General features: G+C 64.7%; 50 protein-coding genes and 1 pseudogene (2 of these 51 cut by a window edge). 27 read left to right on the plus strand and 24 right to left on the minus strand.

Annotated features, from left to right (window positions below):
* Positions 1 to 906, minus strand: a pseudogene (locus HU772_RS25190) (HAMP domain-containing protein) (its annotated part extends 63 nt beyond the left edge of the window); the annotation flags it as partial.
* Positions 907 to 1,078: 172 nt separating this feature from the next.
* On the opposite strand from HU772_RS25190, the gene HU772_RS05050 reads away from it, so the two are divergent.
* Positions 1,079 to 2,554, plus strand: a complete 1,476-nt coding sequence (locus HU772_RS05050) for a helicase HerA-like domain-containing protein (RefSeq protein WP_186659323.1) — start codon at positions 1,079 to 1,081, stop codon at positions 2,552 to 2,554.
* A gap of 208 nt (positions 2,555 to 2,762) precedes the next feature.
* On the opposite strand, the gene HU772_RS05055 is transcribed toward HU772_RS05050, so the two are convergent.
* Complete coding sequence (locus HU772_RS05055; protein WP_186659322.1) at positions 2,763 to 4,235, minus strand: inorganic phosphate transporter; 1,473 nt, start codon at positions 4,233 to 4,235, stop codon at positions 2,763 to 2,765.
* Between the two features lie 312 nt (positions 4,236 to 4,547).
* On the minus strand, positions 4,548 to 4,748 hold the full coding sequence (locus HU772_RS05060; protein ID WP_186659321.1) for a hypothetical protein: 201 nt from the start codon (positions 4,746 to 4,748) through the stop codon (positions 4,548 to 4,550).
* A gap of 570 nt (positions 4,749 to 5,318) precedes the next feature.
* On the opposite strand from HU772_RS05060, the gene pcaR reads away from it, so the two are divergent.
* On the plus strand, positions 5,319 to 6,188 hold the full coding sequence (gene pcaR / locus HU772_RS05065; RefSeq protein ID WP_186659319.1) for a pca regulon transcriptional regulator PcaR: 870 nt from the start codon (positions 5,319 to 5,321) through the stop codon (positions 6,186 to 6,188).
* Here pcaR and HU772_RS05070 read toward each other — a convergent pair.
* Positions 6,173 to 6,430 (minus strand): hypothetical protein, encoded by a 258-nt coding sequence (locus HU772_RS05070; protein ID WP_186659317.1) that lies wholly within the window; start codon positions 6,428 to 6,430, stop codon positions 6,173 to 6,175. The two genes, pcaR and HU772_RS05070, sit on opposite strands and share 16 nt — an antisense overlap.
* Before the next feature lie 96 nt (positions 6,431 to 6,526).
* On the opposite strand from HU772_RS05070, the gene pcaK reads away from it, so the two are divergent.
* The 8 genes from pcaK to pcaC all read left to right on the plus strand — a co-directional run bounded on the left by pcaK (position 6,527) and on the right by pcaC (position 14,933).
* The gene (pcaK, locus tag HU772_RS05075) at positions 6,527 to 7,873 is read left to right on the plus strand and encodes a 4-hydroxybenzoate transporter PcaK (RefSeq protein WP_186659315.1); all 1,347 of its coding nucleotides are present in this window, start codon (positions 6,527 to 6,529) and stop codon (positions 7,871 to 7,873) included.
* Between the two features lie 167 nt (positions 7,874 to 8,040).
* Complete coding sequence (locus HU772_RS05080; protein WP_186659313.1) at positions 8,041 to 8,901, plus strand: CoA transferase subunit A; 861 nt, start codon at positions 8,041 to 8,043, stop codon at positions 8,899 to 8,901.
* Positions 8,898 to 9,677, plus strand: coding sequence for a CoA-transferase subunit beta (locus HU772_RS05085; RefSeq protein ID WP_186659311.1), 780 nt, complete (start codon positions 8,898 to 8,900; stop codon positions 9,675 to 9,677). Before HU772_RS05080 ends, HU772_RS05085 begins: the two co-directional genes overlap by 4 nt.
* On the plus strand, positions 9,674 to 10,879 hold the full coding sequence (gene pcaF, locus HU772_RS05090) for a 3-oxoadipyl-CoA thiolase (RefSeq protein ID WP_186659389.1): 1,206 nt from the start codon (positions 9,674 to 9,676) through the stop codon (positions 10,877 to 10,879). Before HU772_RS05085 ends, pcaF begins: the two co-directional genes overlap by 4 nt.
* A 186-nt stretch (positions 10,880 to 11,065) precedes the next feature.
* Positions 11,066 to 12,355, plus strand: coding sequence for an MFS family transporter (locus HU772_RS05095; RefSeq protein ID WP_186659309.1), 1,290 nt, complete (start codon positions 11,066 to 11,068; stop codon positions 12,353 to 12,355).
* A 9-nt stretch (positions 12,356 to 12,364) separates the two neighbouring features.
* Entirely contained in the window at positions 12,365 to 13,717 is a 1,353-nt protein-coding gene (locus HU772_RS05100; RefSeq protein ID WP_186659308.1) for a 3-carboxy-cis,cis-muconate cycloisomerase, read from the plus strand.
* Positions 13,718 to 13,729: 12 nt separating this feature from the next.
* Positions 13,730 to 14,521, plus strand: a complete 792-nt coding sequence (pcaD, locus tag HU772_RS05105; RefSeq protein ID WP_186659306.1) for a 3-oxoadipate enol-lactonase — start codon at positions 13,730 to 13,732, stop codon at positions 14,519 to 14,521.
* 10 nt (positions 14,522 to 14,531) lie between these two features.
* Positions 14,532 to 14,933: a 4-carboxymuconolactone decarboxylase gene (pcaC, locus tag HU772_RS05110; protein WP_186659304.1), complete on the plus strand. Its 402-nt coding sequence runs from the start codon at positions 14,532 to 14,534 to the stop codon at positions 14,931 to 14,933.
* A gap of 58 nt (positions 14,934 to 14,991) precedes the next feature.
* Here the strand turns inward: pcaC and HU772_RS05115 are convergent, their stop codons facing one another.
* Entirely contained in the window at positions 14,992 to 15,516 is a 525-nt protein-coding gene (locus tag HU772_RS05115; RefSeq protein WP_186659303.1) for an Mpo1 family 2-hydroxy fatty acid dioxygenase, read from the minus strand.
* A gap of 92 nt (positions 15,517 to 15,608) precedes the next feature.
* Here HU772_RS05115 and HU772_RS05120 point away from each other — a divergent pair, with 92 nt between their 5' ends.
* Positions 15,609 to 16,295: a Crp/Fnr family transcriptional regulator gene (locus HU772_RS05120; protein WP_186659301.1), complete on the plus strand. Its 687-nt coding sequence runs from the start codon at positions 15,609 to 15,611 to the stop codon at positions 16,293 to 16,295.
* Here HU772_RS05120 and HU772_RS05125 read toward each other — a convergent pair.
* From HU772_RS05125 to ttgA, 5 genes are all read right to left on the minus strand, one after another.
* Positions 16,195 to 17,178, minus strand: a complete 984-nt coding sequence (locus HU772_RS05125) for a LysR family transcriptional regulator (RefSeq protein WP_186659299.1) — start codon at positions 17,176 to 17,178, stop codon at positions 16,195 to 16,197. The genes HU772_RS05120 and HU772_RS05125 overlap by 101 nt on opposite strands.
* A 210-nt stretch (positions 17,179 to 17,388) precedes the next feature.
* Positions 17,389 to 18,642, minus strand: coding sequence for an OprD family porin (locus HU772_RS05130; RefSeq protein WP_186659297.1), 1,254 nt, complete (start codon positions 18,640 to 18,642; stop codon positions 17,389 to 17,391).
* Positions 18,643 to 18,981: 339 nt separating this feature from the next.
* Positions 18,982 to 20,427, minus strand: a complete 1,446-nt coding sequence (locus HU772_RS05135; RefSeq protein ID WP_186659295.1) for an AdeC/AdeK/OprM family multidrug efflux complex outer membrane factor — start codon at positions 20,425 to 20,427, stop codon at positions 18,982 to 18,984.
* Positions 20,424 to 23,576, minus strand: a complete 3,153-nt coding sequence (gene ttgB / locus HU772_RS05140; protein ID WP_186659294.1) for a multidrug efflux RND transporter permease subunit TtgB — start codon at positions 23,574 to 23,576, stop codon at positions 20,424 to 20,426. The genes HU772_RS05135 and ttgB overlap by 4 nt, the downstream gene beginning before the upstream one ends.
* A gap of 3 nt (positions 23,577 to 23,579) precedes the next feature.
* Entirely contained in the window at positions 23,580 to 24,734 is a 1,155-nt protein-coding gene (gene ttgA, locus HU772_RS05145) for a toluene efflux RND transporter periplasmic adaptor subunit TtgA (RefSeq protein ID WP_186659292.1), read from the minus strand.
* Positions 24,735 to 24,991: 257 nt separating this feature from the next.
* On the opposite strand from ttgA, the gene HU772_RS05150 reads away from it, so the two are divergent.
* Entirely contained in the window at positions 24,992 to 25,624 is a 633-nt protein-coding gene (locus HU772_RS05150) for a TetR family transcriptional regulator (protein ID WP_186659290.1), read from the plus strand.
* A gap of 221 nt (positions 25,625 to 25,845) precedes the next feature.
* Here the strand turns inward: HU772_RS05150 and HU772_RS05155 are convergent, their stop codons facing one another.
* A complete protein-coding gene (locus HU772_RS05155) occupies positions 25,846 to 27,297 on the minus strand; it encodes an MDR family MFS transporter (RefSeq protein ID WP_186659289.1) in 1,452 nt (483 codons plus the stop codon).
* Between the two features lie 371 nt (positions 27,298 to 27,668).
* Between HU772_RS05155 and HU772_RS05160 the strand changes: the two genes are divergently transcribed.
* Positions 27,669 to 28,538, plus strand: a complete 870-nt coding sequence (locus tag HU772_RS05160; protein WP_186659288.1) for an isocitrate lyase/PEP mutase family protein — start codon at positions 27,669 to 27,671, stop codon at positions 28,536 to 28,538.
* 43 nt (positions 28,539 to 28,581) lie between these two features.
* Here the strand turns inward: HU772_RS05160 and HU772_RS05165 are convergent, their stop codons facing one another.
* Positions 28,582 to 29,493, minus strand: a complete 912-nt coding sequence (locus tag HU772_RS05165) for a LysR family transcriptional regulator (protein WP_186659287.1) — start codon at positions 29,491 to 29,493, stop codon at positions 28,582 to 28,584.
* A gap of 105 nt (positions 29,494 to 29,598) precedes the next feature.
* On the opposite strand from HU772_RS05165, the gene HU772_RS05170 reads away from it, so the two are divergent.
* Positions 29,599 to 30,474, plus strand: coding sequence for an MBL fold metallo-hydrolase (locus HU772_RS05170; RefSeq protein ID WP_186659286.1), 876 nt, complete (start codon positions 29,599 to 29,601; stop codon positions 30,472 to 30,474).
* A gap of 28 nt (positions 30,475 to 30,502) precedes the next feature.
* Positions 30,503 to 31,117 carry an NAD(P)-dependent oxidoreductase gene (locus HU772_RS05175; RefSeq protein WP_186659285.1) on the plus strand — a complete coding sequence of 205 codons (615 nt, stop codon included), beginning with the start codon at positions 30,503 to 30,505 and terminating at the stop codon, positions 31,115 to 31,117.
* Positions 31,118 to 31,258: 141 nt separating this feature from the next.
* Here the strand turns inward: HU772_RS05175 and HU772_RS05180 are convergent, their stop codons facing one another.
* Positions 31,259 to 32,140: a LysR substrate-binding domain-containing protein gene (locus tag HU772_RS05180; RefSeq protein WP_186659284.1), complete on the minus strand. Its 882-nt coding sequence runs from the start codon at positions 32,138 to 32,140 to the stop codon at positions 31,259 to 31,261.
* Between the two features lie 112 nt (positions 32,141 to 32,252).
* Between HU772_RS05180 and HU772_RS05185 the strand changes: the two genes are divergently transcribed.
* Entirely contained in the window at positions 32,253 to 33,890 is a 1,638-nt protein-coding gene (locus HU772_RS05185; RefSeq protein WP_186659283.1) for a 5-guanidino-2-oxopentanoate decarboxylase, read from the plus strand.
* Positions 33,891 to 33,938: 48 nt separating this feature from the next.
* Here HU772_RS05185 and HU772_RS05190 read toward each other — a convergent pair whose 3' ends face one another.
* Entirely contained in the window at positions 33,939 to 34,859 is a 921-nt protein-coding gene (locus tag HU772_RS05190; protein WP_186659282.1) for an AraC family transcriptional regulator, read from the minus strand.
* A gap of 197 nt (positions 34,860 to 35,056) precedes the next feature.
* On the opposite strand from HU772_RS05190, the gene HU772_RS05195 reads away from it, so the two are divergent.
* The gene (locus HU772_RS05195) at positions 35,057 to 35,350 is read left to right on the plus strand and encodes a putative quinol monooxygenase (RefSeq protein WP_186659281.1); all 294 of its coding nucleotides are present in this window, start codon (positions 35,057 to 35,059) and stop codon (positions 35,348 to 35,350) included.
* A gap of 42 nt (positions 35,351 to 35,392) precedes the next feature.
* Positions 35,393 to 35,626 (plus strand): hypothetical protein, encoded by a 234-nt coding sequence (locus tag HU772_RS05200; protein ID WP_186659280.1) that lies wholly within the window; start codon positions 35,393 to 35,395, stop codon positions 35,624 to 35,626.
* 1 nt (position 35,627) lies between these two features.
* Here the strand turns inward: HU772_RS05200 and HU772_RS05205 are convergent, their stop codons facing one another.
* Both HU772_RS05205 and HU772_RS05210 read right to left on the minus strand, forming a co-directional pair.
* Positions 35,628 to 36,233 carry a flavin reductase family protein gene (locus HU772_RS05205; RefSeq protein ID WP_186659279.1) on the minus strand — a complete coding sequence of 202 codons (606 nt, stop codon included), beginning with the start codon at positions 36,231 to 36,233 and terminating at the stop codon, positions 35,628 to 35,630.
* Between the two features lie 119 nt (positions 36,234 to 36,352).
* Complete coding sequence (locus tag HU772_RS05210; protein WP_186659277.1) at positions 36,353 to 36,718, minus strand: heme utilization protein; 366 nt, start codon at positions 36,716 to 36,718, stop codon at positions 36,353 to 36,355.
* A gap of 334 nt (positions 36,719 to 37,052) precedes the next feature.
* Between HU772_RS05210 and HU772_RS05215 the strand changes: the two genes are divergently transcribed.
* Positions 37,053 to 37,805: a COG4705 family protein gene (locus HU772_RS05215; protein ID WP_186659276.1), complete on the plus strand. Its 753-nt coding sequence runs from the start codon at positions 37,053 to 37,055 to the stop codon at positions 37,803 to 37,805.
* 64 nt (positions 37,806 to 37,869) lie between these two features.
* Here the strand turns inward: HU772_RS05215 and HU772_RS05220 are convergent, their stop codons facing one another.
* From HU772_RS05220 to bglX, 4 genes are all read right to left on the minus strand, one after another.
* Entirely contained in the window at positions 37,870 to 39,189 is a 1,320-nt protein-coding gene (locus tag HU772_RS05220; RefSeq protein WP_186659274.1) for an MFS transporter, read from the minus strand.
* A gap of 286 nt (positions 39,190 to 39,475) precedes the next feature.
* The gene (locus HU772_RS05225) at positions 39,476 to 40,807 is read right to left on the minus strand and encodes a sigma-54-dependent transcriptional regulator (protein ID WP_186659269.1); all 1,332 of its coding nucleotides are present in this window, start codon (positions 40,805 to 40,807) and stop codon (positions 39,476 to 39,478) included.
* Positions 40,801 to 42,558: a sensor histidine kinase gene (locus HU772_RS05230; RefSeq protein ID WP_186659268.1), complete on the minus strand. Its 1,758-nt coding sequence runs from the start codon at positions 42,556 to 42,558 to the stop codon at positions 40,801 to 40,803. The genes HU772_RS05225 and HU772_RS05230 overlap by 7 nt, the downstream gene beginning before the upstream one ends.
* A 117-nt stretch (positions 42,559 to 42,675) precedes the next feature.
* Positions 42,676 to 44,967 carry a beta-glucosidase BglX gene (gene bglX / locus HU772_RS05235; protein WP_186659266.1) on the minus strand — a complete coding sequence of 764 codons (2,292 nt, stop codon included), beginning with the start codon at positions 44,965 to 44,967 and terminating at the stop codon, positions 42,676 to 42,678.
* Between the two features lie 201 nt (positions 44,968 to 45,168).
* On the opposite strand from bglX, the gene HU772_RS05240 reads away from it, so the two are divergent.
* From HU772_RS05240 to HU772_RS05255, 4 genes are all read left to right on the plus strand, one after another.
* The gene (locus HU772_RS05240) at positions 45,169 to 45,777 is read left to right on the plus strand and encodes a TPM domain-containing protein (RefSeq protein WP_186659264.1); all 609 of its coding nucleotides are present in this window, start codon (positions 45,169 to 45,171) and stop codon (positions 45,775 to 45,777) included.
* A gap of 98 nt (positions 45,778 to 45,875) precedes the next feature.
* Positions 45,876 to 47,096, plus strand: coding sequence for a class I SAM-dependent methyltransferase (locus HU772_RS05245; RefSeq protein WP_186659262.1), 1,221 nt, complete (start codon positions 45,876 to 45,878; stop codon positions 47,094 to 47,096).
* A 172-nt stretch (positions 47,097 to 47,268) separates the two neighbouring features.
* The gene (locus HU772_RS05250) at positions 47,269 to 47,541 is read left to right on the plus strand and encodes a hypothetical protein (RefSeq protein ID WP_186659260.1); all 273 of its coding nucleotides are present in this window, start codon (positions 47,269 to 47,271) and stop codon (positions 47,539 to 47,541) included.
* Positions 47,541 to 48,038, plus strand: a complete 498-nt coding sequence (locus HU772_RS05255) for a helix-turn-helix transcriptional regulator (RefSeq protein ID WP_186659257.1) — start codon at positions 47,541 to 47,543, stop codon at positions 48,036 to 48,038. The genes HU772_RS05250 and HU772_RS05255 overlap by 1 nt, the downstream gene beginning before the upstream one ends.
* Before the next feature lie 42 nt (positions 48,039 to 48,080).
* On the opposite strand, the gene HU772_RS05260 is transcribed toward HU772_RS05255, so the two are convergent.
* The 4 genes from HU772_RS05260 to HU772_RS05275 form a co-directional block, all read right to left on the minus strand.
* Entirely contained in the window at positions 48,081 to 50,633 is a 2,553-nt protein-coding gene (locus HU772_RS05260) for a TonB-dependent receptor (RefSeq protein ID WP_186659254.1), read from the minus strand.
* Between the two features lie 138 nt (positions 50,634 to 50,771).
* Positions 50,772 to 51,719: a FecR family protein gene (locus HU772_RS05265; RefSeq protein WP_186659252.1), complete on the minus strand. Its 948-nt coding sequence runs from the start codon at positions 51,717 to 51,719 to the stop codon at positions 50,772 to 50,774.
* Positions 51,716 to 52,237: an RNA polymerase sigma factor gene (locus HU772_RS05270; protein WP_186659249.1), complete on the minus strand. Its 522-nt coding sequence runs from the start codon at positions 52,235 to 52,237 to the stop codon at positions 51,716 to 51,718. The genes HU772_RS05265 and HU772_RS05270 overlap by 4 nt, the downstream gene beginning before the upstream one ends.
* 77 nt (positions 52,238 to 52,314) lie before the next feature.
* Positions 52,315 to 53,331, minus strand: coding sequence for a DUF4917 family protein (locus HU772_RS05275; protein ID WP_186659247.1), 1,017 nt, complete (start codon positions 53,329 to 53,331; stop codon positions 52,315 to 52,317).
* Positions 53,332 to 53,474: 143 nt separating this feature from the next.
* Here HU772_RS05275 and HU772_RS05280 point away from each other — a divergent pair, with 143 nt between their 5' ends.
* The 4 genes from HU772_RS05280 to HU772_RS05295 form a co-directional block, all read left to right on the plus strand.
* The gene (locus HU772_RS05280) at positions 53,475 to 54,533 is read left to right on the plus strand and encodes a glycerophosphodiester phosphodiesterase family protein (protein WP_186659245.1); all 1,059 of its coding nucleotides are present in this window, start codon (positions 53,475 to 53,477) and stop codon (positions 54,531 to 54,533) included.
* 75 nt (positions 54,534 to 54,608) lie between these two features.
* A complete protein-coding gene (locus HU772_RS05285; protein WP_186659242.1) occupies positions 54,609 to 55,145 on the plus strand; it encodes an RNA polymerase sigma factor in 537 nt (178 codons plus the stop codon).
* The gene (locus HU772_RS05290; RefSeq protein ID WP_186659240.1) at positions 55,138 to 56,100 is read left to right on the plus strand and encodes a FecR family protein; all 963 of its coding nucleotides are present in this window, start codon (positions 55,138 to 55,140) and stop codon (positions 56,098 to 56,100) included. The genes HU772_RS05285 and HU772_RS05290 overlap by 8 nt, the downstream gene beginning before the upstream one ends.
* Positions 56,101 to 56,189: 89 nt before the next feature.
* On the plus strand, positions 56,190 to 56,303 hold the beginning of the coding sequence (locus tag HU772_RS05295) for a TonB-dependent receptor (protein ID WP_186659238.1). 2,250 nt of this gene lie beyond the right edge of the window; the window shows 114 of its 2,364 coding nt (coding positions 1-114); it begins with the start codon at positions 56,190 to 56,192; the stop codon falls past the right edge of the window.

Raw genomic sequence — 56,303 nt, forward strand, 5'->3', positions numbered from 1 at the left:
CATGGTGTGCAGCGGCTGCATCAGCACGCGAATCAGCAGGCCGAGCAGGGCGATGATGATCACCACCGCCACCAGGGTGGCGATCACCGCCGAGGTGCGGAAGGTGCTGAGCATCGAGAAGGCTTTGTCCTTGTCCACCGACAGGCCGATGTACCAGTTCGCCGAAGGCAGGCCCTTGACCGGGGTGAAGGTCAGCAGGCGGGTCTGGCCACCCTGCTCGACTTCGGTCAGCTCACGGGACAGTTTCGGGGTGTTCTGCGGGAACAGGTCCGACAGCGACTTCATCACCAGGTTCTTGTCCGGGTGCACCAGGATCTTGCCTTGGTCGTTGACCAGGAAGGCATAGCCCATGCCGCCGAAGCTCAGTGAGTTGATGATGTCCACCAGGCCGTCGAGGGCCAGGTCGCCGCCGACCACGCCGACCGAGCGCGAGGCGGTGCTGATGATCGAGATGACCATCTTGTTGGTGGCCATGTCGATGTACGGTTCGGTGAGGATCGGGCCGCTGGCGTTCAGGCCGTCCTTGTACCAGGGGCGTACGCGCGGGTCGTAGCCGTCGGGCATCTTGGTGTCCGGGCGCACGGTGAAGGTACCGTCGGGCTGGCCCAGGTAGATGGTCAGGAAGCTCGAGGTCAGGGCGTTCTGACCCAGCAGGGTGCCGGTGTTCTGCGGGAACTGGGCCAGGTTCTGGGCGACGTTCTCGACCAGTTTGATGCGCCCTTCGAACAGGTTGCGGATGTTGGTGGAGGTGGAGTCGCCCATCTCGCCCAGGTAGTTCTCCAGATCCTCGCGAATGGCGTTACGCTGGAGATAGTCGTTGTACAAGGTGAACAGGCTGAAGGCGAGGATCACGATCAGTGATGCCGCCATGAGAATCTTGTGGCTGAAACGAAGGCTTTTGTTCATGACGTGAGGCGTCCGCTAAGGTTTTGTTATCGGGTCGTTCGCACAAAGCACGGCTGGAAAACAGTGCAACATTTCCCGGGGTCCTTGTCGGGGTTGTTACTGTCTTTCTGGGGAGAATCATTTCGAAATATCGGCACATATGTGACAGAACTTGAGCAGGGGAATGATGAAGATGTCAGATTCTTCGCAAATGGTTGTAGGAGCAGGCCCTGACGGCCAGCCGGTATCCCAGGCCATGCGCCTGGCCAACCGCCATGGCCTGGTGGCGGGGGCCACCGGCACCGGCAAGACCGTCACCTTGCAGCACCTGGCCGAGCTGTTCAGCGATGCCGGGGTCGCGGTGTTCGCCGCCGACGTCAAGGGTGATCTGTGTGGCCTGGGCGCGGCCGGCGCGCCGCAGGGCAAGGTGGCCGAACGCATCGCCGGCATGCCCTGGCTGAACCACCGGCCCCAGGCATATCCGGTCAGCTTGTGGGATATCGCCGGGCAAACGGGGCATCCACTGCGTACCACAATGAGCGAGATGGGCCCCTTGTTGCTGGGCAACCTGCTGGAACTGACCGACAGCCAGCAGGCGGCCTTGTACGCCGCCTTCAAGGTGGCCGATCGCGAAGGCCTGTTGTTGCTCGACCTGAAAGACCTCAAGGCCTTGCTCGCTCACCTGAAGGACAACCCGCAGCTGCTCGGCGAGGACAGTGCGCTGATGACCAGCGCGTCGACCCAGGCCTTGCTGCGGCGCCTGGCGACCCTGGAGCAACAAGGCGCCGAGGCGCTGTTCGGTGAGCCTGCCCTGCAACTGGAAGACCTGCTGCGCCTGGATGGCGATGGCCGCGGGCGTATCCACCTGCTCGACGCCAGCCGCCTGGTGCATGATGCGCCCAAGGCCTACGCGACCTTCCTGCTGTGGTTGCTGGCCGAGCTGTTCGAGCAATTGCCTGAGCGCGGGGACGCCGACAAGCCGGTGCTGGCGTTGTTCTTCGACGAAGCGCACCTGCTGTTCAACGGTACGCCCAAGGCGTTGCAGGACCGTTTGGAGCAGGTCGTGCGCTTGATCCGCTCCAAGGGCGTGGGGGTGTACTTCGTCACCCAGTCGCCAGGCGACCTGCCGGACGCGGTGCTGGCCCAGCTGGGCCTGCGTATTCAGCATGGCTTGCGCGCATTCACGGCCAAGGAGCAGAAATCCCTGCGTGCGGTGGCCGATGGCTTCCGGCCGAACCCGGCGTTCGACAGCCTGGCGGTGCTCACTGAGCTGGGCATTGGCGAGGCACTGGTTGGGACCCTGGAGGAAAAGGGCACGCCAGCCATGGTCCAGCGGGTGCTTATCGCGCCACCGCAGTCGCGCATCGGGCCGTTGAGCGCGGCCGAGCGCAGCGCGTTGATCGCTTCGTCGCCGCTGGCCGGGCGTTATGACAAACCGATCGATCGCGAGTCGGCCTATGAGTTGCTGACCCAGCGCAAAGGCGAACCGGTGGAGCCGGCACCGCAGCCCAAGGCTGAGGAGGACAGTTTTGCCGACAAGGCTGGCGAGTTCCTGCAGAGTGCGGCAGGGCAGGCGATCAAGTCGGCGGTGCGCCAGGCGGCCAACCAGTTGGGCCGGCAGTTGGTGCGCGGCTTGATGGGGTCGTTGTTGGGGGGCAAGAAGCGCTAGGCCGTATCCATGCGTGTTTCCTGTAGGAGCCAGCCTTGCTGGCGAACCAGGCGACACGGTGGTTGGCACCGGCTGCGCCGGTGTTCGCGGGCAAGCCCGCTCCCACAGGGGCCGAGCCAGATTGAGGAATCCGCGCAGGCGCGCCAGGCGCCAGTGTAGCTGAACGAAAAAAGGCGCCCGAAGGCGCCTTTTTCTACAGCGGTATCACTCAGCCAATGGCCTTGGACGCCAGCCAGAACAGGCCGGCCGCCAGGCCCATCGACGCCGGCAGGGTCAATACCCAGGCCAGCAGGATGGTCTTCACGGTACCGCCTTGCAGGCCGCTCTTGTTGGCGACCATGGTACCGGCCACGCCCGACGACAAGACATGGGTGGTGGATACCGGCAGGCTGAAGATGTTGGCCATGCCGATGGCGCAGGCAGCGGTGATCTGTGCCGACATGCCCTGGGCATAGGTCATGCCCTGCTTGCCGATCTTCTCGCCGACGGTCAACACCACGCGCTTCCAGCCAACCATGGTGCCCAGGCCCAAAGCCAGGGCGACGGCGACGATCACCCAGAACGGGGCGTACTCGGTGGTGGCGGTCAGGTCCTTGCGCAGTTTTTCCAGGTCGGCCTTTTCACGGGCTTCCAGGCCTGGCAGCTTGCCAACTTTCTTCGCCGTGTCGTCCAGGCACAGCAGGTAACGACGCACTTCCACGCGCTTGTCGGCGCTCAGGTCGCGGTAGTCGGTCACGCCGGCGAGGGAGGACTGCAGGGCAGCGATGGTCGGCTCGGTCTGCTGCGGGTTGCAGCTGAACTGCTCCGGCAGATCGGTCGCCTTGGCCTTGCCCAGCGCCAGGAACTCACCCAGGGTAGCGGCGTTGCGCTGGTAGAACTGGCTCATGTGCAGGGTGGCGTCGCGGGTGCGTTCGATCTGGTAGGTAGTGCTGTTCAGATCGAGGACGAACTTGGCCGGAACAATACCGATCAGCACCAGCATGATCAGGCCGATGCCTTTCTGGCCATCGTTGGAGCCGTGCACGAAGCTTACGCCCATGGCCGAGATCACCAGGACCAGGCGGTTCCAGAACGGCGGGTGCTTCTTGTCGTCGAGCTTGCGGCGCTGGTCCGGGGTCTTGTGCATCTTCGACAGCGGGCGCCACCATTTCAGGCCGATCAGCACCAGCGCGGCAACGGCGAAGCCGGCCATGGGCGAGACCACCAGCGACAGGGCGATGTCGATCGCCTTCTGCCAGTTGACGCCATCGCCGAGGGGAATGTCGCTGAGCAGGGCATTGGCCAGGCCCACACCGAGGATCGAGCCGATCAGGGTGTGCGAGCTGGAGGCCGGGATGCCGAAGTACCAGGTGCCCAGGTTCCAGGTGATGGCCGCGGCCAGCAACGAGAAGACCATGGCCAGGCCGTGGCCGGTGTTCACATTGATCAGCAGTTCCACCGGCAGCAGGTGGACGATGGCATAGGCCACCCCGACACCGCCGAGCAAAACCCCGAGGAAGTTGAACACCCCGGAGAAGAACACGGCCAGGTGTGGCGGCATGGCTTTGGTATAGATGACGGTGGCTACCGCATTGGCGGTGTCATGAAAGCCATTGATGAACTCGAATGCGAGCACGAAGGTCAAAGCGAGCATCAGGCTCACGACGACCCAGGCATCCAGTCCGCTGAATAAATCGATCATGAAGGTTGTCTGGCGGTCTTAGGGGGGGCGGATTATGCCAGAAAACCATGGCAATCGATGCACCTGCCGCAGACCGATGGCTGCCGTGCATCCGTCCGTTGTTCCGCGCGAGCGTAGGCAAGGAGCTGAAATCCAAGCCGTAAAATCGGTTAATTTCCTTGAAAATCAAGGAAATGTAGTAAAGCTGAAAAGATGCTGATCATTCAAACGATTGTATGAAATTTGTGTAATTCCATTTCACCCAAGGCGATTTCGCACGAGATGTCTCGCGCCATGAGCCGTCGGCTGATGGCGCGATGAGATCGTTCGCGCTCAGTGCTCGTCCTGGCGCAAGTCTTTTTCCATCTTCTCCAGTTCCTGGGCGAACGCCTGGTCGAGGATGCTGGCGCGTTTGCGCCAAGGTTTGCGTTCCGGCTCCGGTTGTGCGGCATAAGTGGTGACTTCACCACCGTAAACATCCTTGTAACGTTCAGCCTGGCGCTCGAGTTCCGCGCGCAGTTCTTCTTTCGTCACAGTTGATACCTGAATAGGTTGAAGTGTGGCACGGGCAGGGCATACACAATCAATGTGCGGGTATCGCGCCAGTGCGAATATATCGTTGCATGAACACGCCGGTGCTGGCGTCGAGGGCAACTTGCAGGAGTGCCGGGGTTCGCTACCAGGCCTGCCACGTCTGGTGTAGGGGCAAGCGAGGTGGCAGCAACGAAAGTCTGCAGGTTGGATCCGTCTGTCAAATGCACAACCTGCGACGTCGATTATAGCAATCGATAACTCGAAGGCTATGGTTCTTTACCTGGCGCTGACAGAAGTTGTGAATGGCCAACCGTGAATATGTCATTACAGCGCGGCGAAAGTTCAAACGCATGAGGCGGCAAGTTCGCCATTGGCGGCCGGAAATGAAAACGGCCTCGCGGGTGGGCGAGGCCGTTGCCTGGGACTTCTGCGGTGGGTACCTGACCAGTCTCTCCAAAGAAGCCACATGTGGCAGGGGAAAGGTATAAGCAAAAGTGTCAGCGGTCAATTGCGATTATCGGCCGTTCGTTCGATAATCGCACGAGCTACCGTTTTCTTGAGGCAAGCCCCATGAGCGAAGAAACCAACGGCCCCGTGGCGAACGAGCCTGCGCGCAGCAACGCCTCGGCTCTGGCTCCGCCGATCGTGGCCTCGGCGGCCAAGCGGATCCAGGCGTTCACCGGTGACCCGGATTTCATGACGTCCCTGGCCCGTGGCCTGGCGGTAATTCAGGCATTCCAGGAACGCAAGCGCCACCTGACCATCGCCCAGATCAGCCACCGTACGGAAATTCCCCGCGCGGCGGTGCGCCGTTGCCTGCACACCCTGATGAAGCTTGGTTATGCCACCACTGACGGGCGCACCTATTCGCTATTGCCCAAGGTGCTGACCCTGGGCCATGCCTACCTCTCTTCCACGCCGCTGGCGGTGTCGGCCCAACCTTACCTGGACCGGATCAGCGACCAACTGCACGAAGCGGCCAACATGGCGACCCTGGAAGGGGACGACATCCTTTATATAGCGCGCTCAGCCACGGTCGAACGGCTGATCTCGGTCGACCTGTCGGTCGGCGGGCGATTGCCGGCCTATTGCACCTCGATGGGGCGCATTCTGTTGGCGGCGCTGGATGACGCCAGCCTGCACGAGTACCTGGATCGGGCCGACCTCAAGGCGCGGACCAGCCGTACCCTGCATGATGCGCAGTCGCTGCTGGCCTGTATCCAGCAGGTGCGGGAACAAGGCTGGTGCGTGGTGGATCAGGAGCTGGAGCAGGGCCTGCGTTCGATTGCCGTGCCGATCTACGATGCCTCGGGGCAGGTGCTGGCGGCGTTGAATGTCAGCACCCATGTGGGGCGGGTCAGTCGTGGCGAGCTGGAGCAGCGCTTCCTGCCGATCCTGTTGGCGGCCAGCCGTGACCTGTGCCATCAGTTGTTCGGCTGAAAATGCCGGTAGGATCTGGCCTTGCTGGCGAACACCGACGAAAGCGGTGCCTGGTTCTCCAGCAAGGCCAGTGCAATAACAGCGATCCTGTTCGATAAACGCACAGTGTTGCCTGCAACGAATTGCACCACCCCGGCTTGCTGATTAATGTCTGTCGCACGCGTCGGCTGCGCCGACCGGACAAGAACAACAAGCCCGAGGGCACCTTGATGAATACGCTCCCTTCGCTGTCGCAGTTGCACTCCGGCTAATTCTTCGCCGCGCTATCCGTTGTCTCCTGTTGCTGTGCATCGCTGATGCGCAGTAGCGTGCCTGCGCCTACCTTTCGGATAACAATAATGAACAAACCGCAATCCGCCGTCGGCCACTGCCTCGACGTCCAGTCCTTCATCAATGCCCAACCCTTGTCACGTTACCAATGGCGGGTAGTGATCCTGTGCTTCTTGATTGTCTTCCTCGATGGCCTGGATACCGCCGCCATGGGGTTCATCGCCCCGGCGTTGTCCCAGGAGTGGGGCATCGACCGTGCCAGCCTGGGTCCGGTGATGAGCGCCGCGTTGATCGGCATGGTGTTCGGCGCGCTGGGCTCCGGTCCCCTCGCCGACCGCTTTGGGCGCAAAGGCGTGCTGGTGGGGGCGGTATTGGTGTTCGGCGGGTTCAGCCTGGCCTCGGCCTATGCGAGTAACGTCGAGCAACTGCTGGTGCTGCGCTTTCTCACCGGGCTCGGCTTGGGCGCCGGCATGCCCAACGCCACCACGCTGCTTTCCGAATACACCCCCGAACGGCTCAAGTCGCTGCTGGTGACCAGCATGTTCTGCGGTTTCAACCTCGGCATGGCCGGTGGCGGGTTCATGTCCGCCAAGCTGATCCCGGCTTATGGCTGGCATAGCCTGCTGGTACTTGGCGGCGTGCTGCCGCTGCTGCTGGCGTTGGTGTTGCTGGTCTGGCTGCCGGAGTCGGCGCGTTTCCTGGTGGTGCGCAACCGGGGCAGCGACAAGGTGCGCAAGACCCTGGCGCCCATCGCGCCGGCACTGGTGGCCCAGGCTGCCAGCTTCAGCGTGCCAGAGCAGAAGGCGGTGGCGGCGCGCAACGTGTTCGCGGTGATCTTCTCCGGCACCTACGGCCTGGGCACTGTGCTGCTGTGGCTGACCTATTTCATGGGCCTGGTGATCGTCTATCTGCTGACCAGCTGGCTGCCGACGCTGATGCGCGACAGTGGCGCGAGCATGGAGCAGGCGGCGTTCATCGGCGCACTGTTCCAGTTTGGCGGCGTGCTCAGCGCGGTGGCGGTGGGCTGGGCGATGGACCGTTTCAATCCACACAAGGTGATCGGCATCTTCTACCTGCTGGCCGGCGTGTTTGCCTACGCGGTGGGGCAGAGCCTGGGCAACATCACCCTGTTGGCGACCCTGGTGCTGGTTGCGGGCATGTGTGTGAACGGCGCGCAATCGGCGATGCCGTCGCTGGCGGCGCGGTTCTATCCGACCCAGGGACGGGCGACCGGGGTGTCGTGGATGCTTGGCATCGGGCGTTTTGGCGCGATTCTCGGCGCCTGGAGCGGGGCGACACTGTTGGGTCTGGGGTGGACCTTCGAGCAGGTATTGACCGCACTGCTGGTGCCGGCGGCGCTGGCCACCATCGGCGTGGTGGTAAAGGGTTTGGTGAGCCACGCCGATGCGACCTGAGGTGATAGGGACGCGTTAAATAGCAGAGTAACAAATGGTTCGATAATCGCACGAAAGTGCGATTATCGGATTGTTGCCACCCCAACAGTCGCCGTAATCTGGGTCCATCGCAGCGACGCGAAGGCCCGCTGCTCACTGACTCGACTCGACCTGACCAGGAGTCTCCAATGGCAGCAATCCTCTCGCTTCACGAGGCTGTGAAGCAGTTCGTCCACGATGGCGACAGCGTCGCCCTCGAGGGCTTCACCCACTTGATCCCCACCGCCGCCGGCCACGAGATCATCCGCCAAGGCAAGCGCGACCTGACCTTGGTGCGCATGACTCCGGACCTGATCTACGACCAGCTGATCGGCGCCGGCTGCGCGCGCAAGCTGATCTTTTCCTGGGGCGGCAACCCGGGTGTCGGTTCGCTGCACCGCCTGCGCGACGCGGTGGAAAAACAGTGGCCGCACGCTATCGAGATCGAAGAACACAGCCATGCCGACCTGGCCAATGCCTATGTCGCCGGCGCTTCCGGCCTGCCGTTCGCCGTGCTGCGCGCCTACGCCGGATCCGACCTGCCGAAGGTCAACCCGCTGATCAAGAGCGTCACCTGTCCGTTCACCGGCGAGGTGCTCGCCGCCGTGCCCTCGGTGCGCCCGGACGTTACCGTGATTCACGCGCAAAAGGCCGACCGCAAGGGCAACGTGCTGCTGTGGGGCATCCTCGGCGTGCAGAAGGAAGCGGCCCTGGCGGCCAAGCGCTGCATTGTCACCGTCGAGGAGATCGTCGATGACCTGAACGCGCCGATGAATGCCTGCGTGTTGCCGACCTGGGCGCTCAGCGCGGTGTGCCTGGTGCCCGGTGGCGCCCACCCGTCCTACGCCCATGGCTACTACGAGCGCGACAACCGCTTCTACCAGGCCTGGGACCCGATTGCCCGCGACCGCGAGTCGTTCTGCGCCTGGATCGACAGCTATATCCGTGGCACCCGGGACTTCACCGAATTCCAGGCCAAGCTGGCCAGCACCGCGGAGGCCGCGCAATGAACTATTCCACCGCCGAAATGATGACCGTCGCCGCCGCCCGGCGCCTGCGCAACGGCGCTGTGTGCTTCGTCGGCATCGGCCTGCCGTCCAAGGCCGCCAACCTGGCGCGGCTGACCTCTTCGCCGGATGTGGTGCTGATCTACGAATCCGGCCCGATCGGCGCCAAGCCCAGCGTGTTGCCACTGTCGATCGGCGACGGCGAGCTGGCCGAGACCGCCGATACCGTGGTGCCGACCGGCGAGATCTTCCGCTACTGGCTGCAGGGGGGGCGTATCGATGTCGGTTTCCTCGGCGCGGCCCAGGTCGACCGCTTCGGCAATATCAATACCACCGTGGTCGGCGACTACCATGCGCCCAAGACCCGCCTGCCGGGTGCTGGCGGCGCGCCGGAGATCGCCGGTTCCGCCAAGCAGGTGCTGATCATCCTCAAGCAGTCGCCGCGCGCCTTCGTTGACAAGCTCGACTTCATCACCTCGGTCGGCCATGGCGAAGGTGGCGACTCGCGCAAACGTCTGGGCCTGCCCGGCGAGGGGCCGGTCGGCATCATCACCGACCTGTGCATCATGGCGCCGGAGGAGGGCACCCACGAGTTCGTGGTCACCTCGATCCACCCAGGCGTGACCCGTGAGCAGATCGTCGCCGCCACTGGTTGGGCGATCCGCTTCGCCGACAACGTGCAGCAGACCGCCGCGCCGAGCGATGCCGAACTTTGCGCCTTGCGCGACCTCGAGGCGCGCACCGCCGCCGCCCATGGCCAGACCGCAGGAGAAGCCTGATGCGCGACGTATTCATCTGTGACGCCGTGCGTACACCCATTGGCCGCTTTGGCGGCGCCCTGGCCGGGGTGCGTGCCGACGACCTGGCGGCGGTGCCGCTGAAGGCGCTGATCGAGCGCAACCCAAGCGTGCGTTGGGACCAGCTCGATGAAGTGTTCCTTGGCTGCGCCAACCAGGCCGGCGAGGACAACCGCAACGTGGCGCGCATGGCGCTGTTGCTGGCCGGCCTGCCGCAGAGCGTTCCCGGCGTGACCCTAAACCGTTTGTGCGCCTCGGGCATGGACGCCATCGGCACCGCCTTCCGTGCCATTGCCAGTGGCGAGATGGAACTGGCCATTGCCGGCGGCGTCGAGTCGATGTCCCGCGCGCCGTTCGTCATGGGCAAGGCCGAAAGCGGTTACGCGCGCAACATGAAGCTGGAGGACACCACCATTGGCTGGCGCTTCATCAACCCCTTGATGAAAGCCCAGTACGGCGTGGACGCGATGCCTGAGACCGCCGACAACGTCGCCGATGACTACCAGGTGTCGCGCGCCGATCAGGACGCCTTCGCCCTGCGCAGCCAGCAGAAGGCCGCTGCCGCCCAGGCCGCCGGCTATTTTGCCGAGGAGATCGTGCCGGTGCGTATTACCCACAAGAAAGGCGAGACCCTGGTCGAGCAGGATGAACACCTGCGTGCGGATACCACGCTGGAGGCTTTGAGCAGGCTCAAGCCCGTCAACGGCCCGGACAAGACGGTCACCGCAGGCAACGCCTCGGGCGTCAACGATGGCGCCGCCGCGCTGATCCTGGCCTCGGCCGAGGCGGTGAAGAAACATGGCCTGACCCCACGTGCCCGGGTGCTGGGCATGGCCAGCGCCGGCGTTGCGCCGCGGGTGATGGGCATCGGCCCGGTGCCGGCGGTGCGCAAGCTGACCGAGCGCCTGGGCGTGGCGGTGAACGATTTCGATGTCATCGAACTCAACGAGGCGTTTGCCAGCCAGGGCCTGGCGGTGCTGCGCGAGCTGGGCGTGGCGGACGATGCGCCGCAAGTGAACCCCAATGGTGGTGCGATCGCCCTCGGCCATCCGCTGGGCATGAGCGGCGCGCGGCTGGTGCTGACGGCGTTGCACCAGCTGGAGAAAAGCGGCGGGCGCAAAGGGCTGGCGACCATGTGTGTGGGCGTCGGTCAGGGCCTGGCGTTGGCCATCGAGCGGGTCTGATTGGTGCCGGCCTCTTCGCGGGTAAACCCGCTCCCACAGGGAACCACGCAACCCCTGTGGGAGCGGGTTTACCCGCGAAGAGGCCGGACCTGTAAGACACAAGGCGAATGGTCAATGCTGTGGCGGAACAAGATTGTTACTGGGTATGTCTAGACTTTGCAGTGACCTCCCAGGAGTAAAAACACCATGACTTCCAGCTATTACACCGGCGAAGAACGCAGCAAGCGCATCTTCGCCATCGTCGGCGCCTCGTCGGGCAATCTGGTGGAATGGTTCGACTTCTATGTCTATGCCTTCTGCGCCATCTATTTCGCCCCGGCATTCTTCCCTTCCGACGACCCGACGGTACAGTTGCTCAATACTGCCGGCGTGTTCGCCGCCGGTTTTCTGATGCGGCCCATCGGCGGCTGGGTCTTCGGCCGCCTGGCCGACCGCCACGGGCGCAAGAACTCGCTGATGATCTCGGTGCTGATGATGTGCGGCGGTTCGCTGATCATTGCCTGCCTGCCCACCTACGCCAGCATCGGCGCCTGGGCGCCAGCCCTGCTGTTGCTGGCGCGGTTGATCCAGGGGCTGTCGGTAGGCGGCGAATACGGCACCACCGCCACCTACATGAGTGAAGTGGCGCTGCGCGGCCAGCGCGGGTTCTTCGCCTCGTTCCAGTACGTGACCCTGATCGGCGGCCAGTTGCTGGCGGTGCTGGTGGTGGTGATCCTGCAGCAACTGCTCAGCGAGGACGAACTGCGCGCATACGGCTGGCGCATTCCGTTCGTGGTCGGTGCCATCGCCGCGTTGATCTCGCTGATGCTGCGTCGCTCGCTGAAAGAGACCAGCAGCGCCGAGACCCGTCAGGACAAGGACGCCGGTACCATCCGTGGGCTGTTCCGCAACCACGCCGCAGCCTTTGTCACGGTGCTGGGCTATACCGCCGGTGGTTCGCTGATTTTCTACACCTTCACCACCTACATGCAGAAGTATCTGGTCAACACCGCGGGGATGAACGCCAAGAGCGCCAGTTTCGTGATGACCGGCGCGCTGTTCCTGTTCATGGTCCTGCAGCCGGTGTTCGGCATGCTCTCCGACCGCATCGGCCGGCGTAACTCGATGCTGCTGTTCGGTGCCTTGGGCACGCTCTTCACCGTGCCGCTGCTGATGGCGCTGAAGACCGTGACCAGCCCGTTCCTGGCCTTCGTGCTGGTCAGCCTGGCCTTGTGCATCGTCAGCTTCTACACCTCGATCAGCGGCCTGGTGAAGGCCGAGATGTTCCCGCCGCAGGTACGCGCGCTGGGTGTCGGGCTGGCCTATGCGGTGGCCAACGCGGTGTTCGGTGGCTCGGCCGAGTACGTGGCCCTGGGCTTGAAAACCCTGGGGATGGAGAACACCTTCTACTGGTACGTGACGGCCATGATGGCCGTGGCCTTCCTGTTCAGCCTGCGCCTGCCCAAGCAGGCGGCGTATCTGCACCATGACCATTAAGGACGTTGCATGAGCCACCAACTGTTCGATGCCTATTTCACCGCCCCGGCCATGGGCGAGGTGTTCTCCGATCGTGGGCGGCTGCAGGGCATGCTCGATTTCGAGGCAGCCCTGGCCCGTGCCGAGGCTGGTGTCGGGCTGGTGCCGCACACGGCGGTAATGGCCATCGAGGCGGCCTGCAAGGCCGAGCGCTACGATGCGCGGGCCTTGGCCGATGCCATCGCCGTGGCCGGCAATTCGGCGATTCCGCTGGTCAAGGCACTGGGCAAGGTGGTCGCCAGCGGCGTGCCCGAGGCTGAGCGCTACGTGCACCTGGGCGCGACCAGTCAGGACGCGATGGACACCGGGCTGGTGCTGCAACTGCGCGAGGCCCTGGCGCTGCTCGACAGCGACCTCGCCAAGTTGGCTGATACCCTGGCGCGGCAGGCATTGCAGCATGCCGACACACCGATGGTGGGACGCACCTGGCTGCAACATGCCACGCCAGTGACCCTGGGGATGAAGTTGGCGAGCGTGCTTGGCGCCCTGACCCGTCATCGCCAGCGCCTCAAGGAACTGCGTCCGCGCCTTCTGGTGCTGCAGTTCGGTGGCGCCTCGGGCAGCCTGGCGGCGCTGGGCAGCAAGGCATTGCCGGTGGCCGAGGCCCTGGCCGAACAATTGCGCCTGCACTTGCCCGAGCAGCCCTGGCATACCCAGCGCGATCGCTTGGTGGAATTTGCCATGGTGTTGGGCCTGGTCGCCGGCAGCCTGGGCAAGTTCGGCCGCGATGTCAGCCTGCTGATGCAGACCGAGGCGGCTGAGCTGTTCGAGCCGGCCGCGCCGGGCAAGGGCGGCTCCTCGACCATGCCGCACAAACGCAACCCGGTCGGCGCGGCGGTGCTGATCAGCGCCGCGACGCGCGTACCGGGCCTGGTTTCGACCCTGCTGGTCGCCATGCCCCAGGAGCATGAGCGCAGCCTTGGCCTGTGGCATGCCGAATGGGAAACCCTGCCGCAGATCTGTTGCCTGGTCTCTGGCGCGCTGCGCCAGGCCCAGGTGATCGCCGAGGGCATGACGGTGGATGCCACGCGCATGCGCGACAACCTCGACCTGACCCAAGGGCTGGTTCTGGCCGAAGCCGTGAGCATCGTGCTCGCCCAGCGTCTGGGGCGCGAGCGTGCCCATCATCTGCTGGAGCAATGCTGCCAACGCGCGGTGGCCGAGCGCCGTCACCTGCGCGCGGTGCTCGGCGAGGAGCCGCAAGTCAGCGCCGAGTTGACGGCCGATGAGCTCGACCGCCTGCTCGACCCGGCCCATTACCTCGGCCAGGCGCGTGTCTGGGTGGCGCGCGCCGTGGCCGAACACCAACATTTCACTGCCTGAAAGGAGACCGCTGTGGCGCACGTGCAACTGGCCGATGGCGTACTGCATTACCAACTCGATGGCCCGGCCGATGCCCCGGTGCTGGTGCTGTCCAACTCGCTGGGGACCGATCTGCGTATGTGGGATGAGCAAGTGCCGATATGGACCGAGCACTTTCGGGTATTGCGCCACGACACCCGTGGCCATGGCGAGTCGCTGGTCACCGAGGGACCTTACAGCATCGAACAATTGGGGGGCGACGTCCTGGCGCTGCTCGATGCGTTGGACATCGAGCAGGCCCATTTCGTTGGCCTGTCCATGGGCGGGTTGGTTGGTCAGTGGCTGGGTATCAACGCCGGCAGCCGTCTGCTCAGCCTGACCTTGTGCAACACCGCGGCTAAGATCGCCAGCGACGAGGTGTGGAACAGCCGCATCGACACCGTGCTCAAGGGCGGTCGTCAGGCCATGCTCGATCTGCGCGATGCGTCCATCGCCCGTTGGTTCACCCCGGCCTTCGCCGAGGCGCGGCCGGCTGCAGCCCAGCGCATCTGCCAGATGCTGGCGCACACCTCGCCCGAGGGCTACGCGGCCAACTGCGCGGCGGTGCGCGACGCCGATATGCGCGACCAGCTCAACCATATTCAGGTCCCGACCCTGATCGTGGCCGGCAGCGCCGACGCGGTGACTACCCCGGCGCATGGCCGTTTCCTGCAGGCGGGTATCCTTGGTGCCGAGTACATCGAGTTCGCCGCCGCGCACCTGTCCAATGTCGAGGTCGGCGCGCCGTTCAGCCGCCGTGTGCTCGATTTTCTGCGCAGCCGCTGAGGAGTCCACCGTGGACGAGAAACAACGCTACGAGGCGGGCATGCAAGTGCGCCGCGCGGTGCTGGGCGATGCCCATGTGGACCGCAGCCTGGAGAAGCTCAACGACTTCAACGGCGAATTCCAGGAGATGATCACCCGCCATGCCTGGGGGGATATCTGGACTCGCCCCGGCTTGCCGCGGCATACCCGCAGCCTGATCACCATCGCCATGCTGATTGGCATGAACCGTAACGACGAGCTCAAGCTGCACCTGCGCGCGGCGGCCAATAACGGCGTGACGCGCGAAGAGATCAAGGAAGTGATCATGCAGAGCGCGATCTATTGCGGGATTCCAGCGGCCAACGCCACTTTCCACCTGGCCGAGTCGGTGTGGGATGAGCTGGGGGTGGAGTCGCGTACCCAGGTGACTTGAGGGATTGCCGGGGCTGCTGCGCAGCCCATCGCGACACAAGGCCCCAGCATTTTCCTGGTTAGATCGCTGCTTTCTTCTGGCGGATCGCCACTGGCCCGGCATTGGCCTCCACGGCCTTCTTCAAGTCGGTGCACAGTCCCAACATGAACGCCAGCTCCGCCACCACGAACAGTGGCCCGATGATCAAGCCACTGAGGTCATCGACGAACGCCGGCTTGCGCCCCTCATACCAGTGCCCGACGAACTGGATGATCCAGCCCACCACGAACGCGCCCAGCCCGGCGCTCAGCCATAATCCGGTGTCTTGCACCGCCAGTGCCTGCCCGGCCCACAGGCACAGGCCCAGCAGCAGCCCCATCAGCAGGCCGAAGCGCAAGTCCAGGCGCAGGTAGAACCACACCGACCAGACCGCCAGCAGCAAGGCCGGTGACAGCCACAGCCCGGCGACCTCCCAGCCAGGGCGCGACAGCAGGATGGTCACCGCCAGCACGATCAGCGGAATGCCGACGAAATGGGTGGCGATGTTGCGTGGGTCGCGGTGGTAGGCCGCGTATTGACTCAGGTGCTCGACGAGGTTTTTCATTGTTGTTCCTCCATCAGGGGTGAGCGCAGCATGCCCCTGTTCATCCATCGTCGTCTGTCGCCTGGCCGACAGAGTCCGCTTTGCGAGGCGCCATGCTCGATCCGCGTACCCAGTTGTTGCATGGCCAGTGGTTTCGCCAGTTGCCCATTACCTTTCAGGATAGCCTGCTGGCCTTGGGGCGCCCCCGCGAACTGACGCCGGGGCAGTGCCTGTTCCAGCGCGGCGATGCGCCCTGTGGGCTGTATGCGGTACTTGAGGGGGCGATGCGGGTCGGCGCGGTCAGCAGCGAGGGCAAGGAGGCGTTGCTGACGCTGGTCGAACCACCGCATTGGTTTGGCGAGATCAGCCTGTTCGATGGTCAGCCGCGCACCCATGACGCCTTCGCCGAAGGGCAGACGCGCCTGCTGTGGATTCCCCAGGCGCCGCTGCTCGAATGGTTGGCGCGTGAGCCGGCGTGCTGGCGCGAGCTCGCCTTGTTGATGAGCCACAAGCTGCGTTGGCTATTCGTCGCCCTGGAGCAGCAGAGCCTGCTGGCCGCCGCGCCACGACTGGCCCATCGCCTGTTGCAGATTGCCGAGGGCTACGGCGAGCGCGATGTCGCCCAGTGGCGTCTGCAGCTCTCTCAGGAGCAGTTGGCGCTGATGCTGTCGCTGTCGCGCCAGACCATCAACCAGATTCTCAGGAACCTCGAGCAGTCCGGCGTGGTGCGCCTGGGCTATGGCGAGGTGGAGATCGTCGATGTGCCTCGCTTGCGGGCGCTGGCGCAGCATCCAGGCTGACCAGGGTATCGATCATCGCCCGCGCGGCGGGAGGCAGGCGGTAGCCGCTGCGGCTGACCACGCCGCAACGCACGCTCAGCACCTCCAGCCCCGGCGGCAGGTTGCGCCAGTGCAGGCGCACCAGGGTACCGCTGGCCAGGTCGTCGGCCACTGCTTCCTCGCTGGCGCTGCCGATGGCGTCGCTGGCCAGCACCACGCTGCGCAGTACGGCCAGGTGTTCGGTCTGCAGGTGCGGGGTGAAGTCGCTGCGCCCGCTAAGGTTGGCCAGGCGCTTGCGCACACCCGGGGCGAGCAGGGCGCTGGCCAGTGGGTAGGCGAACAGGTCGTTGGTCGACAGGCTGTCCTTGGCCAGCAGCGGGTGGCCGGGGCGGCAGAAAAACAGACCGGGACGCGGGTTGAGCGCTTCGGTGTGGAAGTTCGGGTCGGCCTCGAAGGGGCGGATGTCGTCGACGAAGAACTCGATCTGTTCGCGGCGCAGGGCCTGGCCCAGGCGTTCGGCATTGTCCACCAGCAGCGCCGTGCGGATGCCTGGGTGCCGTTCGATGAACTGGCGCAGGGCCTCGGGCACCAGCCGCGCGGCCAGGGCCGGGCCACTGCCGAAATGCAGCTCGCCGGCGTCGAGCTTGGTCATCTGCAGTACTTCGTTGTTCAGCTGGGCGGCACCTTGGACCAGGCGGCGGGCGTGCTGCAGCACCACCTGGCCCTCGGGAGTGGGGGGCAGGGCCTTGTTGCCACGCTCGACCAGGGCGCAGCCAAAGGCCTGTTCCAGGCCCTGGATGGCACGACTGAACGCTGGCTGGGTGATGCCCATGGCTTCGGCGGCACGGACGAAACTGCGGTATTCGGTGAGGGCGATGAAGTAGCGCAGTTGGCGGAGGTCCATGCTCGGGCTCTGGTGCGGGGATCAGGGCTCGGTTTTAGCGTCTGCTGTATATAACGTCAAAGAATGTTATTTGATTTATATATGTCATTTAGGAATTTAACTGGGCTGCTGGCCCTTTCGCGGGTAAACCCGCTCCCACAGATACTGCACTGAATCGAAAGCAGTGACAGTCCTGTGGGAGCGGGTTTACCCGCGAAGAGGCCGGATCGGTCACAGCAGATTCAGCGGATAGCTCACGATCAGGCGGTTCTCGTCAAATGCATTGCTGCTGAAGTCCCGGCGCATCGTGGAGTTGCGCCATTTCAGCGACAGGTCCTTGAATGCCCCGGCCTGGATCACATAGGCCAGTTCGCTTTCCCGCGCCCATTCCTTGCCATCGTCGACGGCGCTGGTATGCACGTTGTCACCCTTGATATAGCGGTTCATCATAGTCAGCCCAGGAATGCCCAGGGTGACGAAGTTGAAGTCGTGGCGCAGCTGCCAGGAGCGCTCCTTGGCATTGTCGAAGCTGGCGTTGTAGCTGTCGTTGGCCAGGGTGCCGCCGCTGGTGCCGTTGACCCGCATCCAGGCATCGTCGCCGCTGACCTTCTGCAGGCCGATGTAGAAGGTGTGGCCCTGGTAGCGCGCCGAGAGCAGCGCCGAGGCCGTGCGGTTGTCGAGTTTGCCGGCACGTTCGCTGCCGTCTTCCTTGCCGGTGAAGTAGCCGAGATTGGCGCCGAGGGTCCAGTCGCCCAGCGCTTGGCTGTGCACCAGGTTCAGGTATTGCTGGCGATAGATGTCCTTGAGCCGGGCATCCCACAGGCCGACCATCGTGCGCTTGTCGTTGAAGGTGTATTCGCCGCCGGCAAAGTTGAAGCGGTCGGAGGTGATGCCGGCGCGACCTTGCATGAACATGTCCTCCATGCTCGCGTCATTGCGCGGGCTGTTGCCGCGGAACTGGCCGGCATAGACGGTCAGGCCGTCGATCTCCCGCGAGGTGAGCTGGCCACCGCGGAAGGTCTGCGGCAACGAGCGGCCATCGTCGGAGCGCAGGATCGGCAGCACCGGCATCCATTCGCCGATTTTCAGTTCGGTTTGCGACAGGCGCGATTTCAGCGCCACGCCCAGGCGCCCGAAGTCATCGGCGGGGCGGCCATCGTCATGCACCGGCAGCAGGTGGGTACCGGCGGTGCCCTTGCCGCCGTCGAGCTTCACCGAATACAGCCCCAGCACATCGACGCCGAAGCCGACGGTGCCCTGGGTGAAGCCGGAGCGGGCGTCGAGGATGAAGCTCTGGGTCCATTCCTCGGCCTTGCCCTGGGGGTTGGTCGGGTCGACGAAGTTGCGGTTGATGTAGAAGTTGCGCAGGTTGAGGCTGGCCTTGGCGTCTTGCAGGAAACCGCCTTCGGCGGCGACGGCGGGCAGGGTGCAGGATAAGGCCAACAGGCCCGGCAGCAGCTGGCGTGCAGGTTGCAAAGTGCTCATCTGTCGTGGATCTCTTGTTTTTATTGGGCGAGCCGGTGCGCTGCGGGTGTGGGCCGCAGGGTCGGCATCTGTAGAGAGCTTGTGCAACGTTGCGTGGGCGATGGTGCGGGGCGGGATGGGGGTGAGGCAATTCGCCGGGAGCGGAACGGGGCGATTATCGAACGCTATGTGGCGATGATAACGGGTGTAGGCCGTGCTGGCCTTTCGCGGGTAAACCCGCTCCTACAGGGCCTTGCATTGCCCCTGTGGGAGCGGGTTTACCCGCGAAAGGGCCCTGACAGTCAGCCAGGAAACAAAAAGCCCACCGCGAGGGTGGGCTTGATGCTGATGCTGGATCAATCAGCCTTTCGGCGTCTGGATCGCGGCCTGCTGCTGGGTCTGCTCGTACCAGCCGCCGCCGAGGGCCTTGTACAGGTTCACTTCGCTGACCAACTGCGACAGGCGGTCGCCGATCAGGGCCTGTTGGGCGCTGAACAGGTTGCGCTGGGCATCGAGGAAGGTCAGGTTGCTGTCGATACCGATGCGGTAGCGGCGTTCGGCCAGGCGGTAGTAGTCCTGGTTGGCGGCGACCAGGTCGCGCTGGGCCTGCAACTGCTCTTCGAACGTCTTGCGCGCGGCCAGGCCATCGGCGACTTCCTGGAAGGCGGTCTGGATGGTCTTTTCGTACTTGGCGACGTTGATGTCCTTCTGGATCTTCGAGTAGTCCAGGCTCGCCTTCAGGCTGCCGGCGTTGAAGATCGGCAGGTTGATCTGCGGCTGGAACAGCCAAGTGCCCGAACCACCCTTGAACAGGCCGCCCATGTCCGGGCTCAGGGTCCCGGCGTTGGCGGTCAGGCTGATGCTCGGGAAGAACGCGGCGCGCGCTGCGCCAATGTTGGCGTTGGCCGCCTTGAGCAGGTGCTCGGCTTCCTGGATGTCCGGACGGCGCTGGAGGATGTCGGACGGCAGGCCCGCTGGCACTTCGGCCAGTTGGTCGGCGTTGAGCTCCAGCGGCTTGGGCAGGTTGCCCGGCACCCCGGTGCCGACCAGCACGGTCAGGCTGTTGAGGTCCTGGGCGACCAGGCGCTGGTACTGCGAGTACTTGACCCGGGCGCCTTCCACGGCGGTGCGCGCCTGGCTCAGGTCGAGGGCCGAGGCCACACCCACTTCATTGCTGCGGCGGGTGAGGTTGTAGCTCTCTTCGTAGGTTTTCAGCGTCTCTTCGGTCAGCTTGAGCAGGGCCTGGTCGGCCTGCCAGGTGTAGTAGGCGTTGGCCACGCTGGCCACCAGGCTGATCTGCGTGGAGCGGCGCGCCTGCTCGCTGGACAGGTAGGTTTCCAGGGCTTGTTCGGTCAGGCTGCGGACGCGGCCGAACAGGTCCAGCTCATAGGAGCTGACACCCAGAGTGGCCGAGTACTGGCTGGAGATGCTCGACTCGCCGGTCTGCGACATGTTCGCCGGCATCCGCTGGCGGCTGCCGCTGCCATTGGCCGACACGGCCGGGAACAGGTCGGCGCGCTGGATGCGGTACTGGGCGCGGTAGGCGTCGATGTTCAGCGCCGCGACGCGCAGGTCGCGGTTGTTCTCCAGCGAGGTCTGGATCAGTTGCTGCAGCGCCGGGTCGTGGAAGAACTGGCGCCAGCCCTGCTCGGCGGCGGCGACGTTGGCCGACTCGGTCGGCGAGTAGGCAGGGCCTTGCGGCCACTGCGCGGCTACCGGCGCCTCCGGCGCCTGGTAGTCGGGGATCAGCGAGCAGCCGCCGAGAATGAACGCGGTTACCGCAAGGGACAACAAAGACTTGGTCATTGCCCAGCCTCATAACGTGGAGTTTCAGGGGTGGCGTCTTTTTTCGGCTCTTTGCTGCCGAACAGCGACGACACTGCGACGAAGAATAGCGGTACCCAGAAGATGGCCAGCACGGTCGCACTGATCATGCCGCCGATTACCCCGGTGCCGATGGCGTGCTGGCTGCCGGCGCCGGCGCCACTGGCGATGGTCAACGGTACCACGCCGAGGATGAACGCCAGCGAGGTCATGATGATCGGGCGCAGACGCATGCGGCAGGCCTCGATGGCCGAGTCGTACAGGCTGCGGCCCTGCTCGTGCAGTTCCTTGGCGAATTCGACGATCAGGATCGCGTTCTTCGCCGCCAGGCCGATGGTGGTCAGCAGGCCGACCAGGAAGTACACGTCGTTGGACAGCCCGCGCAGGCTGGTGGCGATCAGCGCACCGATGATACCCAGCGGCACCACCAGCACCACGGCGATCGGGATCGACCAGCTTTCGTACAGCGCTGCCAGGCAGAGGAACACGAACAGTACCGAGAGGGCGAACAGCGCCGGCATCTGCGAGCCGGAGAGTTTTTCCTCGTAGGACATGCCGGTCCAGGAGTAGCCGATGCCGCTTGGCAGTTCGCCGGCGATGCGCTCGACTTCGGCCATGGCCTCACCGGTACTGTAGCCAGGCGCCGGGGTACCGAGGATTTCGATGGCCTCCACGCCGTTGTAGCGCGACAGCTTCGGCGAGCCGTAGCTCCATTCGCCCTTGGCGAAGGAGGAGAACGGCACCATTTCGCCCGCGCCGTTGCGCACGTACCACTTCTGCAGGTCTTCCGGGCTCATCCGCGCGCTTGGCTCGCCCTGGATGTAGACCTTCTTGACCCGACCACGGTCGATGAAGTCGTTGACGTAGTTACCGCCCAGGGCGATCGACAGGGTGTTGTTGATGTCGGCGATGGTCACGCCCAGGGCACTGGCGCGTTCGTCGTCGATGGTCAGCTGGTACTGCGGCTCGTCGTTCAGGCCGTTCGGGCGCACGGCGCTGAGGATCTTGCTCTGCGCGGCCTTGGCCAGGAACTGGTTGCGCGCTTCCATCAACTTCTCGTGGCCGACGCCGGCGCGGTCCTGGAGGAACACGTCGAAGCCGGTGGCGTTACCCAGTTCGAGTACCGCAGGCGGGGCGAAGGCGAACACCATCGCGTCACGGAAACCGAAGAAGTGCATCTGCGCGCGCTGGGCGAGGGCGAACACGTTGTTCTCCTTCGAGCGCTCGCCCCAAGGCTTGAGCATGATGAACGCCATGCCCGAGCTCTGGCCGCGACCGGCGAAGTTGAAGCCGTTGACGGTGAACACCGACGAAACGGTATCGGCTTCGTCCTTGAGCAGGTACTCGCGCATCTGGTCGACCACCACCTGGGTGCGTTCGGCACTGGAGCCGGCCGGGGTCTGCACCTGGGCGAACAGCACGCCCTGGTCTTCTTCCGGGAGGAACGCGGTGGGGATGCGGGCGAACAGCCAGATCATGCCGACCACGATCAACGCATAGGCCAGCAGGAAGGGCACTTTGTTGCGCAGGATGGTGCCGACGCTGCGTTCGTAGCCTACGACGCTGCGGTCGAAGTTGCGGTTGAACCAGCCGAAGAAGCCGCCCTTGGCCACATGGTGCTCGCCCTTCTTCAGCGGCTTGAGCATGGTGGCGCACAGGGCCGGGGTGAAGATCAGCGCGACCAGTACCGACAGGCCCATGGCCGAGACGATGGTGATCGAGAACTGGCGGTAGATCACGCCGGTGGAGCCGCCGAAGAAGGCCATTGGCAGCAGTACCGCCGACAGCACCAGGGCGATACCGACCAGGGCGCCCTGGATCTGCTCCATGGAGCGCTTGGTCGCCTCCTTGGGTGGCAACCCTTCCTCGGACATCACCCGCTCGACGTTCTCCACCACGACGATGGCGTCGTCCACCAGCAAGCCGATGGCCAGGACCATGGCGAACATGGTCAGGGTGTTGATGCTGAAGCCGGCGGCGGCGAGGATGCCGAAGGTCCCGAGCAACACCACCGGCACGGTCATGGTGGTGATGATGGTGGCGCGGAAGTTCTGCAGGAACAGGTACATCACCAGGAACACCAGGACCACGGCTTCGATCAGGGTGTGGATCACGCCGCTGATCGATTCGGTGACCACCGGGGTGGTGTCATACGGGAACACCGCCTTGACCCCTGGCGGGAAGAACGGCTCCAGGTCGGCGATGGTCTGGCGCAATGCCTTGGCGGTATCCAGGGCGTTGGCGCCGGTGGCCAGCTTGACCGCCAGGCCCGAGGCCGGGAAGCCGTTGTACTGCGCGCTGATGGCGTAGTTCTCGCCACCCAGGCCAACCGTGGCCACGTCGCTCAGGCGCACCTGGGAGCCGTCGGCGTTGACCTTGAGCAGGATCTTTTCGAACTGCTCGGCGGTCTGCAGGCGGGTCTTGCCGATGATGGTGGCGTTGAGCTGGGTACCCGGCAGGGCCGGCAGGCCGCCGAGCTGGCCGGAGGACACCTGCACGTTCTGCGCGGAGACCGCGGTGCGCACATCGACTGGGGTCAGCTGGAACTTGTTCAGCTTGGCCGGATCGAGCCAGATACGCATGGCGTACTGAGCACCGAACACCTGGAAGTCACCCACGCCGGCGGTCCGCGAGATCGGGTCCTGCATGTTGGAGACGATGTAGTTGGCCAGGTCGTCCTTGGTCATGCTGCCGTCTTCGGACACCAGGCCGATCACCAGCAGGAAGTTCTTCACTGCCTTGGTGACGCGGATACCTTGCTGTTGCACCTCTTGCGGCAGCAGCGGGGTGGCCAGGTTCAGCTTGTTCTGCACCTGGACCTGCGCGGTGTCGGCGTTGGTGCCCTGCTCGAAGGTGGCGGTGATGGTCATGCTGCCATCGGAGTTACTTTCCGAGGACACATAACGCAGGTTGTCGATACCGTTGAGTTGCTGCTCGATCACCTGCACCACGGTGTCCTGCACCGTCTGCGCCGAGGCGCCCGGGTAGGTCACGGCGATGGCGATGGCCGGCGGCGCGATGCTCGGGTACTGGTTGATCGGCAGCTTCAGGATCGACAGGGCGCCGACCAGCATGATCACCAGGGCGATCACCCAGGCGAAGATCGGGCGATCGATAAAGAACTTCGACATGGTTTACTCCGCTTTGGCGTCTGCTTTCGCCGCGCTGGCCTGATCGGGGCTGCCCGGTTTCTTGACGTTGGTGGCTTCGCTGACCTTGACCTCGACACCTGGGCGCACGAACTGCAGCCCTTCGGTGATCAGACGGTCGCCCGGGTTCAGGCCTTCCTCGATCAGCCAGTCGCTGCCCAGGGTCCGGTTGGCCTTGAGCTGGCGCAGTTCGACCTTGTTTTCCTGGTTGACCACCAGCGCGGTCGGCGCGCCTTTGAGGTCGCGGGTCACGCCCTGTTGCGGGACCAGGATGGCGTTGGCGTTGACCCCGGCCTTGAGCCGCGCATGCACGAACATGCCAGGCAGCAGGGTGTGGTCGGGGTTGGGGAAGATCGCGCGCAGGGTCACGGAGCCGGTGGTCTCGTCGACCGCGACTTCGGAGAATTCCAGGCGGCCCTGTTGCTTGAACAGGCTGCCATCTTCCAGCACCAGCTGCACTTGGGCGGCGTTGTCGCCGGCCTTCTGCAGTTGGCCGCTTTCCAGATCACGGCGCAGCTTGAGCAGCTCGGCGGTGGACTGGGTGACGTCGACATAGATCGGGTCGAGTTGCTGGATGGTGGACATAGCGTTGGCCTGGCCATTGCTCACCAGCGCGCCTTCGGTGAACGCCGAGCGGCCGATGCGACCGCTGATCGGCGCCAGCACCTTGGTGTAGCGCAGGTCGATCTGGGCACTCTTGAGCGCCGCCTCGGCCTGCAATCGTTTGGCATTGGCGTCGTCGTATTCCTGTTTGGAGACGGCCTGTTCGTCGATCAGCTGCTTGTAGCGCTCGGCCAGCGAGCGGGTGGCCTGCAGGTTGGCCTGGGCGTTGGCCAGGTTGGCTTCGTAGACGGCAGGGTCGATCTGGTAGAGCTGCTGCCCTTCCTTGACGTCGCTGCCTTCCTTGAACAGGCGCTTGAGAATGATGCCGTTGACCTGTGGCCGGACCTCGGCGACCCGGTAGGCGCTGGTGCGCCCCGGCAGTTCCGAGGTGAGGGTGAAGGCTTGGGGCTGCACGGTGACGACGCCGACCTGAGGAGCCTGCGGCGCGGGCGCTGCTTCTTCTTTCTTACAGCCACTGAGCAGGGTTGCCAAAGCCACGGCAGAAACCAGGGCGGATAAGGCTGGCTTGAATTGCATGAGGATCCTCGGGTCGCAGGAGCAGGGGAGCTCAAGAATATAGTGGAAGAGTCTTGTCAGAAAAACGCTATCCGGTGGATAAATAGCTTGCTAAGGAATATACTTACATTCATGGTTGTTTGTAAATACCGCAAGCGCGTCGCGAATCGCCGCCGCGGATCATCCACATTTACCCGGGAGAGGCCCTGAAAGAGGCGACCCCGGCCTGATTCCCGCCCGCCACGTGAGCGTGCGGGGCCTGATGAGGTTGTACTGCCATGGTCCGTCGAACCAAAGAAGAAGCCCAGGAAACCCGCGCCCAGATTATCGAGGCGGCGGAGAAGGCCTTCTACAAGCGCGGGGTTGCGCGTACCACCCTGGCTGAAATCGCCGAGCTCGCCGGGGTGACCCGCGGTGCGATCTACTGGCATTTCAGCAACAAGGCCGAACTGGTGCAGGCGTTGCTCGACAGCCTGCACGAAACCCATGACCACCTGGCCCAGGCCGGCGAGAGCGAGGATGAACTCGACCCGCTGGGCTGTATCCGCACCTTGCTGCTGCAAGTGTTCCGCGAGCTGGTGCTCGATGCCCGGACCCGGCGTATCAACGAAATCCTGCATCACAAGTGCGAGTTCACCGACGACATGTGCGAGATTCGCCAGCAGCGGCAAAATGCCGTGCGCGATTGCCACCAGGGCATCGCGTTGACCATGGGCAACGCCGTGCGTCGTGGCCAGTTGCCCGCCGACCTGGATCCCGAGCGGGCCGCCGTGGCGATGTTTGCCTATGTCGATGGCTTGATCGGCCGTTGGCTGTTGCTGCCGGACAGCTTCGACTTGCTGGGCGATGCGGAAAAATGGGTCGATACCGGGCTGGACATGCTGCGCTTGAGCCCCGGTTTGCGCAAATGACAGTTTGTGAAGGATTGTTAGGGAGTGTTTCCCCAACGCGTTAAGCAGGGATTAAGTCTCAAGATCGCCGGCGCGTCGGCAAGGCCGCTCCTACAGGACTGCGCAGTCCTGTAGGAGCGGCCTTGCCGAGGCGTCGGACCGGTCGGAAAGGGTCGCAACGCGACCCCGGCGAGCCAAAGTCGAGCGCCAATTTTGGGGCTGGGATCGAGGCGGGCCAGGCATCAGCGCCCACGCAGTTGCCTGTCTGGCAGGGCCAATGCCGCCAGCAAGCCAATCAGCGAAGCCCCGGCGCTGGCCAGCAACAGCTGGCGGAACGTCTCCAGCAGGCGCGCCTGGGTCAACGGATCGGCCTCACCGGCCTTGAGGCTGCCCAGCAGCGGGTTGCCCAGCAGCTCGAAGCCGCCCTGGTGCAGCAGCGCCAGCAACAGGCTGGACATGCAGGCCACGCCCATTGCCCCGCCCAGCGAACGGAACAGGTTGGTGGTGCTGGTGGCCACGCCGATCTCCTGCAGCGCCACCGCATTCTGCGTGCCCACCAGTGAGGTGGGGAACTGCAAGCCGCACGCGATGCCCGTGAGCAACATGAACAGGGCGCTCAGCCAGCCGGCTTGTGGTGGGGTAAACGCCATGGCCGCGATGGCCAGCGGCATCAGCAACGCGCCGAACAGGATCTGTGGCTTGTAGCGCCCGGTGCGGCTGGTCATGCGTCCACCGGTGAAGGCGCCCAGGGGCAGGCCCATGGCTAGCGGCAGCAAGTGCAGCGCGGCGCTGTCGGCGCCGGCGCCGGTGATGCCCTGGTAACGCAGGGGCATGAGCATGGTCAGTGAAATCGACTGGAAGCTGGCGAAGAAGATCACGCACCAGCACAACACCGCCACTCGGTTGCCGAACAGGCTCAGTGGCAGCAGCGGTTCGCGGCAGCGCCGTTCATGGGCCACGAACAGCAGCAGGCCGAGCAGGGCGCAGGCCAGCAGCACCAGCACCGGCGACGACAGCCAGGCGTGTCCCTGGCCGACCAGGGTGATGCCCAGCAGCAGGCTGCCCAGGCCGATGATCATCAACAGCGCGCCGAGGTAGTCCACCTGCGCCGCGCGGCGCGGTGCCGACAGCCCCTCCAGCGCCCGGTGGATCACCCACAGGGCGACCAGCCCCAGCGGCAGGTTGATCCAGAACACTCCGCGCCAGGACAGGTACTCGGTCAGCCAGCCGCCCAACACCGGCCCGGCGACGCTGGCCAGGGCGTACATGCTGCTGAAATAGCCCTGGTAGCGACCGCGTTCGCGGGGCGGCACGTAGTCGCCGATGATCGCCTGGCTTACCGAGACCATGCCGCCAGCGCCGATGCCCTGGAGTACCCGGGCCAGTACCAGTTGTGGCATGTCCTGGGCCAGGGCGCAGGCGATCGATGCCAGGGTGAACACGGCGGTGCCAGTGAGGATCATGCGCCGCCGGCCATACAAGTCGCCGAGCTTGCCATAGATCGGCACGGCGACGGTCATGGCCACCATGTAGCCAGAGATGACCCAGGCCAGTAGGCCGACATCGTCGAACTGCGCGGAAATCGCCGGCATGGACACGGCGACGATGGTCTGGTCGAGGGCGCCGAGGAAGATCGCCAGCATCAGGGCGGTCAGGACACGACGCAGAACGGTGGAGGGCAGGGCGGCGGTCACTGGGGGTCCTTGGTGGTCATGGCGGGTGAGGTTTAGGCGGGCTTAAGTGTTGCGGATTGTAACCTGAGTTAGATAGCTCCCTATGTACTAAATGCATCCCCTATGCAAGATCGGCATTGGCGCATTCATCCAGCGCTGCTTGGCCCCGTGCTATCGTGGCCGGGCCGCAGAGGCTGAAATCCGGGGCTTGCACCAGCATGGTGCAGCGTTTTGCCGCAGGGTTTCGCGTCGCTGTATGTCCACACCTTCTATTCCTCTGCCTGCATGTCGAGCATGACCGCCCAGATGGCGACGGTTGGAACAGTCAGGTAGACCCGAACCAGGGGTCGGTTGTCAGCCGTTCTACATTTCTTATTCCCAGCGGAGTGATCATGCCCAAGGCTTCCCACCACGATCTGCGTTTTGCCTTCCGCGAACTGCTCGCGTCCGGTTCGTGCTATCACACCGCGTCGGTCTTCGACCCCATGTCCGCGCGCATCGCCGCCGACCTGGGCTTCGAGGTCGGCATCCTCGGCGGTTCGGTCGCCTCGTTGCAGGTGCTGGCCGCACCGGATTTCGCCCTGATCACCCTCAGCGAGTTCGTCGAGCAAGCCACCCGCATTGGCCGTGTCGCCCAGTTGCCGGTGCTCGCCGACGCCGACCATGGCTATGGCAACGCACTCAACGTGATGCGCACGGTGATCGAACTGGAGCGCGCCGGCGTCGCCGCGCTGACCATCGAGGACACCCTGCTGCCCGCCCAGTTCGGCCGCAAGTCCACCGACCTGATCTCGGTCGAGGAGGGTGTCGGCAAGATTCGCGCGGCACTGGAGGCGCGGGTCGATTCGGCGTTGGCGATCATCGCCCGGACCAACGCCGGTGTGTTGACCACCGAGGAGATCATCGTCCGCACCCAGAGTTACCAGAAGGCCGGTGCCGACGGCATCTGCATGGTGGGGGTGAAGGATTTCGAGCAGCTCGAGCAAATCAGCGAGCACCTGAGCGTGCCGCTGATGCTGGTCACCTACGCCAACCCCAACCTACGCGACGACGAGCGCCTGGCGCGTCTGGGCGTGCGTATCGTGGTCGATGGCCATGCCGCCTACTTCGCCGCGATCAAGGCCACCTACGACTGCCTGCGTCAGCAGCGTGGTCAGCAACACAAGTCGGACAACCTCGGCGCCACCGAGCTCTCGCACACTTACACCCAGCCCGAGGACTACATCCGCTGGGCCAAGGAGTACATGAGCGTCGAGGAGTGATCGACGTCTAGCGCGGTGCCTGGTTCGCCAGCAAGGCTGGCTCCTACAGGCCGAGACCCTGGTCCCAGGCGGGCTCATCGGCGAAGCGCTGCGCCAGGAAGTCCAGCATGCTGCGCAGGGTTGCCGGCATGTGCTTGCGCGAGGTGTACACCGCGTTGAGCGTCAGCTCCTGTGGCTTGGCCATGGGCAGTAGCCGGACCAGCTCGCCACTGCGCAGCGCCGCGGCGGCCTGATAGGTCGGCAGCATGGCGATGCCCGCGCTGGCCAGTGCGGCCTTCTGCAGGGTCATGGCTTCGTTGGCGCTGATATTGCCCTGCACCGGTACGGCAATGTGCTGCCCGTCCACGTCGAAGTGCCACAGGCCATGGCCGAAGTAGGCATGGGTCAGGCAGTTGTGCCGACTCAGTTCCTCGACCCGCGCGGGCGTGCCGTGCTCGCGCAGGTAGGCGGGGCTGGCGCAGATCACCGAGCGGCACACGCTCAGGCGCCGGGCGATCAGGTTGGGGTCGATGTCGTTGCTGGTACGGATTGCCAGGTCGATGCGTTCCTCCACCAGGTTGACGGTGCGATCGAGCATCTGCAATTCCACCTTTACCCCGGGATAACGCTTTACATAGGCGGCCAGGGCGTCCACCAGCTGTGCCTGGCCGAACGAGGTGCTGACACTGATGCGCAGCTCGCCACGGGGCGCGGCATCGGGCTGGCGCACGGCGCTCTGCAGGTCGCCGGCCAGTTCCAGCATCTGCCGGCAGCGCGGCAGGGTTTCCTGCCCGGCGGCGGTCAGACTGAGCTTGCGCGTGGTGCGCTGCATCAGGCGTGCGCCGACCCAGTCTTCCAGTTCTGCCAGATAACGTGAGATCACTGGCCGCGAAAGCCCTAGGTGATCGGCCGCGGCCGACTGGCTGCCGAGGTCGACGACGGTGACGAAGACGCGCATGGCGTTCAGACGATCCATGATTTGCCCGCTTTCAGAAACAAACTATGTCGCAGCATCGCATTTTTTGTATTGGTTCGGGCAACTAAGCTTGGCTCCATCGTTCCCACACACAGGATTGCCCCAATGTCGCTTTTCACCCCGCTGCGTGGCCTGTTGTTGGCCTGCGTCACCCTGGCTGGCCAGGCCATGGCCACCGAACCCCTCAAGCTCGATGTCTACAACCCTGGCCACGCGGCCATCTTCCCGGTCAGCTCGGTCATCGTCAGTGGCGCCCATGACGCCATCCTGGTCGATGCCCAGTTCGGCAAGGCCCAGGCCGAGCAGGTTGTCGAGCGCCTGCGCGCGGGTGGCAAGCAGCTGACTACCATCTACATCAGCCATGGTGACCCGGACTACTACTTTGGCCTGGACACCCTCACCCAGGCGTTCCCCAAGGCCCGGGTGGTCGCATCCGCCGCGACCGTCGAGCACATTCGCCAGACCATGGATGCCAAACTGGCCTACTGGGGGCCGCAGATGGGCGCTGACAAACCGGCCAGGCTGGTGGTCCCACAGGTGCTCGCCGGCAATCGCCTGGAGCTGGAAGGCCAGGCCCTGGAGGTCGTGGGGCTGGACGGCCCGCAGCCGGATCGCAGCTTCGTCTGGATTCCCTCGATCAAGGCCGTGGTCGGTGGCGTGGTGGTTTCCGAGCACATCCATGTGTGGATGGCCGACACCCAGACCGCGCAATCCCATGCCGACTGGCTGAGCACCCTGGGCAAGATCGAACAGCTGGCGCCGCGCACCGTGATCCCGGGTCATTACCTGGGTGACAGCAGCCGTTCGCTGGACGCCGTGCGCTTTACCGCCGGCTACATTCGTGATTTCGATGCCGAGGCCGCGAAAGCTGCCAATGCCGACGCCCTGATCGCGGCGATGAAAAAGCGCTACCCCGGCCTGGCCGACGAAAGCTCCCTGGAGCTGGGGGCCAAGGTCGCCAAGGGCGAGATGAAGTGGTAACCCCTTTCAACCTGTTGGAGTGTTTCCCATGAGCAAGATCGTAATCATCGGCGCCACCGGGCGCGCCGGCAGCCAGTTGCTGGAAGAAGCCCTGCGTCGGGGTCACAGCGTGGTCGCCATCGCCCGTGATCCATCGCCGCTGCAAGGCCGCGCAGGGGTGACGGTCAAGGCCCTGGACGCCAAGGACAGCGCCGCCCTGCAGGCGGCGGTGAGCGGCTGCGACGCGGTGCTCAGCGCGGCGCATTTCGCCACCATTGAGCCACAGGCGATCATCGCGCCGGTCAAGGCGGCTGGGGTCAAGCGCCTGCTGGTGGTGGGGGGCGCCGGCAGCCTGCTGCTGCCCTCCGGGCAGCGGGTGATCGACAGCCCGGACTTCCCCGAGGCCTACAAGGCCGAGGCCAGCGCCGGGGTGCGTTTTCTCGAGGCGCTGCGCCAGGAGGCCGGGCTGGACTGGACCTTCCTGTCTCCATCGGCGGAGTTCGTCGAGGGTGAGCGCACCGGGCATTACACCTTGGGCAAGGATCACCTGCTGATCGGCGCCGATGGCAAAAGCTGGATCACCTTTGCCGATTATGCGATCGCCATGCTCGACGAGCTGGAGAAATCGGCGCATTCGCGGGCACGGTTCACTGTGGGCTACTGAGTCCACCGCGGTACTTGTAGGGGCGGCCTTGCCGAGGCGTCGGACCGGTCGGAAAGGGCTGCAACGCGGTCCCGGCGATCTTGGCGTAAATGCTGACATCCTGGGGCCATTGCACGGCCCTTTCGCGGCACAAGGCCGCTCCTACAGGGATTGCGCAAGGCTTGAGGCTCGTGCCTGCAGCCACTCCATCAACTCGACCAACCCCGTGGGCATGGTCTTCGACGGGCTCACCAGGTAATACCCCTTCCCGGTCGTCACCTTAAGTGCGAACGGCATGCACAACCGGCCAGCGTGCAGATCATCGCCAATCAGCGCAAAGTCGCCGATGGCGATTCCCGTCCCTTGGGACGCCATGGCCATCGCCATGTCCAGCGTCTCGAAGTGCTGTTTCGGCCCTTGGGGCTCGAATCCGGCACTGGCCGCCTGCAACCACAACCGCCAGTCATGCTCGTCGCGCGAGGGGTGCAACAGCATCTGCCGCGTCAAGTCCTGCAACTGCATTGGCCCTTGGCCAAGCGACGGTGCGCAGACGGGTGTCAGCTGTTCGTCGAACAATTTGCGCACCTGCAGCCCATGATTGGGCGCGGCACCGTACACCACGGCGGCATCGAAGCCTTCGCGGCGAAAGTCCACGCCATGTTGCACCGTGGTGGTCAGTTCCACCGGCACATCCGGGCGCAGCGCCTGCCATTCCATCAAGCGTGGCAACAACCAGCGCATCACACAGGTGGGCGCCTTCAATTGCAAGGTGGCGCTGCGGCCGCCCACCTCACGTACGCCTTGCTCGATCAAGGCAAAGATCTGCTGCACTCGCGGTAGCCAGTCCTGGCCTTCGCGGGTCAGCGCCAGGCCCCTTGCCTGGCGTTGGAACAGCGCATAGCCCAGGTGCGCCTCGAGTGCGGCGATCTGCCGGCTGACGGCGCCTTGGCTGATGTGCAACTGCTGCCCGGCACGGGTGAAATTGCAGCACTGGGCGGTGATCAGGAAGGTGTGCAAGGCCGGCAGGGGAGGCAAGCGCTTCATGTTGGTAAGCCATGTTTTCAGGTCATGGCTAGTATGTGATTTTTTGCATTGTGGCGGTAGCCGACAGTTGTTTCCATGAGCAGCGATTTCAACAAGAATCGGGTATTCGATAATGGCAACCTGCGGCGAAGTGCTGGTCAAACTCCTCGAAGACTATGGCGTCGATCATGTCTTTGGCATTCCTGGTGTGCATACCGTCGAGCTGTACCGTGGCCTGGCGGCCTCGTCGATCCGCCATGTCACGCCGCGCCACGAGCAGGGCGCCGGATTCATGGCCGATGGTTACGCGCGCACCCGTGGCAAGCCCGGGGTGTGCTTCATCATCACCGGGCCGGGCATGACCAACATCACCACGGCCATGGGCCAGGCCTACGCCGACTCGATTCCGATGCTGGTGATTTCCAGCGTTCAATCCCGCGACCAACTCGGCGGCGGGCGTGGCAAGTTGCACGAGTTGCCCAACCAGTCCGCTTTGGTGGCGGGTGTAGCAGCCTTCTCGCAGACCCTTATGAGCGCCGATGACCTGCCGCAGGTGCTGGCCCGCGCCTTCGCCGTGTTCGACGGTGCGCGGCCGCGTCCGGTGCATATCGAGATACCGCTGGATGTGCTGGTCGAGCAGGCCGATCACTTGCTGGCCGCCCGCCCGGTGCGTACCGCTCGCGCCGGGGCCGCGCCGCTGGCGGTGCAGCAGATGGCCGCGCGCCTGGCCAAGGCCCAGCGGCCGTTGCTGCTTGCCGGTGGCGGTGCCTTGTCTGCTGGCCCTGCGCTTGCCCGTCTGGCCGAGCATCTGCAGGCACCAGTGGCCCTGACCATCAATGCCAAGGGCCTGCTGCCAGCGAGCCATCCGTTGCAGATCGGCTCGACCCAGACCCTGCCGGCCACCCGCGCGCTGGTGGCCGAGGCCGATGTGGTGCTGGCTATCGGCACCGAGCTGGCCGAGACTGACTACGACGTGACGTTCAAGGGGGGCTTCGAGATCCCCGGCAGCCTGCTGCGCATTGATATCGACCCCGACCAGACCGTGCGCAACTACTTGCCGGAGCTGGCCCTGGTGGCGGATGCCGAACAGGCGCTCGAGGCCCTGCTGGTGGCCCTGGCGATGCAGCCGCAGCCACCGCGCGAGTCTAGCTGGGGCGCGGCCCGCGCCGCCCGTTTGCGGGCCGACAACGCGGCCACCTGGGATCAACCGACCCTCAGCCAGACGCGCCTGCTGACCAGCATCCTGGCGGCGCTGCCCAATGCCATTCTGGTTGGTGATTCGACCCAGCCGGTGTACACCGGCAACCTGACCCTGGACATGGCCCGGCCACGTCGCTGGTTCAACGCCTCGACCGGCTACGGCACCCTGGGCTATGCCTTGCCGGCGGCCATGGGCGCCTGGTTGGGCAGTGCCGAGGTGCGTGCTGACCGAGCACCCACGGTGTGCCTGATCGGCGACGGCGGCTTGCAGTTCACCTTGCCGGAGCTGGCCAGCGCGGTGGAGGCGCAGGTGCCGCTGATCGTGCTGCTGTGGAACAACCAGGGGTATGAGGAAATCAAGAAATACATGGTCAACCGGGCCATCGAGCCCGTTGGGGTGGAGATTCATACTCCGGATTTCATAGGCGTGGCGCGGGCCTTGGGAGCGGCGGCCGAGGATGTCGCCGACGTGGCGCAGTTGCAGGCGGCGCTGGGGCGGGCGGTGGAACGCCAGGGGCCGACGTTGATCCAGGTGGATCAACGCCAATGGCAGGCAGCGGTACAGGGGTAGGTCAAAACCCTGTGGACGCCAGCAAGGCTGGCGTCCACAGGGAGGTTATCAGCCTGCTTGCGCTCGCAGCCTGGCGACATCGCGGATCGGCGGGGCGCCGTACAGGCGGCTGTATTCGCGGCTGAACTGCGACGGGCTTTCATACCCGACCCGATACCCCGCCACCGCCGCCTCCAGCCCGTCATTGAGCATCAACCGCCGCGCCTCCTGCAGGCGCAGTTGCTTCTGGTACTGCAATGGGCTCATCGAGGTCACCGCCTTGAACCGGTGGTGCAGTGTCGAGGTACTGAGATTGACCTCGCGGGCCAGGTCCTCGATGCGCAGTGGCTGCTGGTAATGCTGGTTGAGCCAGGCGATGGCCTGGGACACCCGGTGGGTCTGGCTGTTGGCCAGGGCAATTTCATACAGGCGATGCCCCTGGGGGCCACGCAGCAGGCGATAGAAGATCTCGCGACGGATCAGTGGCGCGAGGATAGGGATATCCCGCGGCGAGTCCAGCAGTTGGACCAGGCGAATGAGCGCATCGAGCAGCGGCGGGTCGCTCTTCTCCACGTACAGGCCACGCCCCGAAGGGCGGTTGGGCACCATCATCGGGCTGCTTTCGGCGATCAGCTGGCTCAATTGCGCGGGGTCGATATCCAGGCGCAAGGCAAGTGCCGGTTGTTCCGGGCTGGCCTTGAGCAGCGCGCCGCTGATCGGCAAGGTCACCGACACCACCATGTAGTGCAAGGGGTCGTAGGCGTAGTGCTCATCCCCGAGGATCAGGGTCTTGCTGCCCTGGGCCAGGATGCACAGCGCCGGTTGGGCCAGGGCGGGCATGCCACGAATTTCTTCCTGGTAGCACGTGAGGTACAGGTCGTCGATGGCCGAGGCCGGGCCGTGGGGCTCGCCGGCGTGGCGCTGGATCAGCGTGGCCAGCGCCTGGCGCTGGGGTTCCAGAGTCGGGTCGAAGGGCGGGGACAGGGTCATGGCGGGTTTCCTCTTGACCTGCGCAGCATAGGTTTGGGCAATGCCGGGCGCTAGTCAAAAGCTGCCGGGCGATTGCCTGATCCTGCCGCGCGACAGGATCAGGCAATCGCCCGGCAGTAATGGCCTAACGCTGCGCGCGGGGTGGCGCCTAACCTTGGCAGCCTGGTTATCGCCCCTTCGCTTCAAGGAGATCGTTCATGGCCCATCAGCAACCGGTCACTCACCTGGCGTTCATCCGTGCCAGCAACGGTCGTTCAGCGGAGCTTGGCGTGCGCCTGCGTGACTTGCTCGAACCTTCGTTGCGGGCGCCTGGCTGCCTGAGTTTCAGTGTGCAGCGTTCGCAGGTCGATGCCGACCTGTGGCTACTCAGTGGCAGTTGGCGCGACCAGCAGGCGATGAGCGGCTATTTCGCCTCGCCGACGTTGGATGTGTTTGGCGAACTGGTCCAGCAGCAGGTGGTCAGCAGCCTGGACCTTCACACCTTCGCTTAGTGTGTAGAATGCCGCCCCTCGATCAATCAGGCGGAGTGCAGCATGGCACGTAGAGAATTCCCCCACTTCGAAGCGGTGTCGGCGATGGTGCCGGTGGAAGGCGGCGGCTACCACGCGGCGATCGCCGTCAAGGCCCTGGGCATGGGCGGCGCGCCGCGTTTCCACAAGGTCCTCGATGGCCAGGTCTTCAACAGTGCACTGGCGGCCGACGAGGCCGCCAGTGCCGAACTCGCGCGCCTGCAAGGCGTGGGCGAGGAAGGTGAGCTGTTGTTCTGAATCAGGCTTGCGGGCGGGTCATCTTGAACAGCTCGCCCAGGGCGAAGTAGTCCGCCGGGCCGCCACCGCGCAGGATCGGTTCGGCGGCGGCAGTGTCGTAGATACCGTCCTTGAGCAGGTGTTCGGCAATGTGCACGGCCACCACCTCGCCGAGGATCAGCCAGCTCGGCACCAATTCCTGGTCGGCGCGCTTGAGCTGGACGATCTGGCTGACCTTGCACTCGAAGCTCACCGGGCTCTCGCCTACCCGGGGTACGGCGACCACCCGCGACGCGCTTGGGGTCAGGCCGCTGAGGGCGAACTCATCGATATCCGCAGCCACCGCGGCGCAGCTCTGGTTCATCTGCTCGGCCAGCGGGCGGGTGGCCAGGTTCCAGACGAACTCGCCGGTCTGCTCGATGTTGTTCAGGCTGTCTTTGCGCCCGACGCTGCAGAAACCGATGATCGGCGGAATGTAGTTGAAGGCGTTGAAGAAACTGTAGGGCGCCAGGTTCAGGCGGCCTTCACGGTCGTGGCTGGAAATCCAGCCGATGGGGCGTGGGCCGACAATGGCGTTGAAGGGGTCGTGGGGCAGGCCGTGGCCTTTGGCGGGTTCGTAGTAGTACATCTGAGCAAGGCCGTGAGGCCCTTCCTGGTGGAGGACGAGGCGTCTAGTGTGCCAAGCCTTGGCCCGGCTGAAAATGCTCAAGCCCGGCAAGTGCCGGGCTGGGGGGTGTGCATCGCGGATCAGCTGAAGCGTTGGCCGTTGGTACGGTCGAAACCGTCTTCGGCGAAGCGTTGGCCGTTGGTGCGGTCGAAACCGTCTTCGGCGAAGCGTTGGCCGTTGGTACGGTCGAAACCGTCTTCTGCGAAGCGCTGGCCGTTGGTGCGGTCGAAACCGTCTTCGGCGAAGCGTTGGCCGTTGGTGCGGTCGAAACCGTCTTCGGCAAAGCGTTGGCCATTGGTGCGGTCGAAACCATCTTCTGCGTAGTTCACCGATTGGCTCTGTGCGGCAGCAAAGCTGTGGGCATTGGTGCGGTCGAAGCCATCTTCCGCGAAAGCACCGGTGGCCAGCACCGAGAAGGCCAGGGTAAGGATCAGTTTGTTTTTCATGGTCGTTGCTCCAGTGGATTCGTTGAGTTCGTTGTTGCTATGGGTTGAATGTTACGCCGATAATTTTGATTAAAAAGCGCAAATATCAGCGTTAAATAATCTATTAAATAGATGTATTGGGGTGTGGGTATCGTCTCGTCAAGGGGGCGCTACCGTTGCCGAAATGACCGAGTGCTCTTCTACAGGCTCACAGCATCCGTGCTGGCCATTAATGGGCAATTAACGGCCACAACCATTCATCGCGCTTGATCAACGTATTTTTCATACGCCTCCAACCGATTTTTCAGCCTTGGCTGTTCACCATCGCCGCACCTAACCCTGGAGCGGCACAACAATGAACAAACTCCCGCAAATCACCCTGGCCTTCTGGGTCATGAAGATCTGCGCCACCACCCTTGGCGAGACCGCCGGCGACCTGCTGTCGATGACCCTCGACATCGGCTACGCCATGAGCTCGCTGCTACTGATCAGCGTGTTCCTGGCCACCCTGGTCACCCAGCTCTACTCGCGCCGCTATCATCCGCTGCTGTATTGGCTGGTGATCCTCTCCACCAGCACGGCCGGCACCACCATGTCCGATTTCATGGACCGCACCCTGGGCCTTGGCTATGCCACCGGCTCGGCGATCCTCATCGGCATCCTGCTACTGACCTTTGCCCTATGGCGCCTGAGCGGCAATCCGCTGGACGTCAACCGTATTCGCAACCGTGCTGGCGAGCTGTTCTATTGGGTGGCGATCCTGTTCTCCAACACCCTCGGCACCGCCCTGGGCGACTACCTGGCGGATGATTCCGGGCTGGGCTTCGCCGGTGGCGCGCTGCTGATCGGCGCAGCCATTGCCCTGGTGGCGGCGGCCCGCTACTGGACCAGGATCTCCGGCGTGGTGCTGTTCTGGATCGCCTTCGTCCTGACCCGTCCATTCGGCGCGACCCTGGGCGATGTGCTGACCAAGTCGCACGAAAAAGGCGGCCTGGACTTCGGCACGGTCGGCTCGTCGATGGTGCTCGGCGGGGTGCTGCTGGTGCTGGTACTGATGGCAACTTACTACCAGCGTCGTGAACCGCAGCGCGTGGCAGAAATGTCCTGAGCAGAAGCAAAAAAGGGGCGCCTCGTTGAACGGAGCGCCCCTTTATCGTTGTTGCGCCAGCGGGTCAGTCAGTGGTGATCCGCGAGTGTTGCTTGGTGTCCTTCATGGTCGCGTACACCAGCAGCGAGCAGGCGATGCAGCCGGTGACGTACCAGTAGAAGCCGGTCTCCATGCCGTTGCTCTTGAACCACAGGGCCACGTACTCGGCGGTGCCGCCGAAGATCGACACGGTCAGCGCGTAGGGCAGGCCGACGCCCAGGGCGCGGATCTCGGTGGGGAACAGCTCGGCCTTCACCACTGCGTTGATCGAGGTGTAGCCGCTGACGATGATCAGCGCCGCCATGATCAGGAAGAACGCGCCCCACCAGGTCTGGATGGTGTGCAGGGTGCTGAGGATCGGCACGGTGAACAGGGTGCCGAGCACGCCGAAGGCGATCAGTATCGGGCGTCGGCCGATCCTGTCGGACAGACCGCCGATCACCGGTTGCAGGCACATGAACAGGAACAGCGTGGCGGCCGAGATGGTGGTCGAGTCGCTGATGCTCATGCCCACGGTGTTGACCAGGTACTTCTGCATGTAGGTGGTGTAGGTGTAGAAGGCCAGGGTGCCGCCCATGGTCAGGCCGACCACGGTCAGCAGTTCCTTGGGGTGGCGCATCAGGGTGCGCATCAGGCTTTCCTTGGACTTTTCCTTCTTGGTGAAGGATGCCGTCTCTTCCATGCCACGGCGCAGGTACAGCGCGACCACCGCGCACAGCGCGCCAATCACGAACGGCACGCGCCAGCCCCAGGCATACAGCTCCTCGGTAGTCAGCACGTTCTGCAGGATGATCAGCACCGCCAGGGCGATGAGCTGGCCAGAGATCAGGGTCACGTACTGGAAGCTGGAGAAGAAGCCACGGCGGTCCTTGCTGGCCATCTCGCTGAGGTAGGTGGCCGAAGTGCCATATTCACCCCCCACCGACAGGCCCTGCATCAGGCGGGCAACCACCAGCAGAACGGGGGCGGCGACACCGATGGTCTCGTAGCCCGGGGTCAAGGCGATCACCAGGGAGCCGGCGCACATCAGCAGTACCGAGGCCATCAGCGCTGCCTTGCGGCCCTTGCGGTCGGCATACAGGCCCATCAGCCAGCCGCCGATCGGGCGCATCAGGAAGCCCACGGCGAAGATCGCGGCGGTGTTGAGCAGTTGCGCGGTGGTGTCGCCAGCGGGGAAGAAGGCCTTGGCGAAGTACAGTGAGAATGCGGCGTAGACGTACCAGTCGTACCATTCGACCATGTTGCCGATGGAACCACTGAAGATCGATTTGAGGCGGCTGGCGGTGGATTTTTCCGCGGCGGGTGCAACGGCCGCCCCGGTGGGCAGAGTGCTGGCGTTATCCATCAGGGGATACCTTCTCGTTGTTTTTGTGGAGCGCGCTCAAGGGCGCAGCTTGAGAAGGGTTTTGCAGAAGCTGTGCCAAATGGGTGCGGCATGATCCATTCGGGGGCATCAAGGCCCTTCGCCGGCATGGCCAGCGGGTACAGAAGCGGCGCGGATCCTGGCTCGGCGTGATTCCCGTAGGCGCCGGCCTTGTAGGCGAAGGGCTGCAGCGCAGCCCCGGCAATGATGGTATGAATAGGCGAAATCCCGCTCATCCAGCCTGTTGAGTAGGCGGAAATCCGCTTACTCAGTCGCCGAGAAAGTCCTCGCGTACCAGCCCATGCCGCTGCATCTTCTCGTTCAGCGTGCGTCGCGGCAGTTGCAGCGTTTCCATCACCGCCTTGATCTCGCCCTTGTGCTGGCGCAAGGCCGCGCGCAGGCACTGGGCCTCGAACGCTTCCATCTGCCCGGCCAGTGAGTGAGCCTCTGACGCTGTGGCCAGGTTCGGCGAATCCAGCCCCAGGGCATGGCGTTCGGCAGCGTTGGCCAGCTCGCGCACATTGCCCGGCCAATCATGGCCCAGTAGTTGCGCCAGCTGCGCGCCGCTCACCGCCGGTGCGCTGCGGCCCAGGCGTTCGGCGCTGGCGCGGGCGAAGTGTTCGAACAGCAGAGGGATGTCTTCGCGCCGCTCGCGCAGCGGCGCCAGGCGCAACTCGGCGACGTTCAGGCGATAGGCCAGGTCCTCGCGGAAACGCCCGGCGCGGGCCTCCTCGAGCAGGTCGGGCTTGGTCGCGGCGATGATCCGCAGGTCCACCTCGATGCTCTGGTTGGCCCCAAGGCGTTCCAGCTTGTGCTCCTGGATCACCCGCAGCAACTTGGCCTGCTGGGCCAGCGGCATGCTTTCGATCTCGTCAAGGAACAGCGTGCCGCCATTGGCGTACTCCAGCTTGCCGATGCGTTTGCCTTGGGCGCCGGTGAAGGCACCGCTTTCATGGCCGAACAGCTCGGCTTCGAACAAGCTCTCGGGGATCGCCGCGCAGTTGAGGGCGACGAACGGCTTGTCGGCGCGCGGGCCGAAATCGTGCAGGCAGCGGGCCACGCGCTCCTTGCCGCTACCGGTCTCGCCGCGGATCAGCACATTGACCGGCAGGCTGGCCAGCTCCAGCACCTGGCGGCGCAGCTGTTGCAGGCCCTGGGACATGCCCAGCAAGGTGCTTTCCAGCTGCGCCTTGAGGTCGGCCTGTTCGTGCAGGCGGCGGTTTTCCAGCACCAGTTGGCGCTTTTCCAGGGCACGGCCAAGGCTGCCCATCAGGTGTTGCGGGGTGAAGGGCTTTTCCAGGAAGTCGTAGGCGCCGTTGCGCATGGCCTCCACGGCCATCGGCACGTCGCCGTGGCCGGTGAGCAGGATCACCGGCAGGTCGGGGTCGATCTGGCGCAGGCGTTCGAGCAACTGCATGCCCGACAGGCCCGGCATGCGCACATCGCTCAGCACCACCCCGGGAAAATCACGGGGCAACTGCGCCAGGCAGTCCTCGCCACGGGCGAACAGTTGCACGCTGAAGCCCGACAGGCTCAGCCACTGCTCCACCGCGCTGCGGATACTGGCTTCGTCATCGACGACGATCACTGAATTCAACATGCAGGCTCCAGGTCGCGAGGCAGGGTCAGGCTGAAGCGCGCGCCGCCCGGCAGGTTATCCACCCGCAGGCAGCCGCCGGCATCGGTGACGATGCCATAGGAGATGGCCAGGCCCAGGCCCAGCCCTTCGCCGACCGGCTTGGTGGTGAAGAACGGGTCGAAGACCTTGGCCAGGTCGCTCTCGAGAATGCCACCGCCTGAGTCGAGCACGCTCAGGCGCCACTGCGCGCCATCGGCCTCGATGCGGATCTCCAGACGTTTGTAGCGCTTGTCGGTCATGGCGTCGAGGGCGTTGCGCAGCAGGTTGATCAGCACCTGCTCCAGGCGGATCGCGTCGCCGCGCACCCAGGCCGGGCGTGCCAGGTACAGGGCCACTTCGACGCCTTCGGCACGGATGCGCGCATCGAGCAGGTGCAGGGCCTGGTCGACCACGGTGGCCAGGTCCATGCGCTCGCGCAGACCGCCGGGGCTGTTGCGGGCGAAGGTCTTCAGGTGGCCGGTGAGCGCGGCCATGCGCGTGAGCATCTGCTCCAGCGGCTCCAGGGCCTGGCGCGCCTCGTCGTGGCGGCCGTGGTCGAGCAGCAGGCGCAAGGTTTCCAGCTGCATGCGCTGGGTGGTCAGCGGCTGGTTGATTTCGTGGGCCAGGGCTGCCGACATCTGCCCCAGCGCCGCCAGCTTGGCCGACTGCACCAGGCCTTCCTGGGCGGTGCGCAACTCACGGGTGCGTTCCTCGACCAGGCCCTTGAGCTGTTCGCGGCTGCGCTGGCGCAGGCGGGCCAGGCGCAGGCGCTGGCTGACGAACAGCACGGCGAACACCAGGCTCAACCAGATCGCGGCGGCGGCCAGGGCGGCATTGCGCCCGTCCTCGGCGACCTGGGGCTTGCGCAGCAGGTGCAGGGTCCAGCCCTCGGCTTCCAGGGGCAGGCTTTCCCAGAGGTACTCGGCGCTGCCGTCGGGCCCCTGCACGCGGGTCAGGTGGCTGTTGTCGGCGAAGCGGGTCAGGGCCTGGTGCTGCAGGGGGACCAGGGGTTGTTTGTCGTACTGGCGGGTTTCGGCCAGTTCGGCGCGGTCGACACCGCTCAGTGGTTGCAGTTCGCGATAGCGCCAGCCGTCCTGGTTGGCGATGAAGGTGATGCCGCGGGCGTCGCTGACCAGCAGGATATCGCTGCCTTGGCGCCACTCGCGTTCAAGTTCGGGGAACTCCAGCTTGACCACCATGGCGCCGAGGAAGCGGCCGTGTTCGTCGTTCACCGCGCTGGACAGGAAGTAGCCCGGCACGCCGCTGGTCACGCCGACCGCGTAGAAGCGGCCACTGCCCTGGCTGCGGGTCTGCTTGAAATAGGGGCGAAAACCGTAGTTGGAGCCCACATAGGTGGTTGGCAGGCGCCAGTTGCTGGCGGCGATGGCCAGGCCGGTGCGGTCGAGCAGCTCGAGGGTCGAGGAATTGGCGGCGCCATTGATGCGCTCGAGCTTGCGGTTGAGGGCGTCCTGCACCTGCTCGGTGACCGGGCCGCGCAGGGCGGCGATCAGCTCCGGGTCCAGCGCCAGCACGGCGGGCAGGGCGCGGTAGCGCTCGATCAAGGTATGCAGGGCGTTGGCGTACAGGCCCAGTTGCTGGCTGGCGCGCCGGGCGTCGGTTTCCATGGCCTGGCGCTTGGCCTGGTGCATGGCCCAGCCGGCGCTGAGGGTGGTGCCGACCAGGATCAGCAGGATGATCAGACCCAGGCGCAGGGCACGGAAGGATGAGGGCATGGAGCGGATCCGGGATCTCGGTTGTCTGTGCCGGCCCCTTCGCGGGCAAGCCCGCTCCCACAGGGGACATGCATGACTCTGTGGGAGCGGGCTTGCCCGCGAAGGGGCCGAACCGGCTTAACGCAGCTCGAAGCTCTGCTGCTGCACCGCTTGCGAGTCGAGGCCGACCTGGACGTTGAACTGGCCCGGCTCGGCGACGTGCTGCAGCTGGCCATTGTAGAACTTCAGGTCTTCCTCGCTGATGTCGAAGGTCAAGGTTCGCGACTCGCCGGCCTTGAGCATCAATTTCTGGAAGTTCTTCAGCTCTTTCACTGGGCGGCTCATCGATGCGCTCTGGTCCTGGATGTACAGCTGCACCACGGTCTCGCCATCACGCTTGCCGCTGTTCTTCACCGTCACCTTGGCTTGCAGCTTGCCGCCGCGCGCCAGCTTCGCCTCCGAAAGCTTCAGCCCGGAGAGCTCGAACTGGGTGTAGCTCAGGCCGTAGCCGAACGGGTACAGCGGGCCGTTGGGCTCCTCGAAGTACTGCGAGGTGTAGTTGCCCGGCTTGCCTGGGGTGAACGGTCGGCCGATGCGCATATGGTTGTAGTACATCGGGATCTGCCCGACCGAACGCGGGAAGGTGATGGCCAGACGCCCGGACGGGTTGTAGTCGCCGAACAGCACGTCGGCGATGGCGTTGCCACCTTCGGTGCCGCTGAACCAGGTTTCCAGGATGGCATCGGCCTGTTCGCGCTCCCAGGCGATCGACAGCGGGCGGCCGTTCATCAGCACCAGCACCAGCGGCTTGCCGGTGGCCTTGAGCGCCTTGATCAGGTCGCGCTGCACGGCCGGGATTTCCAGGGTCGTGCGGCTCGAGGACTCGTGGGACATGCCACGGGACTCGCCGACCACGGCCACCACCACGTCGGCCTGCTGCGCGGCCTTGAGCGCTTCGTCGAGCAGCACCGCGGCCGGGCGCGGGTCGTTGATGATTTCTGGCGCGGCGAAGTTGAGGAAGTTCAGGTAGTCGAACATCGCCTTGTCGCCGGTGACGTTCGAGCCTTTGGCATAGACCACCTTGGCCTTGCCGGCGACGGCGCGGGCCAGCCCTTCGCGCACAGTCACCGAATGTTCCGGACGGCCATCGGCGGCCCAGCTGCCCATCATGTCGATTGGCGCGTCGGCCAGTGGGCCGACCAGGGCGATGGTGCCGGCTTTCTTCAATGGCAGGGTCTGTTCGCGGTTTTCCAGCAGTACCAGGCTGCGGCGGGCCACATCACGGGCGGCCTCGCGGTGCAGGCGGTCGTTGCCGTAGTAGTCCTTGAGGTCGGTTTGCGGCTTGGGAATACGTACGTACGGGTCCTTGAACAGGCCCATGTCGTACTTGGCGCCCAACACTTCGCGCACGGCCTGGTCCAGTTCGGCCTGGGTGACCTCGCCGGACTTGAGCAAGCCTGGCAGTTCCTCGCCATAGAGGGTGTCGTTCATGCTCATGTCGATACCGGCCTTGATCGCCAGCTTGGCGGCCTCGCGGCCATCACGGGCGACGCCATGGCGGATCAGTTCCTGGATGGCGCCGTGGTCGCTGATGGTCACGCCCTTGAAGCCCCACTCCTTGCGTAGCAGGTCGTTCATCAGCCAGGTGTTGGAGGTGGCCGGCACGCCGTTGATCGAGTTCAATGCCACCATCACCCCGCCGGCACCGGCGTCGAGCGCGGCGCGGTAGGGCGGCAGGTAGTCGTTGTACATCTTCGGCAGGCTCATGTCGACCGTGTTGTAGTCGCGTCCGCCCTCCACCGCGCCATACAGGGCGAAGTGCTTGACGATGGCCATGATGCTGTCGGCGTTGGCCGGGCTCGAGCCCTGGAACGACTTGACCATCACCTGGCCGATCTTCGAGGTCAGGTAGGTATCTTCGCCGAAGCCTTCACTGGTACGGCCCCAGCGTGGGTCGCGGGCGATGTCGACCATTGGCGCGAAGGTCATGTCCAGCGAGTCGGCGGCGGCCTCGATGGCCGATGTGCGGCCGACCTTGGCGATGGCGTCCATGTCCCAGGTGGCGGCCAGGCCCAGGCTGATCGGGAAGATGGTGCGCTCGCCGTGGATGGTGTCGTAGGCGAAGAACATCGGGATCTTCAGGCGGCTGCGCATGGCGGCGTCCTGCATCGGCCGGTTCTCGGGGGCGGTGCGCGAGTTGAAGGTGCCACCGATGCGACCGGCGGCGATTTCCTCGCGGATCTTCTCGCGCGGCATCTCGGGGCCGATGCTGATCAGGCGCAGCTGGCCGATTTTCTCGGCCTCGGTCATCTGGCCGACCAGGTGATCGATGAACGCCTGCTTGTCTTGCAGGGGCGGGGCGGAGGGGGCGGCAAGGGCCGCCTGACTGGCAAGGCCCATGGCCAGGCCCAGCAAAGACAGTTTCATCATCAGTTCCGTTGTCGTGTGAAAGCGGTTTTCGAGACGTTTCCTACGTTCGTTGTTGTAGAGTCCGCCGGGTGTATGCCGGATCATTCGTCCATGATCCGGAGCAGTCGCGGATTATGCCTTATATGAGCCGCTTGTTGAGATACACTCTCGCCCACCCGAGTGCCGGGATAACAACGATAAGAACGCTCGAGAGACGATGGCATGACCGAATACGAACAGCGCCAGATCGCCGAGGCGATCGCGCGCGCCGAGCGGCGCACCGATGCGGAGCTGGTCACCGTGCTGGCGCGCCGCGCCGATGACTTCCCCTATTTGCCTCTACTGTGGGCCGCGCTGTTGGCCTTGCTGGTGCCGGGCCTGCTGCACCTGTGCTTGGGCGGGATCGGTGTCAACGGCCTGCTGCTGGCGCAGATGCTCACCTTCATCGGTTTGTGCCTGGTGTTGCGCCAGCCGCGCCTGGCTGCCTGGGTGGTGCCGTCGGTGCTGCGCCGGCGACGCGCTTCCGGGCTTGCCCGCCAGCAGTTTCTGGAACTCAACCTGCAGCGCACCGCTGGCGCCACCGGGGTGCTGATCTTCGTCAGTGAAGCCGAGCGGCATGTGGAGATCCTGGTCGACGAGGGCATCGACCGGCACCTGCCCAAGCAGGCACGGGCGGCGATCGTCGCCCGGTTCGCCGAGCAGGTGCGCCAGGGGCATACCCTGCAGGGCTTCGTCGAATGCATCGAAGCCTGTGGTGAATTGCTCAGCGAGCACGTACCGCCGACCCATGCGCGCAACGAGTTGCCCAATCGCCTGGTCATTCTCGACTGACAGGCGCCCATCGCGAAAACCTTCGCGATGGGCCGTCATCGACGTAGAATGCGCGGCATTGCGCATCGCGCCCTCCGCATTCCGAGGCACCCGTTTACATGTCTTCCTCATCGACCGCCCCCACCGCGCCGGACGCGCGTGCCCAGTTTTTGCGCCAGCTGGCTGACGCCCTGGCCGATGGCAGCCTGACCAAGCTGGTCCTGGCCCGCCATGTCGGCGCAGACCAGAGCCTGCAACGCATCATCGCCAAACCGGTGCAGATCAAGGGCGAGCCGTGCCTGCAACTGGTCTATCGCCACCAGACCCGCGACATCACCCGCAACCTGCCGCTGCAACAAGCCCAGGCGTTGATTGCAGAGCTATTGCCGCAGAGCTTTCGCAATGCCCACCTGTTCATCACCGAGGGCGAGGTGCAGCTGGAGTTCAGCAAGAAGGGCAAGCCGATGCTGCGTCACCACCTGTCTCAGCAGGCCCCGCGCGCAGCGGCGCCTGCCGCGCACGACCGCGAGAAGAAACGCTACCTGGAGCTGTCGCGGCCGTTTCTGCGTGACCTTGGCGTGACCGATGCGCAGGGCGCGCTGATCCCGTCGATGTCACGCAAGTGGAAACAGATCAACAAGTTCATCGAAGTCTTCGACCACGCCCTGGCCGGTGCGCCGGTGGCGGCTGACCAACTGCTGCGGGTGGCCGATTTCGGTTCGGGCAAGGGCTACCTGACCTTCGCCATGCACGACTACCTGCGCAACAGCCTTGGGCGCGAGGCACAGGTAACCGGCGTCGAACTGCGCCCGGACATGGTCGAGCTGTGCAATGCCGCCACCGCGCGCCTGGAGCATCCGGGCCTGGTGTTCGAATGCGGCGATGTGCGCAGCGTGGTACCCGAGGCCATTGAGGTGATGATCGCCCTGCATGCCTGCGACATCGCCACCGACTATGCCATCCATACCGGCATTCGCTGCAACGCCGCGATCATCATGTGCTCGCCGTGCTGCCATAAGCAGATCCGCCCGCAGTTGCACAGCCCTGGCCTGCTCCAGCCGATGCTGCAGTACGGCCTGCACCTGGGGCAGCAGGCCGAGATGCTGACTGACAGCCTGCGCGCGCTGTACCTGGAGGCCTGTGGGTACGAGACCAAAGTCTTCGAGTTCATTTCGTTGGAACACACCAACAAGAACAAGATGATTCTGGCGGTGAAGCGGCGCCAGCCCCAGGACAACGCTGCCTTGCTGGAGAAGATCAGCCAGCTCAAGGCGTTCTACGGGGTGCAGGAGCATTGTCTGGAAAGCCTGCTGCGGGCGGATGGGTTGATTGCCGGGTAAGGCGCCTGGTTGCGCGGTTTTGCCCTTCTCTTTATAGGATCTTTCCCAAGACGTCTGCATGGACTGGGATGCGTTGCGCCAGGGCCTAGGCTGGTTCGGGATGACGCCTGTCGGCGCTACCTGGGTTGTCACTTGACAACCTTGTCCTGACATCCATACTGGAGCACAGCCGATGGCCCGTCCTATCCATCCCAACAAGGAAGTTGAGCAAACCCTGACCCATGCCGAGGCACAGGGCTGGAAGGTGGTGGTTCGGGGAGGCCATTGCTGGGGGCGCATCTACTGCCCCAATAACGACCGCGAATGCCGTTGTGGCGAGTTCTGCATCACCAGTGTGTGGAGTACGCCGCGAAACCCAGGCACCTTTGCCCGGCAGTTGCGCCGGATCGTCGACAACTGCACGTCGACTCGCGGGATCGTCAACCAGCCAGCGGAGCGCATCTGATGGAATACGAATTCACCCTCAAGTATCAATTGTCCGGCCCCCAAGACATCGATGCGCTGATCGAGCGCCTGGCCGAGGCCGGTTGTGACGACGCCGTGGTTGGCATCGGCCAGCCGGGCCGCCTGGCCCTGGCCTTTGCCCGTGAGGGGGCGACGGCGCAGGAGGCACTGCACAGTGCCCTGGCGGATGTTCGGCGGGCCTTGCCGCAGGCCCAGCTGATCGAAGCGAGCCCTGACCTGGTCGGCCTCACCGATGTGGCAGAGGTGGTGGGGGTATCGCGGCAGAACATGCGCAAACTCATGCTCACTCACCCGAGCACCTTCCCGGCACCGGTGCATGACGGCAGCCTGTCGCTCTGGCACTTGGCCGATATCCTCGCCTGGATGCAGGCGCGTGGTACCCACGCGGTCGTCCAGGCGGTTTTCGATGTGGCATCCAGTGCAATGCAGGTGAATGTCGCCAGGGCACAAGAGCGTGTTGGCGGCGCAAGCGACTGACCAGGCACGCGGTGCAGTCCCTTGCCGCGTCGCCTGGCTGGTTCAGAAGAACCGGGTCACGCTGATCTTGGCATTGCGCCCGACGGTAAAGGCATTTTCCCCAGACAACTCCGGACGCACGGCTTTGTTGAACAGGTTGTCCACCGTCAGGTTGACTTCGGTCCCCTTCAAGTAGGGCTGCTGAGGCTTCCAGTTGGCGAACAGGCCGTGGATGTCGTAGCGGTCATTGCCGAAGTTGTCGTAGTAGCGGTCGCCCAGGGCACTGGCCGGCCCCTCAAAATACTTGTCGCTGGGCAGGTGCTTGGTGGCGCCGACGAACTGCGCGGTCCAGCCTACACGGGCATCCCAGGCAGGAATCTTGACCCCCAGCGTGGTGATCCATTTCGGTGCCGGCACATCCTTGGCCCAGACGTCCGGCCCCCAGGGGTTGGTGTAGGCACCTTCGTGACGGCCTTCCATCCAGGCGTAGGAGATGGCGCCGAACAGGTAGGTGGAGTCATAGAAGGTTTCGATCTCGAAGCCCTTGTACACCACGTCACCGATATTGCGGTAGTTGCCCATCAGGCCCTTGCCGCAGGTCTTGTCGATGTTGCCGCCAGTGACCATCTGCTGCTGGCAGCCGATGCCGGTGGCCTTGAAGATTTCGTCGCTGACCTTGTTGCGGAACAGCGTGGTGCGGATCTGCGCACTGTCGCCCTGGGTGAAGACATCGGCAAAGGTGCTGATGCTGCCGGCACGCAGGCCGACGATGCGTTCGGGGTCGAGGTTGCGGCTGCTGGCGGTGCGGCTGCCGATGCCCTGTACTTCATACTGCTCGTCCAGCACCGGGGCGCGCCAGGTCTTGCTGTAGTCGGCGAACAGCACGGTCTGCTCGTTCATCTTCCAGAACAGCGACAGGCGCGGCGACCAGCCGGTGTAGGTCTTGGCGCTGTAGTCGTGGCCAGCGGCCGGGTTGTTGTAGTACGGCGCCTGGTTGGGCTTGCCCTCGTTGGTGACATGGTCGTAGCGCAGCGACGGGGTGATGGTCAGGTCGCCCAGGGTGATGGCGTCCTGCACGTAGTAGCCCTGGCTGTCGACCTTGCCGCTGGGCATGAAGTACGGCTGGTAGTGGCCGTAGTTGTAGCGGGGGATTTCATAGGACTTGCCGGGCATCCACATCTGCGTGTCGCGATCGTGGCGGCGGATCTGCACGCCGGTGGTGAGCGCGTGCTCCAGTGGCCCGGTGAGGAAGGTGCTGGTGTTGCTCACATCGAGCATGCGGTCCTGGTACTCGGTGTCCATCCGCCGCCCGCCCGTGGACGGTTGCAGCACCGCGTTGGCATTGCGTTCATCGGTTTGCCGGGTGTCAGACTCCGAGTACTTCACCTGCAGGTCCACCCACGGGTTTTCGATCGGTTGGTACTTGTAGGTGGCCGACCAGGTGGTATCGACGGTGGTGCGGTTGGCCAGGAAGCGCTTGAGGGCGTCGGCGTAACCGTACTTCTGGATGTTCGCCGCCGAGGGCGGCACCGAATAGGCGGTGGAGGCGAAGGTGGCCCAGCGTTCGCTCTCCGAGCGCGACCAGGAAAAGCCCAGGCTGTGCTCGTCGGTGAAGTGGATGTTGGTCTTGAGCAGCGCGCCTTCCAGGTCCAGGGCACTGTTGGGCAGGCGCTGCGGGTTGATCGGCCAGCTGTTGGTCGGATCGGGCAGTTTGTCGGCCATCTTCAGGTCGCCACCGTCGCGCTTGGTGAAGTAGGCCAGGCCATCGATGCGCCCGTCGTCGCTGCGGCCGAACACGGCCGAGCTGTAGACCTGCTGGTGGTCGTTGCTGGCGTAACCGTACTTGAGCATCGCGCCACTGTTGCGGCCTTCCTGCAACAGGTCGGTGGCATCCTTGGTTTCCATGTGCACGCTGCCGCCGAGGCCACCGTTGCCGGTCTTGACCGAGTGCGGGCCTTTCTCGACCTCGATGTACTTGATCAACTCCGGCTCGATGAAGATGGTGCCTTGCTGGTAGCGCTCGAAGCCGCTCTTGGGCGCGCCGTCGACGGTCATCGGCACGTCTTCGGCGTCGCCCATGCCCCAGATGTTGATGGTCTGGCCGCCGGGCTTGGACGAACCGCCCATGTTCACCCCGGGCAGGGTGGCCAGCACGCTGGGGATGTTGCTCGGTTGGTAGCGATCGATCTGTTCCTGGTTGAGGGTCGAGCGTCCGACGTTGCTGGGGTCGACCTGCAGGCCATCACCGACGATGCTTACCGCGCCCAGTTGCAGGCTGTTGTCGGCCACCGGGTCGTTGTCGCGCAGGCGCACCACGTAGGTATTGCCCATGCGCACCACGTTGAAGCGGCTGCCCAGCAACAGGCGGGTAATGGCCGCCTCGGCCTCGAAGTCGCCCTGCAGCGCCGGTGCCTGGGTGCTGCCGAGCAGTGCTTCGTCGAACAGCAGTTGCACCTTGGCCTGCTGGGCCAGCTGGCTCAGCGAGCGTGCCAGCGACTGGGCCGGCAGGTCGAACGCAACCGGCGCGGCTTCGGCGGCCAGGCTCACGGACAGGCACAGGGCAAGCAGGGTGGGTCGGACAGGCAGGCAGTGCAAAGGACGCAACGCGAACAACATGGTTTCCCCCAAACGGCAAAAGGCCGGAAAAATGCCTGCCATCACGGGGCAGGCGGGGAGGAAGACGCGTGCTTGCGAAAAAACCTCACCTGCGAATGATAAAAATTCTCAAGATTATCGGGCGTGGCGTCACGCGCCTCAGCGCCGTTCGATGCGCAAGCGCCCGTCGGCAAGCAGCGTGGTCTTGACCGGCAGCAGCGCCGGCAGGGCATTGAGCAGGGCATCGGGGTCATGCACATCGAGGTTGCCGGACACCTTGTAGCGACCCAGCGCCGGGTCGGCCAGCAGCACGGGGTGCTGGCGGTACAGGCCGACTTCGTCGATCAGGCTGGCCAGTTCGCGATTGCGAAAGCTCACATGCCCCTCGCGCCAGTCGGCCACTGGCTGTTCGCCCAGTTCCTGGCGGGTCAGGGTGCCGCGGGCCAGGTCATAGGTGGCGCCCTGGTGGGCGCCAAGCAGCAGCGGTGGGTGGCGTTCGCCGGGGGTTTCGAACGCCACCTGGCCGTGGGTGACACCGACCACCAGTTCCCGCTCGCCCCGACGCAGGTCGAAGCCGGTGCCGACCACGCGCACGCGACCAGCGCCGGCATCGACGAACAGCGGGCGTTCCTTGTCGGGGGCAACTTCGATGTACAACTGGCCATGGTCGAGGTGGATCAGCCGTCGCTCGGCATCGAACGCCAGGCGCAGGCGAGTCTGTGCGTTGACGGTCAGCACACTGCCATCGGGCAATTGCAGCGTGCGCAGGCTCGGGCTCGCGGCGATGCGCTCATCGACGGTGGCGCTGCCGGCCCCCAGGTTGCCAACCAGCAACGCGCACAGCATGGCCGCCGCCGTCGCCAGGGCCGGTCGCCAGCGCGGCGCCCGGCGCACGGGCAAGGGTAGCGGACGATTGGCTTGCTTGAGCGCGGCCAGGTCGTCCCACAACTGCTCGAACTGGCGGTAGGCATGCGCGTGTTCCGCTGTCTGCATCCACTGGCTGAATGCCTTGCGCTCGTCCCGCGTTGGATGGTTGCGGTTGCGGCTGAACCAGCTCGCCGCCTGGGCGTCGATCGGGCGTGGGTCGCGCGCGTCGGTGGGGGTCATGGGGACTGCTCCGTGCCGGTGTCACTGTCCAGGCGTTGCTTGCATTGCAGCAGGGCGGCGGCGATGTGCTTCTCGACCATGCTGACGGAAATGTTCATGCGTGCTGCGATCTGGGCCTGGGTCAGGCCTTCGAAACGGTGCAGCATAAGGGCTTCGCGCCGTCGCGGCGAGAGTTCGTCGAGTACCTGGCGCAATTGATTCAGCCGCTGCTGTTGCTGGGCGTGGTCCAGCGGATCGCTGGCGGTGGGCGCGTGTGCTTCGGCCAGGCTGTCGTCGGTCAACTGCGCCTGGCGTACCTTCTGCCGCCGCCAGTGGTCGCTAAGCAGGTTGCGCGCCACCTGGAACAGGAACGCCCGGGGTTGCTCGACCTTGGCCCGGTCGCGGTAGCCCAGCCATTGGGCGAACACGTCCTGGGTCATGTCCGCGGCATCGCTGGCATTGTCCATGCGCTTGCGCAGGAAATGCAGGATGTCGGCGTAGAAACCGTGGGCGACTGGGTCGGGTTTTGGGCGTTGCATGCACGCTTTCCGGGGCTGGCCTTGAGGAAAGGGTGCGGATCTTATCGAGAATTATTTACATTTGCAAAGTGCGTGCGTCAGTGCCGACGATTGAACGCGGCTGGGACGCTGATCGCCAGTTCCGCCAGGCCCATTGGATGGCTGGAGGCGTCGAAGAAGTGCAGCGAAATCTGCTCGAGATCGCCGAAACGGTCGATGAAGTGCTGTTTCTGGTTGATGATCGACGCCTCGCTCAATGGACGGATGGCGATCGTCAGGTGCCGCGGGCGTGCCTGGCGGATGGCATCGAGCAGGTGCTGGTCGCTGCTGTCCAGGTGCTGACCGAACAGGCACAGGCTGCCTTGCTCGCGGGCCAGTTCGCCGAGGCTCCAGGCCAGGTAGTCGGAGTGGCGGATGGCGCGCAGCTTGTCTTCGCTGCGGCTTTCGTTGATGAACAGCGGCACTTCGCCGGGAATGTTCACGGCAAAGCCTTCGAGCAGTTCGGCCTGCGCCGCGCTGCGTTGGCGGGTGCTGCCATCGGGTAGCTTGAGCAGGTGCATGCCGCCATGCAGGTGCAGGATGCGGGTGCCTTCACTGGCGGTGCGGCGTACGTCGAAGAACCCTTGCTCGTCGAACAGGCTGGCGAAACCCTCCGGGTTGTCCGCCACGGCCCAGGGCAGGATCAGGTCGTAGTTGCTGGTGTAGACGTTGCGGTACTGACGCAAGGCCTGGTTGATGGCGGCGCGGGCACTGGCATCGAACAGCGGCCAGGGCAGGTGCACGGCGCGCACCGCATGGATCAACGCTTCCTTGATCGAGTAATAGCGGTTGAGCGGCGCGGTGGAGTTGATCGCCAGGGCCGCGTTGGTCCGCACGGTGGTGTTCAGGCTGCTCAGCAGTGGTTCGAACAGCTCGCTGCCCACGGCCTTGAACAGCGCCTGGTCACTCACCCCCAGGCCCTTGTGCCGTACCTGCTGGGCCTGCTCGTACAGTGAGAAGTAGCCGAAGGGCTTCCACAGCGCCCGGCTGGCACCGTTGCCCAGGAGCAGGGCAGTGCTGGGGTGGCGCTGGTTGAGGTCGGCCCAGGTGGGCAGGTGGGCGTCGAGTGCGGGCATGGGTGGTCCGTTGGGTGAGGCGGAAAACGCCGGGGACTTTAGCATGTCATGCAGAGTGTGCGAGGCTTGCGCGCTCAAGGATTGCCCCGTTGACCCCGCCGGCCCCAGCCAGGGCCGGTCTTGATTTGCAAAGGACTACCTGAATGTACAAATCCTTCCTGCTGGCCACGTTGCTGGCGACCTCCACTGCCCAGGCCGCCGACGGTCAGGCGCTGGCCCGCGCCCAAGGCATCCCCCACCCGGCGGTGATTGCTCACCGCGGCGCTTCCTTTGATGCCCCGGAATCCACCACGCCGGCCTACCTGCTGGCCCGCGAGCTGGGCGCCGACTACCTGGAAATGGACCTGCAACGCACCCGCGATGGTGTGCTGGTGGTGGTCCACGACGATGTGCTGGGGCGTACCAGCGATGTCGCCGAGCGCTATCCCGAGCGCAAGTCCAGCCCGGTCAGTGCCTTCACCCTGGCCGAACTCAAGGCGCTGGATGCCGGCAGCTGGTTCAACAAGGCCTATCCCGAGCGAGCCCGAGACGCCTTCAAGCAGCAACGCATCCTCACCCTGGACGAGGTGATCGATATCGCCGAAGGCAACCCCGAGCGTCATCCCGGCCTGTACATCGAGACCAAGGAACCGGCGCAGTTTCCCGGTATCGAGCAGGACCTGAAAAAACGCCTCGAAGCCCGCGGCTGGCTCGACAAACCGGGGCAGGTGGTGCTGCAGACCTTCGATCGCAACAGCCTCAAGCTGCTGCACCAAGCCATGCCGCAGGTACCGAAGATTCTCCTGCTGTGGGTTGCCAAGGGCAGCATCGAGCCGGCCTCCGGGCAGGACTTCAGTGACTCCGGCGAGCAGGACAAGTCGGCCTTCTACGCCCGCCAGCAACCCAAGGACCCTGCCGAGTTCGAGCGCTGGCTGGACTACGCCAAGGCCGACGGCGCCATCGGCACCGGTCCTTCGGCGGTGCGCACCCACCTGGGTGAGCAGAGTTATTCCGACCTGATCCAGCCATGGATGAACCAGGCCAGCCACGACAAAGGGCTGCTGGTGCATGTGTACACCCTCGACGAAGCGGTGGACTACGGCAAGGCGATGAAGGCCGGTGTGGATGGCATCTTCACCAACCGCGCCGGCGAACTGATGCGCTTCTATGGCCGGCCCGTCCCCCAGAACGAAGGGCAGTTGCTGCACAAGCTGGGTTACTGAGCTGCTGGCGATGGCTCGACGACATGTGTGAGAATGATAGGAATTCCTATTAACGGTCTCGCACAGTCACCCGCAATGACAAGCCTTTCCACCCCCTGGAACGCCCAGCCGGCGTTCCAGGCCATCGTCGATGATCTCCTGGCTCACTACAGCGACCTGCGGCGCTACCTCGGCGGCCGCCTGCGCAACCCCGACGACGCCGCCGATATCGCCCAGTCGAGTTTCGCCCAGGCTTATGCCCATGCGCTCAATGCGCCGGTGATCAACGCCCGTGCCTTGCTGTTCCAGGCCGCGCGCAACCTGTGCATCGACCAATACCGGCGGCGTACCACCGAGCTGGCGGCACTGGAAGACTGGCTGGTGCGCGCCGAGCCGTTCAGCCCGAGCGTGGAGGCGATCATGATCGCCCGCGAACAGCTGCAGCACCTGATTGCGCGCATCGAGCGCATGCCGCGCTTGCGCCGCGAGGTATTCGTTCGCGTGCGCCTGCATGGCCATAGCCATCGCGAAGTGTGCGAGGCACTGGGGCTGTCGGCCAAGTCGGTCGAGCTGCATATCGCCCGGGCCGTGTTCGACTTGTCCGAGCTGCGCCTGGCCGCTCGCCATGACTGAGCCGGTGGCGCCGCGCAAGGTACGGCAGGCGTTGGTCTACCTGGCGGCCTTGCACGGCGAGGACCCCGAGCGTGTCGGCAAGACCCAGGGGCTGGTCCAGCGCTGGCGCGGCAAGAGTGCCGAGCATGAAAGGGCCTGGCAGGAGGCCGAGCAGCGCTGGCAATTGGTGCATCGCCTGGTACCGCAATTGCGTGGCGCGGTGCAGCCGCAGGCCTTCGACCCTGGGCGCCGGCGCGTGCTGCGCCAGGGCGGCGCGCTGGCCGTGCTGCTGGCCGCGGGGGGCTGGCTGGGCTGGATGTTCCAGCGTACCGCGGCGTACCAGCAAGACCTGCAGACCGGCCACGGGCAAGCGCCGCAAGCCTTGCCGCTGGCCGATGGCAGCCAGTTGCAGGTGGCGGCCGAAAGCAACCTGCGGGTGCGTTTCGATCATCTCCGGCGCCAGGTGCTGCTGCTGCATGGCCATGTCTATTTCGACGTGGCTCATGAGCGCTGGCGTTCATTCCTGGTCAGCACCCGGCTGGGCAGCGTGGAAGTGCTCGGCACCGCGTTCACCGTCAGTGATCGCGGTGGTCGGGTGCAAGTAGCGGTGGCCCGGGGGCGGGTGCAGGTGCGGGACCTGCAAGGTGGCGAGCAGCTGTTGCGCGCCGGCGAGCGTATTTGCCTGGACGCCGATGGGCGCCTTGGCAGCCTGCGCGGTGGCGGTGCCTATGGCCCGGACCTGGCGCACTGGCAACGCGGCTGGTGGTCGTTCACCGATCAACGTTTGGATGAGGTGATCGCCGAGCTCAACGCCTATGTCACACCTGCCATCGAGGTCGACCCAGGTGTGGCGGATTTGCGTCTGACCGGCAGTTTTCCGAGCGATCGGCCCCAGGTGTTACTCGAGGCATTGCCGTCCATCCTGCCGGTCAGGTTGTTCGAGCAGGCGGGGTTGCGGCGATTTGTACGCAATTGAGGCGGCTCCTGTGGGTTGAAACAGGTTTGAGGGGTAAACCGCCGCTGCCGCGTCTTCAGCTGTGAACCCACCTCTCGCAAGGACTGATCATGTCGTCGTTATCCTCCCGTTTCCCCGGCACTCTGCGGCGCCTGGCTTTGGCCTGCGCCCTGGGCGGCAGCAGCCTGGCACTGGCCGACAGCCAGCCGCTGAGCCTCGACCTG

Source organism: Pseudomonas xantholysinigenes (genome assembly GCF_014268885.2).
In the GTDB taxonomy this organism is placed as follows: domain Bacteria; phylum Pseudomonadota; class Gammaproteobacteria; order Pseudomonadales; family Pseudomonadaceae; genus Aquipseudomonas; species Aquipseudomonas xantholysinigenes.

What these genes read in the sequence shown, in the direction of transcription:
- HU772_RS05150 (WP_186659290.1), top strand. Translation starts at nt 24,992, where the DNA reads ATGGTCCGTCGAACCAAAGAAGAAGCCCAGGAAACCCGCGCCCAGATT.
- HU772_RS05250 (WP_186659260.1), top strand. Translation starts at nt 47,269, where the DNA reads ATGGCCCGTCCTATCCATCCCAACAAGGAAGTTGAGCAAACCCTGACC.
- HU772_RS05230 (WP_186659268.1), bottom strand. Translation starts at nt 42,558, where the DNA reads ATGCCCTCATCCTTCCGTGCCCTGCGCCTGGGTCTGATCATCCTGCTG.
- HU772_RS05255 (WP_186659257.1), top strand. Translation starts at nt 47,541, where the DNA reads ATGGAATACGAATTCACCCTCAAGTATCAATTGTCCGGCCCCCAAGAC.
- HU772_RS05080 (WP_186659313.1), top strand. Translation starts at nt 8,041, where the DNA reads ATGGCAGCAATCCTCTCGCTTCACGAGGCTGTGAAGCAGTTCGTCCAC.
- HU772_RS05285 (WP_186659242.1), top strand. Translation starts at nt 54,609, where the DNA reads ATGACAAGCCTTTCCACCCCCTGGAACGCCCAGCCGGCGTTCCAGGCC.
- HU772_RS05220 (WP_186659274.1), bottom strand. Translation starts at nt 39,189, where the DNA reads ATGGATAACGCCAGCACTCTGCCCACCGGGGCGGCCGTTGCACCCGCC.
- HU772_RS05130 (WP_186659297.1), bottom strand. Translation starts at nt 18,642, where the DNA reads ATGAGCACTTTGCAACCTGCACGCCAGCTGCTGCCGGGCCTGTTGGCC.
- HU772_RS05175 (WP_186659285.1), top strand. Translation starts at nt 30,503, where the DNA reads ATGAGCAAGATCGTAATCATCGGCGCCACCGGGCGCGCCGGCAGCCAG.
- HU772_RS05260 (WP_186659254.1), bottom strand. Translation starts at nt 50,633, where the DNA reads ATGTTGTTCGCGTTGCGTCCTTTGCACTGCCTGCCTGTCCGACCCACC.
- pcaK (WP_186659315.1), top strand. Translation starts at nt 6,527, where the DNA reads ATGAACAAACCGCAATCCGCCGTCGGCCACTGCCTCGACGTCCAGTCC.
- HU772_RS05205 (WP_186659279.1), bottom strand. Translation starts at nt 36,233, where the DNA reads ATGTACTACTACGAACCCGCCAAAGGCCACGGCCTGCCCCACGACCCC.
- pcaR (WP_186659319.1), top strand. Translation starts at nt 5,319, where the DNA reads ATGAGCGAAGAAACCAACGGCCCCGTGGCGAACGAGCCTGCGCGCAGC.
- HU772_RS05100 (WP_186659308.1), top strand. Translation starts at nt 12,365, where the DNA reads ATGAGCCACCAACTGTTCGATGCCTATTTCACCGCCCCGGCCATGGGC.
- HU772_RS05185 (WP_186659283.1), top strand. Translation starts at nt 32,253, where the DNA reads ATGGCAACCTGCGGCGAAGTGCTGGTCAAACTCCTCGAAGACTATGGC.
- HU772_RS05170 (WP_186659286.1), top strand. Translation starts at nt 29,599, where the DNA reads ATGTCGCTTTTCACCCCGCTGCGTGGCCTGTTGTTGGCCTGCGTCACC.
- HU772_RS05050 (WP_186659323.1), top strand. Translation starts at nt 1,079, where the DNA reads ATGTCAGATTCTTCGCAAATGGTTGTAGGAGCAGGCCCTGACGGCCAG.
- HU772_RS05245 (WP_186659262.1), top strand. Translation starts at nt 45,876, where the DNA reads ATGTCTTCCTCATCGACCGCCCCCACCGCGCCGGACGCGCGTGCCCAG.
- HU772_RS05190 (WP_186659282.1), bottom strand. Translation starts at nt 34,859, where the DNA reads ATGACCCTGTCCCCGCCCTTCGACCCGACTCTGGAACCCCAGCGCCAG.
- ttgA (WP_186659292.1), bottom strand. Translation starts at nt 24,734, where the DNA reads ATGCAATTCAAGCCAGCCTTATCCGCCCTGGTTTCTGCCGTGGCTTTG.
- HU772_RS05055 (WP_186659322.1), bottom strand. Translation starts at nt 4,235, where the DNA reads ATGATCGATTTATTCAGCGGACTGGATGCCTGGGTCGTCGTGAGCCTG.
- ttgB (WP_186659294.1), bottom strand. Translation starts at nt 23,576, where the DNA reads ATGTCGAAGTTCTTTATCGATCGCCCGATCTTCGCCTGGGTGATCGCC.
- HU772_RS05210 (WP_186659277.1), bottom strand. Translation starts at nt 36,718, where the DNA reads ATGAAAAACAAACTGATCCTTACCCTGGCCTTCTCGGTGCTGGCCACC.
- HU772_RS05200 (WP_186659280.1), top strand. Translation starts at nt 35,393, where the DNA reads ATGGCACGTAGAGAATTCCCCCACTTCGAAGCGGTGTCGGCGATGGTG.
- HU772_RS05135 (WP_186659295.1), bottom strand. Translation starts at nt 20,427, where the DNA reads ATGACCAAGTCTTTGTTGTCCCTTGCGGTAACCGCGTTCATTCTCGGC.
- HU772_RS05195 (WP_186659281.1), top strand. Translation starts at nt 35,057, where the DNA reads ATGGCCCATCAGCAACCGGTCACTCACCTGGCGTTCATCCGTGCCAGC.
- HU772_RS05270 (WP_186659249.1), bottom strand. Translation starts at nt 52,237, where the DNA reads ATGCAACGCCCAAAACCCGACCCAGTCGCCCACGGTTTCTACGCCGAC.
- HU772_RS05165 (WP_186659287.1), bottom strand. Translation starts at nt 29,493, where the DNA reads ATGGATCGTCTGAACGCCATGCGCGTCTTCGTCACCGTCGTCGACCTC.
- HU772_RS05095 (WP_186659309.1), top strand. Translation starts at nt 11,066, where the DNA reads ATGACTTCCAGCTATTACACCGGCGAAGAACGCAGCAAGCGCATCTTC.
- HU772_RS05085 (WP_186659311.1), top strand. Translation starts at nt 8,898, where the DNA reads ATGAACTATTCCACCGCCGAAATGATGACCGTCGCCGCCGCCCGGCGC.
- bglX (WP_186659266.1), bottom strand. Translation starts at nt 44,967, where the DNA reads ATGATGAAACTGTCTTTGCTGGGCCTGGCCATGGGCCTTGCCAGTCAG.
- HU772_RS05160 (WP_186659288.1), top strand. Translation starts at nt 27,669, where the DNA reads ATGCCCAAGGCTTCCCACCACGATCTGCGTTTTGCCTTCCGCGAACTG.
- HU772_RS05240 (WP_186659264.1), top strand. Translation starts at nt 45,169, where the DNA reads ATGACCGAATACGAACAGCGCCAGATCGCCGAGGCGATCGCGCGCGCC.
- HU772_RS05275 (WP_186659247.1), bottom strand. Translation starts at nt 53,331, where the DNA reads ATGCCCGCACTCGACGCCCACCTGCCCACCTGGGCCGACCTCAACCAG.
- HU772_RS05280 (WP_186659245.1), top strand. Translation starts at nt 53,475, where the DNA reads ATGTACAAATCCTTCCTGCTGGCCACGTTGCTGGCGACCTCCACTGCC.
- HU772_RS05265 (WP_186659252.1), bottom strand. Translation starts at nt 51,719, where the DNA reads ATGACCCCCACCGACGCGCGCGACCCACGCCCGATCGACGCCCAGGCG.
- HU772_RS05290 (WP_186659240.1), top strand. Translation starts at nt 55,138, where the DNA reads ATGACTGAGCCGGTGGCGCCGCGCAAGGTACGGCAGGCGTTGGTCTAC.
- HU772_RS05125 (WP_186659299.1), bottom strand. Translation starts at nt 17,178, where the DNA reads ATGGACCTCCGCCAACTGCGCTACTTCATCGCCCTCACCGAATACCGC.
- HU772_RS05115 (WP_186659303.1), bottom strand. Translation starts at nt 15,516, where the DNA reads ATGAAAAACCTCGTCGAGCACCTGAGTCAATACGCGGCCTACCACCGC.
- HU772_RS05225 (WP_186659269.1), bottom strand. Translation starts at nt 40,807, where the DNA reads ATGTTGAATTCAGTGATCGTCGTCGATGACGAAGCCAGTATCCGCAGC.
- HU772_RS05180 (WP_186659284.1), bottom strand. Translation starts at nt 32,140, where the DNA reads ATGAAGCGCTTGCCTCCCCTGCCGGCCTTGCACACCTTCCTGATCACC.
- HU772_RS05120 (WP_186659301.1), top strand. Translation starts at nt 15,609, where the DNA reads ATGCTCGATCCGCGTACCCAGTTGTTGCATGGCCAGTGGTTTCGCCAG.
- HU772_RS05215 (WP_186659276.1), top strand. Translation starts at nt 37,053, where the DNA reads ATGAACAAACTCCCGCAAATCACCCTGGCCTTCTGGGTCATGAAGATC.